We start from the raw sequence: 57671 nt of genomic DNA on the forward strand, positions 1-57671 counted from the left end.
GTCTTCTAGAGGATATGATAACGTCCCAGAGAGTATTTTGGTAGTAACGCCATTTTCTTTTATTGTTTGAAACGCTTCATGAAATTCGATATTTGGGTCTTTAATTTCTAAGAAGTTTGCGATAAAATTATCAATAGCCATGTGAATTCTCCTAACTATATTTTTGTGTCGTAACTAAATTATAGTAGAATTCACTGGCTATTTCATTTTAGATGTAAAAAAAGATGTCAGTGAGATTTTCTCACCAACATCAAAAATTGTAGAACCCAAAGTATCAAGATAATAAGATACTTTGTCGCTTATATTTTTTATGAGAAGATGAGCTGCATTAAAGTGACATTTAAAAGGGTGATGTGTGTCGGATATATTCATAAATGCGGACTTGCGAATTGCTTTCTTGCATTTTCACTCTGAAGATAAAGTAATGATTTTTATTATCTTTTGCTTTCATGGCGGGGAGTTTAAAGTAATTGGTTTGCGACTCATTCATAGTAAAAAGAATGTCATCGACCATAAATGTTAAAGGGACGACCAAATTTGAATAAGCATTAAAATCTTGTTCAAATCGAATAAAATTCTCACTAAAATAATCGAATTGAACACTACTATTCTGAATATTTCTAGAATCCATCGTCCAATTCCTCCTCTAATTTGATTGATATGATGTGTTTAATAGATATAAAGTAGTGGGCATTCTCACTTTGCACGCCAACTTGATTTGCTTGTACGGAATCGATTTTCCCGCGTATTTCTTTAGACTTTTCGTCCTGTATGATTTGAAAAATACCAGATAGCTTTTGCAAGTATAATTGGTTGAGTAAGAGAAGTTTCTCTCCTAAAGGGAGCGATTGGCTAAAATCAATCGTCTCGGCTTCAGTTGTGAGCGCGGTGGTGTGTTCTGATAGGAAAAAGCCCATCCATTTAGCCATCTTCCGATCTTGGTAATTACGAGCAGAACGGTAAGGAAGATAGCTTCGATCAACTGTCATGCTAACCCATCCAAGCCACCAGCGCCACCTGCCGCATGGCCACCAATAAGTTGACTACGCGCTTTACTTCTGGAGTTTTCTTTCAGTACAGTTGCACGTTGCACCGACAAGAAGCCAAATCGTTCGCGAACATCATCAATTGTTTTTTCAAGAGTTTCTTCTTTCTCAACTTGTTCAAAATTATCAAATAAAGATATAAAAGCATATTTCTCATCAACAAAATTATTATAGCGAACAGCGATATTTCGAACGGCACCGCCATTATATTTTGAACGAAAAAGACTGATGACATGACCGATGAGCACTTTTGTATTTTGAGTGGGGTCGATTTTTCTTTGAACATGAATGGATGACCGTTCAGCAGTGTGAGAGAAGCCAATAGATATTGCCACACTGGTTGTCTTTTTATGAGCTTTACGCAAACGGATAGCTACTTGCTCAGCCATTTCGCTTAAGACGAGTTCGATGTCGGATTGCTTATAGTAATCCTTGTGCAGAACTTGCGAATTACCTAAACCTGTGGATTTGGCTTTATAAGGGTAACGCACATCACTTTCATCCACTCCGTTAGCATGAAACCAGAGTTGCAGACCAATAACGCCAAACTCTTGTTTGAGTAGTTCAGGGTTACTGTTAGCTAAATCTCTAATAGAGTAAATTTTCATCCGTTTAAGACGAATTGCTGTTCGCCGACCGATTCCCCAAAAGTCAGTGAGTTTTTTAATGTTCCAGACTTTCGTTTCAACATCTTCATAAGACCAATTAGCGCGCATATTAGGGTTATATTTTGCTTCATTGTCCAGAGCTAATTTAGCAAGAAGCGGATTCGCATTACTCATACCGACTGTTGAAAAAACACCGGTTGCTTTCCAGATTTCTCGTTGAATCTGTTCAGAAATTCCATCGAGTTTAGCACGGCGAGAGATATTTTTTTGCTTAGTAAAATAATCTAGCGAACGAGTTAGATCAATGAAACTTTCATCAATAGAGTAGGGCAGAATTTCCTCCTTAGGAGCATAATTTTGAAGAATGTCATGAATAATCATATTTTTCTCAATATACAAGCTCATTCTTGGAGGAACGATGAGTGTTTTTCGCGCCCAACTCTCAATAAAGCGAACATACTCTCGATTTGTAGGTAAATTTTGACGTTTGGCAACATAGTAATTGAATCGTCTTGTGTGAATATTAAAAGGTAAATCATAGCTTCTACCTACATTATCCTTTCCGAAAACTTTCTTAAATGTTGGTGAAGAGGCGAGGATCAAGCCGTTTGCATTATCTGCTCGACTCATCACACATAAAGAAGTATAGAGGGGGTGGAGGCCACGTTCCACGCACTCAACGCTGGCATAAAAGGATTTCATATCAATGAAAGCTATGTCAGATTTAGGCTCTTTATCATACTGAATGTTTCCCATTATAATCCTCCTTTTGATAAGACCTTGAGTCCATTATACGAACAAATGTTCGCATAAGCAAGTGGAATATTTTAAAACTTGCGACTTGACGAGAGGTAAGAAGTGTATATACTGATATGGAGATTAAGATTATAAGGAAGGGGTTATTCAATGGAATATGTTGCATTTGACTTTGAAACAGCCAACGGTCAGCGCTGGTCAGCTTGTTCACTTGGGGCAGTAAAAGTTGTTGACGGAATTATGGTTAGACAATTTTATGAATTAATTGATCCACTGACATCTTTTGCACCGAACAATATTCGCATTCACGGAATAACACCCGAACAAGTTCAAGGAAAACCGACGTATGATGAAGTGATTGGGCGATTTCAAGAATTCGTAGGAGAAGCACCAGTTGTGAGTCACACTCAATTTGACCGAGGTGTGATTCGATCAGCCAATGAAAAATTCAGTCTCCCAGAGTTAGGTATGAATTATTTTGACTCTTGTCAGCTGGCCCGTAATTTATGGCGCGGAAAGCTCTCAAGTTTTAGTTTAAAATCATTATGCCAGCAAATAAAATTTGAATTTAATCATCATAATGCTCTAGAAGATGCGCGAGCCGCTGCTTATGTCATCCACGCTTTAACGATGTACTCGAAGACGCAGACTGTTGAGGATTTGTTGAAAGCAGGAAATGTGAAGCAGTTTTATAGATTGTAGAAACGAAAACCCAACCTCCCGCCATCCATACCCGGATGGCCAATTTTTTGCCGAATTCACCCTAAAAATATCTAATGATTTATGATATGTTTATTATAGCGAAAAGAGAGCGTGACTCTCTTTTTTTATTGGGCGGATGATAAAACTTGGTCCTTTAGCCCTATGAAGTTTAGCTATAAATATAATACTGTAAAGTTAATAAAAGACGATTTGTTTCAATCAGAGAGGGTAGGTTTTATGGATATGGCACCACTGTCAAAAGATATTATGTTTTTCAAAAGAAATAAGCAAGTGTTAAAGTGGGTGGCCATTGTCGGAGCGGTGATTACGCTCATCATATTCGCCTATTTTTTCAAAATTGATTTATTTAATCATCCAGAAATTCTTCAAGAAAGACTCGAGAGAACTGGGTCATTCGCACCGATTGTCTTTTTCCTTTTATCTATCATCAATACCGTGTACCCAATCGTTCCCGGTGGGCTCGGGAGTGTGATTGCTTATGTCGCATTTGGGCCACTACTGGGCTTTATTTTGGCGTTTTCAGGGAGTTTGCTTGGGACATTGATATTATTTTGGTTGGCGAAACGCTTCGGACAGCCAATTTTATATGCTTTTTTAGATGAAAAATTAGTTGAAAAAGGCTTGAGTTATTTAGATAGAGGTTATTACATTGAGTGGATACTTGCGGTGGTGCTTGTAGTACCAGGATTGCCGGATGAGTTATTCATCATGATCAGTGGCTTAAGTGATTTGACTTACAAGCGAATGGTCATCATCCAATTGATATTTAAACCGGTCACGATGTTTTTATTTATGGCCGGGGTGCACAATTTCTTAGGTTTACTCTCAAATTTATTCTCATAAAAGAAGCCAGGCGAGTGCCTGGCTTCTTTTATGTACATGAAATTATTTGATGGACAGGGTCAAAATGTTCAATTGAAAAACGTAAACTGATAATCTCCTTTTCAAAAGAAAAATCAACAGTAAAATAATCATCCTCTTTTTCAATCTGACTCCCGATAACGTCGGTTAAAGTTTTACTTTTAGGAATGAAACCAGCGATGCCTCTTTTATTAGACTTATAATAGATAAAATCATTTGAAAGGCCTGACGTAAAAGGAATCGCAACAAAATTAATAGCGATTAAAATAAATAAGGCGTATTGAATAAACGTCTCGCCAAATTCGAATCCAACCTCTAGAAATACAATCGCAATAATCACAGGCGTTGCATAAAATAATCGCTGATGATTCTCGCGGATTTGTATCTGGCGAAAAGCATTGAATTGATGAAAAAGGGTGTAGCCCAAGAGGGCGATTAAAATTAAAATAATGATCGTTAACATGGAAAAGCAAACAACTCCTGTGTTTAGATATTCTAACAGAAAATATATAGGAGCTGAGCAAGGTTAAGCAAAATGATCAGGCAAACTAATTTCAATCCCAAGAACACCATAATGCGCTTGTTGCTCTAATGAATAATGAGCTTCCATATCTTCTGGAGAAGCAGCCTCCACATTATTAGAAGTATAGCCACATTCTAGTAAAGGAAAAGCCTGATATAGTTCCACGAAAGAAGGGAACGGATGTAAAGCAATCACATCCACCTGAATTGTTTGTGTTAAATCATTTGAGTACTCAAATAATTTGATCATCAATTTAAACGTGGCGACGCTTTTCATCATTTAGACGGAGTTCAATCGTTTTTTTGTCCCTGTGTAATCATATCAAAAGGCTCTGAGTTTAATTTCATCCTATGTAAGGTCTTGATTATTCATCTCACTGTATTTTGAATGGATATCAAAGCCGTGGTCTAAAGGCCCAGACCCTTTACCTAAATCAAGTCCCGCTCTTAATGCATCCGTTAAATAGGCTTTTGCGCGTTCAATAGAAGTAATTAAATCAAAATCTTTCGCTAAGTTAGAGGCGATAGCACTTGCTAGAGTACAACCTGTTCCATGGGCATTTGGATTATCCACGCGTTCGCTCTCGAACCAATGAACCTTTCCTTCATGATATAGAACATCATTGGCATCCGTTTGACGGTGTCCACCTTTACAAAGGACAGCACAATGGTAAGTATCGCCAATATGCTTTGCAGCTGCGACCATGTCGTCATGGGTTTTAATTTTAAGCCCAGATAATGCTTCAGCTTCCGCGATATTTGGTGTGAGAACAGTCGCGATAGGGAGTAATTCTTGTTTCAGCGTCTCCGTAGCGTCGGATTCCATCAAAGCAGAACCACTGGTTGCCACCATGACAGGATCTACTACGACTAAAGGCACGTCGTACTCATTTAATTTATCCGCAATGACTTTAATTAACGGCGCACTTGAGACCATTCCAATTTTAACCGCATCGGGGTAAATATCTGTGAACACAGCATCAAGCTGGGCAGCTAAAAATTCGGGCGTTGATTCTAAGACATCAGTGACACCTAAAGTATTTTGAGCAGTTAAAGCAGTAATCGCACTCATGCCATAAACCCCATGACTAATCATCGTCTTTAAGTCTGCTTGAATGCCAGCGCCTCCACTCGAATCGCTTCCGGCAATGGTTAATACAGTTTTCATACATGTTACCTCCTTAAAGTAAGTTTGAAACAGCTTCTTTTAAATTGTGTGCTGCTTCTTGAATATCATCTTGAGAAAAAATCGCGCTGATGGCGACAATACCTGCAATACCAGTATCTTGTAACTGAGAAACATTCGATAATGTAACGCCACCAATAGCAACAACGGGAATGTTTACGGATTGACAAATGGCTTTAAGTGTTTCAATTGAAACGGGCTCAGTATCAGTCTTTGTTTGAGTGGGAAACATAGCTCCAACGCCGATGTAATCAGCACCATGCTCTTGAGCGGCTAAAGCATGTTCAACCGTTCGGCAAGATACACCGAGTAACTTATTTGGGCCTAATTTTTCGCGGACTTGACTGGCTTGCATATCGTTTTGACCTACGTGAACGCCATCAGCATCAGCTTCAAGGGCAATATCAACGCGATCATTGATAATTAATGGGACATTGTAAGACTGACATAAAGGTTTTAATCGTTTAGCTTGTTCAAGAAACTCTGCTTCAGAAAGAGTCTTTTCTCGAAGCTGTAAAATCGTTGCGCCCCCCTCGAGAGCTTCTTTGACATGGTCTTCTAAGGTAGCACCATTTAACCAAGTTCGGTCTGTAATGGCATATAAGGTGAGTTGTTCAGGTTTAATTGTCATGTTTACGGCCTCCTGATTCATGAATCGTCACGGTATGTTGAATTTTGGTAATTTGTTCAATTTGACTAGCATAATCGAAGAGTTGTCTGTGTGCTTGACCCAAACCTGCGGAACTTTCTTTAACCAGTTTACCTATGACTTTCCAACTATAGGAAGCGCTAAGCGCAGCTGTTAGCGGGTCAGTCACATTGGATAGAGCGCCACATAGGACAGAAAGCATATCACCTGTTCCGGTAATTTTGGTGAGAATTGAGCTACCACCTTCGATTAAGTAAGAGTGAGTACCGTTGGTAACAAAGTCATCTTTTCCAGTCATCAAGACAACACAATCCAACTGTTGGGCTAAGACGACGGCATCTGATTGTCCATCATCAGAATGGGATTGAGCGAAACTATCAACGCCTCGTGCTTGGCTTTTAGACCCTAACAAACTTTGGACTTCTCCAACATTGGCTCTAATAATGGTTGGTTGAACTTCTTTTAAAAGTTGTGTGACTTTTTCTTTTCGATAAAGGCTCGCCCCAATGCCGACGGGATCGACAATCACAGGATGGGCATATTTATTTGCATATACGCCGGCTTTGGTACAAGTAGCGTATTTTGAATCATTGGGTGTGCCTAAGTTTAAAACTGTTGCTTGACTAATTCGGGTAATATCTTCCATCTCTTGGATGGCGCTCGCCATGATTGGGCTTGCCCCCACAGCAAGGAGTAAGTTAGCACAGTCATTGGCACTAACTAGATTACTAATCGTATGCACAAGTGGATTGGCTTCTCGAACTTTTCCCCATAAATGATTAATCTCTATCATTTGATCGGTCACTTCTTTCTAGCCAGGTGATGATATTATTTTGTTTAAGTATGTTAATGATTCCAACGGCAATGATTGTTCCAGTAACCGTGGAAATAAGAAAAGGAATTACGTAAGCGTAAAAGGCTAGCGTTCCAACACTTTCTCCTAAAAATAGAATCGCGAGTGGCCATGCGACAAGCCCACCTAGAATTCCGGTTCCAACTATTTCACCCAGGCTAGTGAGAAAAAGATTCTTTGTTTTGCTAAAGATGATGCCACATAAAAAGGCACCAATCATGCTTCCGGGAAAGGCCATAATCGTACCTAAACCGAATAAATTTCGTAATAGACTAGCAATAAAAGCGACAGCAACGCCATAACTAGGTCCTAAAAGCACTGCGCAAATCATATTAATAATATGTTGAATCGGTGACGCTCGCGAGCCTAGAATTGGGAAAGAAATTAAGCTCCCAATGACGGCTAGTCCAGATAGGATACCAGCTAAGACAAGTTTTTGTGTTTTTAATGTTTTCAAGTTCTCACTCCTCTAAATTAATTTAAATAGACAAAAAGGCAGAGATATCCAGTATAGGTCATCTCCGCTAATCGCTTTTAAGGCAAATTATGATCCCTACACTGCAAGCAGCCAGGTTCAGCGGGTCGAATATTACATTCCTCTCAGCTCTACTTTCAAAAGCTCCCCGTATTTTTAATGTTGTAATCTATGGAGTATTGTACAACAGTGTAAAGTTGGTTGCAAACGTATGCAAGCAAAAAGCTATTAGAATAGGGTCAATTGTTACAATCAAATGTACACGCAAATGTTATGTTACAGACAAAATACAGTTCATTTAAATGGCTGAAATGTCATTGGCTTCCAGAATTGACTATGCTAAAGTAATTCATGTCAGAAAAATAAATTAAAAAAAGGGTGAACTTATATATGAACTTTAAAAAGAAATTATGGCTTGGATCATCAATCTTAGCATTGATGTCACATGGCCCAATCGCAATGGCGATTGATTCAGATATTACATGGCAAGCTCGCCAGTTAGAAGAAGTGCTTGAAGAAATCGTTGTGACTGAAGAAAATGAATTATCTTATACAGTAAAATACGGAGATACATTGAGTGTCATTTCTGAAGCGATGAATATTGAATCACGTTATTTAGCAGAAATTAATAATATTGAAGATGTTGACTTAATCTTCCCTGAGACAGTTTTAACAGCTCAATATGATGCGAATGACCGCGCAAGCAACTTAACAGTTGATGCACCAAATGGAGATACTTTAGAAGTAAGTATTCCAGTCAACTTATCAGATATTCCAGAAGTAGAAGAAGTTGCTTCAGAAGCAATGCCTGAAGCTGAAACAGAAACAGAAGTTGTTGAAGAAGTTATTGTTCCTGAAGAAACAGTTTCAGAAACAGAAACGGAATCATCAGCAGGTGGTGCTGCACCATCAAATACAATTATTGAAGAAGTTCCAGCATGGGTAGAAGAAGAGCCAGCGGTAGAAGCGCTGGTTGAAGAAGCACCTGTTGAAACAGAAGTTGTTGAAGAAGCTCCAGTTGTCGAAGCGGCCGCTTATACAGAAGCACCAGCGACAGAAGTTCCAGCTGAAACGGCACCTGTTTACGAAGAACCTGTTTACGAAGAACCTGTTTACGAAGAACCTGTTTACGGAGAAGTACCAGTAGAAGAAGTACCAGTAGAAGAAGTACCAGTAGAAGAAGCTCCAATTGAGGAAGCGCCTATCGAAGCGGCTCCTGTAGAGGAAGTCCCAGTTGAGGCACCTGTTTATGAAGAGACAACTTACGAAACTGATTTAACTGTTGACGAAAACAGTCAAGCTTGGGAACCGGTAGAAGAAGAAACACCAGTAGTTGACGAACCAGTATACGAAGAACCTGTTTATGAAGAACCAGTCTATGAAGAGCCTGTTTACGAGGAGCCAGTATACGAAGAACCTGTTTATGAAGAACCAGCAACAGACCCGGCAGCTAACCCTGAAAACGTTGGCTTACAACCACATGCAGCAGCTTTTAAAGAAGAAGTTGCAGCAATCTATGGTATTGATTCATTCAGTCTTTACCGTCCAGGCGACGCACAAGATCACGGTGTAGGATTAGCCGTTGACTTTATGGTACCAGTTGGATCTCAAGTTGGAGACGACATTGCTAATTACTCAATCAATAATATGGCAGAAAATGATATCTCATACGTTATTTGGGAACAACAAATTTATGGAGATTGGAACCAACAATGGACAGCCATGGAAGACCGTGGAAGTATCACTGCAAACCATTATGACCATGTTCACGTTTCATTCAACCCAGCATACTAAGAATAAACTAAAGCTAGAGTGATTTATTCACTTTAGCTTTTTTTGTTGCCTAAAATCATTTAATTCACATTTTACTGTGTTTAAGCTAATATGAGAACTACAAAGATGATTGAAGGAGAATTATATGAAGATAAATGAAAATCAATCTAAGTGGCAAATTTTAAAGCAATTATTCTTATCAACATTAATGTTAAGTGGCTTTACCTTTGGGGGTGGCTATGTCATTATCACTCTAATGAAAAAAACGTTTGTAGATGATTATGGCTGGATCGATGAAGATGAGATGTTAGATTTAGTCGCGATTGCACAATCAGCTCCAGGTGCGATTGCCGTGAATGGAGCCATCGTTGTTGGTTATAAATTAGCTGGGATGCTTGGAGTATTAACCGCTGTAATCGCAACGATCATTCCTCCCTTTACTATTATTTCACTGATTGCTTTATTTTATGATGCTTTCCGGGAAAATACTTTCATCGCCTTAATGCTTGAAGGGATGCAAGCGGGTGTTGGTGCCGTAATCACAGCTGTGGTGATTGGAATGGGGCAACAAGTGACCAACACAAAAAGTCCACTCCTTATTGCAACGATGTTTATCGCCTTTATTGCTAATTATATTTTCAATGTCAATGTGATGTTAATTATTCTAGTGGCAGCTAGTATTGGATTAATTCAATTTTTCTTTAACCGCAATAAAGGAGGTATGACTCAATGATTTATTGGCAATTATTTGTCAGCTTTTTAAAAGTGGGTGCTTTCAGTTTTGGAGGAGGATACGCGGCTTTACCTTTAATTCAAGCAGAAATTGTTGACTCACATCAATGGCTGACTTTACAAGAATTCACAGATTTAATTACCATTTCTCAGATGACGCCGGGACCGATTGCGATTAACTCAGCTACCTTTGTGGGAACTCAAATTGCGGGTGTCTTTGGGGCAGTTGCTGCGACACTTGGTTCAGTTTTTCCCTCAGTTATATTGGTGACGATTTTGGCTTTTTTATATATGAAATACCGTCAGATGGATGTTTTACAATATGTGCTTAGAGCACTTCGTCCCGCAGTCGTCGCTATGATTGCAACGGCAGGTGTTTCAATTTTAGTGACATCTTTTTGGGGAACTGAAGTGATGGGCATTGAGACGATTAAAATCACAGCGGTTATCATCTTCGGAATCTGTCTTTTCTTACTTATGAAATGGAAAGTAGATCCAGTAAAAGTCATGTTACTTGCAGGTGTATTAAATGTGATTGCGTCAGTTATCATTGGAGCATTCTAGGTGGCAAAGCCAAATTTTTCAAAAAAAAAGTAATTATTCTTTTCTATAGAGTGGTTATTCAAGGAAATTTTGATACAATAATAAAGTAAGCATTATCATTCTAGAGAATTATTTAGTGAGTGAAATATATCAGTTAAAGATGGAGGAGTAATGATGACGACGAAAGATAAAATTATCGCAATTGACTTAGGGGGTACATCAGCAAAATTAGCTATTGTATCGACAAATGGAGAAATACTCCAAAAATGGTCGGTAAATACAGTAGTTTTAAATGGTGGAAAGGCAATTGTTCCGAATCTGATTGAATCAATACAAGAAAGAATGGATTTATATCAATTAACAACAGAAGACTTTTTAGGTATTGGTATGGGAAGTCCTGGAACGGTTAACCATATCGATTTAACAGTAATAGGCGCGTATAATTTAAACTGGGTAGAGACTCAAAATGTCGGAGAACAATTTAGCCAAGCCTTTAAATTACCATTCTACTTGGATAATGATGCTAATATTGCTGCTTTAGGTGAACAACGTCATGGATCAGGAGATAATGCATCCGATGTTGTGATGGTGACATTAGGAACGGGTGTAGGTGGCGGTATTATTGTTGATGGTCAAATCGTTCATGGAAATTCAGGAGCAGCAGGTGAAATCGGCCACATGACGATTGATAAAGATAGTGGTATTGCTTGTACTTGTGGAAAAATTGGCTGTTTAGAAGCTTTAGCTTCAGCAACAGGTTTGATGAATCTAACACGTGAGTATTCTGAAGAATATAGTGGAGACTCTGAAATCAAACAACGTATCGATAATGGCGATGAACTGACTGCCAAAGATATCTTTGAAGCCTCAGAACAACATGATATGTTTGCTAAACATGTAGTTGAACAGTTCGGAGAATATCTTGGCCTAGGATGTTCACATATTGTAAATATGTTGAACCCTTCAAAAATTATTTTAGGTGGAGGGGTAGCGCAAGCAGGAGAGTATCTACGTGAATTAGTCGCAAGACATTGCGATAACTATATCTTCCCAGCTCTTAAAGGAAAGACTGAAATTGTCATTGCTTCATTAGGTAATGACGCTGCACTTCTAGGAGCAGCTGAGTTAGTGAATGATGGTAAATTAGTCGGATAAAAATTGAATAACAAAAATAAGCCCTGATTTCCGTAGAAGTCAGGGCTTATTTTTACAGAAAAATGAATATAAGTGCATTAATAAAGTGTTTAAACACTTTAAACAATGATTATTTCTTGCCGAAAAGTTTTTGCCACCAAGTCAGGCTCTTTTCAAACTCAATGTCTTCAACAAGTTTTAATTGCTGTTGTTGCTGTTGTAATTGTAACTGTTGAGATTGATTTAATAATTGCGTTAATTTATCAATTTGTTCGTCTTTAGCTCTTAATTGATCGTGATACATTTCTAATTGCTCCTGGTTTACTTCAATTTGATCATCTAGACTATCAATCCACTCATATAGTAAATCCATCATTTCTTGACTTGTTTCTTTAGATAAAGAGTCTTGTTCTTCTTCTTCTGTTTCTGGGTTAGTTTCGTCAGTTTGCTCGGTTTGATCAGACTGCTTAGAATTAGTTTGATTAGCCTGTTCAGTTTGTTCAGATTCGTCCGATTCAACAGTTTCTGTATCAGTAACTACTTCCTCAACAGCTTTTTTTTCGACATCTTCAGCCGTAGGCGGGTTCATCAAGTCATGTATAGCTTGAGTAATTAATAACTGTGCACGTTCAGTTAAGTAATTAGTGCCATTTTGTTGAAGAATGAGACTATCATCAAGCTTCCGACTTTGGTAGGATACTTTACTTTTAGGAACACCCAACTTATCTGCTAATTGTTTGACAGTGATTAATTCACTCATGATTTTCTCTCCTTAGTGATATTCTTATATACTTAAGATTAAGACATAAATCGTTTAAAGGCAATGGTAAAAAGTAAATTATTTGATTAAGATGTTGGATTATTTAAGAATAAAGGTGTTTAAAGTGATAAAACTGTGTGGTTAATAATTATTCACTGTCACCACATGGTCTTTACTGTCATTTTGATTAGAGTCTGCTATGATATGGATAATAATTATTTTGAAAGGTGGAAAATATGAGAATTTCAAAAGACAATGTTATTTATAGTATGGATAAAGAGAATCAAGCCGTTGGAACTATTAGAAGCGGAGATCAAGTGATATTCGAAACGAAAGATTGCTTCTCTGATACAATTAAAACAGAATCAGATGTTATTAGTGAAATTGACTTTAATAAAGTAAACCCTGCTACGGGACCTTTATACATTGAAGGAGCACAGCCAGGGGATGTACTAAAAGTAACGATAAATGCGATTAAATTAAATAATCACGGTGTCGTTGTTTCAGCACCAGGTTTAAATAAACTGTTCACCAAAGGAATTGAGAAAGAACAAACAGTGATTTGCCCAATACACGAAGATAAAGGCACTTTTGAATTTCAAGGTGTTGAATTCCCACTAAATAAAATGATTGGTGTGATTGGAACAGCTAATGCTGATGAAGGCATTACAACTGGGACACCAGGACCACATGGTGGGAATATGGATAATACGATGATTGCGGAAGGGTCAGTCGTGTATTTACCAGTTTATACAGAAGGAGCCTTACTTGCGATTGGTGATATGCATGCCTCTATGGGTGATGGTGAAGTTTGGGGTTGTGGCGTTGAAGCAGGTGGTGAAGCGCATGTCACTGTTGAAGTCATGAAGGATTACCCCCATTCAGTTCCACTCGTTGAAACTGATGAAGCCTTTTACACATATGGCTATGGTAAAACTACTGATGAAGCCATTGTAATAGCAAATGACCATATGGTTGAATTCTTAATGAAAGAAGCGGGACTCACTTTTAACCAAGCTGGGATGTTAATGACGATTAAAGCAGACTTAACTGCTTGTCAAACGGTTAATCCGGACGCATCTATGCGTGTTGGAATACTAAAGGAATTCGTAGAATTAGCTAAAAACTTTAAATAAAAGCAAACAAAAACGGTCTCCTGTTTGAAAAGGAGACCGTTTATTTTATTGAAACCAGAAGTCAGTAAAGTTGTCTTTAAATGCTCTATACGCAAAGTTTCCACTCACGTAATGATATGAACGAATTAAGTTACCTTTTGAATCGTATTCGCTAAATACGTTAGCTTTACCACTGTTAATAGCATAGTTCCCGTTTGATAAGGGATCAACGTTACTTACAATTGACGAGTAAGGAACAGGAAATGATTGCACAAGTTCAAAGGTACCTTCACTTTCATCGATTAAATATTTATACATATAAGAAAGCTCATCAGGGTTAGGCTCAAAGTTGCGACTGTTATGTTCTTCAATGTGTCCCATATAATCTGGGCGTGTTAAGTAACGCCAGTAATTATTATTAAAGAATGTAACATAATATTCGCCATCACTTTGAATTGACGTTCTAGAAAGATTCAATGAATGCTGGCCACCGTGAAGCGGGAATGTTCCTTTTTGTGTTAATAGTAAGTTGCTGTAGTCCGTTCCCATCCAAACAGGTTCTGGCCCAATTAAGTAATCAACTTTTGGTTCATCATAAAGATTGCTAACTTTAATGATTGTTGAAGTCTCACGAGAACTTAACAGAACAGCGTCTTCGTCGACTTTTTCTATCGAATTAATGTGGATCCAATCTAAATCTGTGGCATCACCATCTTGATTATATGAAGGGGTCGTCACTTGCATATAGTCACCAAACACATCTTTTAAATCTAGTAACTCTTTGATCTGACCTGAATTCAAATCAAGCGATAAGATAATATCTTCTCGGCGAATCGACTTTCTATCGTTTAAAGAGGCAAGTATCAACACTTCATCCTCTTGTCCTATAATGAAATCATGATGCATGTTATAGCCAGGCATATCATAGTACTGTGTAATTTGACCCAAAGAATTCATGGCAATAAGTTGTGTACTCGTATTTGCCATAATAATATAATCCTCGTGGAATAATAAATTATCAAAGCGGTATGAATTTGTGTCAATTTCAGCTCTAAGAACGCCTTCATTATCAAAGAAATACGTAAAGCCATTAAATTGTGAAGTGCCTACTAAATAGAATAGTCCATCAGATAATTGTCTTGTGCTGTCCCCATCTTGAGTTGATAAGTAACTTGGATAGAAAGAAGATGTTTTAGGCATCTGAATGTTAAAAGATAATGTATCAATCACCTCGTTCGAATTATCCACCAATTCTAATTCGATATGATTATCAACACCGGGTACGAGGCCAATAATTTGCGATTCAAACGAGTCAGAATCCTCACTCGCATTTTTTAAAGATCTTTGGAAGATATGGTCTTTCTTATTCCCTTCAGTTGTTATTGTATAATTAACGCCGATATCTTCATTATCATAACCAAAATTAATATACAGACCATTTGTGACTGTGCCGTATGGGTTTAAGATAAGGAGAGGGTCTTCAAATGAATAATTATGGATAGTTGCTAATTTTTGAACTGCAGAAGCATACTGATCTTGTATTTCCGGGTGTGTATGATTAAAATTTCGGGCGATAAATTCCGATTCAGGTAAGACAAAATCATAGACCGTAGATGTACTACCCTGATAAAGTCGAATATCAATATCCTCGAAACCATCATCACTTTCAGAGAAGATTGTGACAGGTGTCAAAACAAAAAGAAAAAAAGAAAAGAGTATTAGAATTCTTGTGAGGGAATCACAAGAAAGAGTTTTAAAGCGCATGAAAACCTCCTGTTTAATTATGAATAGCAACGAATATCTTATTATCTCTATGTTATCATGTAAGAAAAATATTGAAAATAGGAAATGAAAACTTTTACTTAGAACAAAGAGATAGCATTAACGATTATGGATACGAAAGGTTATATACTTTTAAATTTGAGCTGGAGTATGAGATAATAAAGAAAAAGCGAAGGAGCCGTATAATATGACTAAAGAGGCATTAATAATTGTAGATATGAGTTATGATTTTGTTGCTGATGACGGAGGATTGACTGTAGGGAAGCCAGGTCAAGAAATTGTACCTTATATCAGAAACTTAGCGGATGATTTTTTAAGCGCTAACAAACAAGTTGTAGTTGCGATGGATGCTCACGAACCAAATGATCCTCACTTTGACCTGTGGCCAGTGCATAATGTGGTAAATACACCGGGACAGGAATTGTATGGAGAGTTAAAAGATTGGTTCCAGGCGAATCAAGAACATAAGAATGTTCATTACTTTCCTAAACAAAATTATAATTCATTTTTTGAAACGGAATTAGCAGAAACCTTGCGTAATTTAGATGTTGATACGGTACATGTAGTCGGAGTTACGACTGATATTTGTGTATTCCAAACAATTGGAGGAGCAGATGCTGAAGGCTTTAAAACACTGACACATCGCCGCGGTGTAGCAACATTCACTGATTTAGGCGAAGTGATGCTAGAGCATATGACACGTTGCTTTCATACAGAAGTTATTGACTAAGGTAAGTAAGGGAGACATATACAATGCTTGAACGAGAAAGAATGGGAAATTTTTTACTGGAATTACGTCGGGACAAAGGATTGTCGACCACTGAAGTGGCAGAAGCAATTAATGTGAGTGAAGAAGATTTAGTCAAATGGGAAGATGGTAGTAAATTACCAGAGATGGACCAAGTTCAGCCAGTAGCAGATTTCTATGGCGTCACAGTCAATGAATTATTACGTGGCGAACGTTATTCACTCGATGAATCAGCACCTTCAGAACATGATGTCACTCAAAACGTCTTAGAGTATGCGAATAATAATATGAGTGAACAGTTTAAACACACTCGAAGGGAGTGGTTAATCGCGATTACCGGAGTCTTAGCATTTGTTATCGTGGCATGTTTAATCATTGATTTTCTTAGTGTTAACACGATTACTTGGTCAGGTATTGCATCGGTTTCAATAGTTTTTGCTTGGGGAATTATACTTCCTTTATTCTTCCGTTTAACCACCCCAATCATGTCTAGTTTAATCGCTTTTAGTGTGTTGATTATTCCATATTTATTCTTATTAAACTTAGTGATCAGTGCGAATAATATACTGGTGAATGTAGCTATTCCAATTACTCTCGTCACTCTAATCTATCTTTGGGCGTTATACTTTATTTATACAAGAATGCATTTATCTTCATGGCGTTACTTGGCAGTTGCAGCCTTTGGTTTAGTACCGGTTGTGATTATAATTAATTTAGTCATCAGTATGCAGTTTAATATCCCATTATTTACCGTTTGGAATGTCTTAGGCGTGTTAATATTAATCGGTATAGGCGTTGGTTTAGTTTATTTTGAAAGAGAAAAAATGAAAAAAGAGTCTGACGAATCAATTGGAGACACCTCATCTGAGATTAAATAATTTTGAACTAAAAAAGGGCTGATGACAAAAAATGAAATGTCATCAACCCTATTTTTGTGTCTTCTAAAAGACGCAGATATTCGTTATATTTAAAGTACCATCCAAAAACATAAGGAGAATATCTACGCAGGAACCATATTACACGAAAAACTTTGAAATTTTAAGCCTCAACTATATGAAGGTTGCAGGGGACAAAGAAGAGCCTGCGAACATGATGTCCGCAGGCTCTTTTTCTAATGGTTATTTATATACAAGATTAACTACGTTTTCTACGGTAAAGTAGAAGTCCACCAACGGCTAGTAAACCGATAGCAACAACAGTAATAATCATTGTATTACTTTCACCAGTTGTTGGTAAGATGTCGTCATCTTGGTCTACAATGACGTTTCCATCGTCATCCGATTCATCATCTGACTCATCTGAACCATTTGATTCGTCGTCAGATTCATCATCGCTAGATTCGTCAGAACTTTCTGATTCATCGGACTCGTCGCTAGATTCATCACTTGATTCGTCACTTGACTCATCAGAACTCTCAGAACCGCCACCACCATTTTCATCCGATTCGATTAATCTAAATGCACCATATATTGCAGAACTACTACCTAGATTCTCTTCGTTTAATTCTATTGTATAAACGTCATCTTCATCAGTAGCGACTGCATATTGATTTGTCGTGTCATTAATTTCAGAGACAGTACCTTCTGGCGTGTCTAAAGTAATTGTATAAGTACCTTCAGTTAATTCTTCATTCGTTAACCACTGTAAGTACTCGTTATATTCACCTTCAAATACAACACCATCATCATTCGTCACAGTAATTCCTGCTTCATCTGTTCTAGTACCATTTAATCCACGCACTTCCACACCTAAAGTAAATGTTGCAGGGATTGGAGCCGGAGCTTCAACTAAGTTAAATGCACCGTATACTGCAGAACTACTACCTAGATTCTCTTCGTTTAATTCTATTGTATAAACATCATCTTCATCAGTAGCGACTGCATATTGGTTTGTCGTGTCATTAATTTCAGAGACAGTACCCTCTGGCGTGTCTAAAGTGATTGTATAAGTACCTTCAGTTAATTCTTCATTCGTTAACCACTGTAAGTACTCGTTATACTCCCCTTCAAATACAACACCATCATCATCCGTCACAGTAATTCCTGCTTCATCGGTTCTAGTACCATCTAATCCGCGCACTTCCACACCTAATTGGTATGTTACAGCTGGAGCTTCAACTAAGTTAAACGCGCCGTAAATGGTTGAGCTACTACCTAAGTTCTCTTCGTTTAAAATGATATTATAAACATTGGTTTCATCAGAAGGGATTGCAAATTGATTCGTAGTGTCATTGATAGTTGAAACAGTACCTTCTGGAGTATCTAAAGTGATTGAATACTGACCAGCAAGTAATTCTTCAGTTGTTAGCCACTGTAGATATTCGTTATAAGCACCTTCAAATGTAACGCCATCAACATCTGCGACAGTAATTCCCACATCATCGGTTCTAGTGCCGTCTAATCCACGCACTTCCACACCTAATTGATATGTTTCAGCCGGAGCTTCAACTAAATTAAATGCAGCATAAATGGCTGAGCTACTACCTAAATTATCTTCACTTAAGAAAATTGAATAAACATTCGGGGTATCGTCTCCATCGCATATTGATCAGTACTTAAGTTAAGTTCAGTTGAGAAACCTTCCGGTGGTGTCAATGTAATAAAGTACTCACCTTCAGGTAATTCATCATTAGTTAACCATTGTAGATAATCGTTGTAAGATCCATCATAGTACATTTCATTGGCATCCCAAACCATAATTCCAACATCGCTGGTACGTCTTCCATCTGAGCCACGCACTTCAGCGCCTAATCGGAATGTTTGTTCAACAGGAGCCGTTTCAATTAATTCAAATGCGCCATATACAGAAGATAAGTTTCCTAAAGTTTCTCCATTTAATCCAATTGTATAAAGATTAGGTGTTTCTGTTGGAATAGCTGATTGATTTGTAGTTGTACTAATTTGACTCATTGTTCCTTCTGGAGTTGTCAGTTCGATGTAATACAACCCTTCAGGTAATTCATTTGTCGTTAACCATTGTGCATATTCATTATATCCACCTTCGTATACCGTACTATTTTCATCATATACAGTAATTCCAACATCGCTTGTACGAGTACCATCTAAACCACGGACTTCTGCTCCAATGCGGTAAGTTTCACTGACCGGTTCGTTAACGAGCTCGAATGCACCGTATACAGCGGATAGACCACCTAAGTTTTTTTCATTGACATAGATTGAGTAAACATTTGGTGTCTCTGTAGCTGCTGCAAATTGTGGAGCCGTGTTATTAATTTGACTCGTTGTTCCTTCCGGTGGTGTCAATGTAATAAAGTACTCACCTTCAGGTAATTCATCATAAGTTAACCATTGTGCATATTCATTATATCCACCTTCGTATACCGTACTATTTTCATCAGATACAGTAATTCCAGCATCGCTTGTACGAGTACCATCTAAACCACGGACTTCAACACCAACGGGATAAGTTGCTTCTTGCTGTTGTTGAACAATCTCAGATTCAGGCGGAACACTTTCCGTTTGAGCTAGAGCTAAGGGTGTGACATGGGTTACGAATAAAAGACTTGTGAGGGCTATAGAAACTGAGTAACGTAAGCGTTTACTTTTCATAAAGAACTCCTCCTTTTTATAACTATATTATACCACTCATACAATTAAATTAAAGTTTTCGTAAAAAATCAGTCAATAAAGCGACAATAAATCAACAAAAAATCATAAATTATTCAAAAGTTAGAAAGTATGCATGTTTTGACGAAAACATTGGAAGCACTTTAGTAGGACGGTAGCCGATATTCTGATACACTTGTCAAAGAGATTATTAAAAGGGGTGTAAGTAAAGTGAACTTAATCACATTAAACAATAATAAGCAGATTCCAATTATCGGAAGCGGTACAAACACATTTGGTAAAGTAAATAATGACTATTCAGAGGACATTAATTTTGATACAACTGAATTACAATCAGCAATTACTAACGGATACAGACATTTCGATACGGCTATTTCTTATCGCAATGAAGCAGTAATTGGAAAAGCTATCACAGAATCAGATGTTCCTCGTGAAGAATTTTTTATAACTTCAAAATTACCTGGTAAACCAGAGTATACGAAAGATGAAGCAACGATTGATGAAGCTGTGAAAAACTCTTTAGAAGCATTCCAAACAGATTATATTGATTTATATTTAATTCACCATCCTTGGGATAATGATGAAGAAATGGTTGCAACTTGGAAAGTGTTAGAAAAACATGTGAAAGCTGGCACTTTAAAATCTATCGGAGTATCGAACTTCTCTAAAGATCAATTACAATTAATATTAGATAATGCAACGATTAAACCGACAGTTAACCAAATTAAGTCTCATCCTGGAGAATGGAATCATGATGTGATTGAATTTGGACGCGAACATGAAGTATTCGCAGAAGCGTGGTCACCTTTATCTGGTGTAAGTGATGCTAATCGCGTACGACTAAATGCTATCGGTGAAAAATACGGAAAATCTTGGGCACAAGTTGTCTTGAATTTCCAAATTGACCGCGAAGTCATTGTCATTCCAAAATCACACAACTTTGATCGTCAAAAATCAAACTTAGAAGTGTTCGATTTTGAATTAACTGAAGAAGAAAAGCAAGAAATTTACAACCTATAATAGCAAGCCACTTCTATTGAGAGAGGGAAGTGGTGTTTTTATATATACTTAAGGAGAGATGAGATGTTATTTAAAGAAGATGCAACTTACTATGCACAATTAATAAAAAGTGGTGAAACAACAGCGACAGAATTGGTGGAAAAAGCCATTCAAAATATTGAAGAGTGGAACGATACATTGAATGCCGTTGTACACAAGCAATATGAATTTGCAAGGAGTATAGCTAATCGCTTTGATCACTACTTTGAACAGTTAGACACCGGAAGCTATGGAGATTTACCCCCATTCTTCGGTGTCCCCATCCTATTAAAAGATTTAGGACAAAATCAAACAGGGCAAAAATCAACAAGCGGAGCCCGTTTAATGGATCAATTTGAAGCGACACAAACGGACAATTTCACCAAGAGTATTGAATCTGCTGGCTTTATTGTTGTAGGTAGGACGAATGTTCCAGAATTTGGTTTTAAGAATGTCAGTGATTCTGAGTGGACAGGTCGTGTAAATTCACCTTTAGATTTAAAACGAAACCCTGGAGGATCTAGTGGTGGAGGGGCGGCAGCATTGAAAGCAGGAATTGTTCCCATCGTCACGGCGAGTGATGGAGGAGGCTCTATTCGAATTCCTGCATCTTTTAGTGGTTTAATCGGTTTAAAAACAAGTCGTGGACGCATACCGGTTGGACCAAGCGATTACCGAAGCTGGCAAGGGGCGTCCGTGAATTTTGCATTGACTAAATCAGTTCGAGATACATGGACATTACTAAAATGGATGCAGACCGAACAGTTTGAAGCCCCTTTTATATTACCGCGAATACCACATGAGTTACTAGAAGATTTAGAGCAACCACTTCGTATTGCATATTCAATGAATACACCAATCGGACAACCAATGACAAAGGAAGCACAAAATTTAATGCAAGAAACAATTCGTGTATTAGAATCATTAGGACATACATTGGTTGAAGCAGAGCCTGAAATCGATGGTGTTAAAGCAATGCAAACGTACTATAAAGTAAATGGTGTTGAAACTGCTTCGATGCTTAAAGGGTTTGAACAGGTATTAAACAGACCAATGACACAAGATGACATGGAATTAATGAGTTGGGCAATTTACCAGTTAGGTTTAAATATTAGCGGAGTAGAGTATTCTGAAGTTTTATCTTATTGGGATGACATAACCGCTGTATCTGAAGCCTTCTTCAAGGATTATGATTTACTGTTAATGCCAGCAACAAACGGACCAGCACCACTACATACTGCTTTTGCTAAGGGGGATAAACTGTTGAATGACTTAAGGAATATTGAACAGTTTGATGTTCAGCAGCAACAACATCTAGTTTGGGAAATGTTTGCAGAAAGTTTAGCATGGACACCGTTTACTCAGCAAATGAATCTAACCGGTCAACCTGCAATTAGTTTACCAGTGCATAAACTAGATAATGGGTTACCGTTAGGTGCTCAATTTTCAACACGAAAAGGTGGAGAGTACTTACTACTTCAACTGTCTAAGCAATTAGAAGATGCTGGATACTTAGATACTTCAATTGTAGATACTTTATAATAAAAAAACTAGGACGGGTCATTCCAGACCGTCCTAGTTTTTGTATTTAATTAACTTCGATGATAAGAGGTTCTTTTGTCACGTGGTTTAAAACTTCACAACCATCTTCAGTAACAACAACTAAATCTTCAATTCGAACACCGAATTTTCCTGGTAAATAAACACCAGGTTCAATTGAGAATACCTGTCCTACCTTAGTTAATTCATCATTGTATTGTGATACATCACCAGCCTCATGCGCTTCTTGACCGATGAAATGTCCTAAACGGTGTGTAAAGTATTCACCGTAACCAGCATCGTTAATCACTTTACGTGCTGCTAAATCTATACTACTTAACGGAACACCAGGTTTAACCGCAGCTATTCCCGCTAGATTTGCTTGGCGAACAATATCATATACTTCCATAGCTTCTTCACTTGGTTCACCATAGAATACTGTTCGAGTCATATCGGAAGCGTAACCTTTATACATCCCGCCAATATCAAGAACGACTGGGTCTCCAACGTTTGGTAATGAATCGTCGGTTGTGTGATGAGGATCGGCACCGTTTGGTCCGTAACCAACAATAGGCTCAAATGCAAATCCCGAATGACCGGATTCTTTATAGTACCGAGCTAATTCTTCAGCGTATTCAGCTTCTGTTTTACCAGTAGTTAAAGAGTCGATTAATTTTTCCATGACTTGATCATTTAACAGAGAAGCTTCACGCATGATATCAATTTCTCCATCTGATTTAATTGCTCGGATATCGTCTAAGATATAAGAAGCATTGACTGGTTGTAAGTCTTTCTTGATACCCATTAATTCAAGTAAGAAGTGACTTGGCCATACTTTATCGATACTCGTTACACCATCCGTTAAGATTTCAGCAATTTGTTCCATAATCGCTTCGCCATCATGATAATAAATGACTGAATAAGCATCATTTTCATCAGCACGTGGGAATAAGTTATTTAGCACTAAATAATGTTTATCAGCTGCGGTAGCGATGAAAGCTAATAACCGTTCACCAGGTTGTGTATAATAACCGATTAAATAGCGAATACTGTATGTATCTGTAATAATCATATTATTAATGTCATGTTTATTCATTTCATTTACAAGTTGTTTTAATTTTTCCAAAAAATTCCCTCCACTTAAAGATTTAATTGCGTTACAATATATTATAGAGTATACAATGCGTTTTAAGTAGATGAAAGAATCAACTCACCCCAAAAATTTTTAGGAGTACGTGTATGAAACTAACTATCGAAACGAAGCGGCGCATCATTCGCTTCACGACAGTCATTGGTGTTATTATTACAATTGTCGGTTCAATCTACATTAGCCAATCCGAATACTTCCAACCAGACGGTGGCTTTTCTGATTTTCTGAGGAGATTAGGCTTTATGGCGCCGATTATCTTTATTTTAGTTCAAATTAGTCAAATAATTTACCCGATCATTCCTTTAGGACTGACCAATGTTATTGGGGATTTACTTTTTGGGCATCTGTGGGGGTTTCTGTTCAATACTATGGGGATGATTATTGGATCGGCGATTAACTTTGTGATTGGCGCGCGTTTCGGTCACGCAGTGATACGAGCTTTTATTTCAGACGATGATTATATAAAGTATATGGGAATTATGAATCATGGCCATCGTTTTAAACGCCTCCTTCGGATTGGCTTTCTCGCGCCAATCTTCCCAGATGATATCTTTTGTATGATTGCTGGGGTGTCCAATATGCGGTTTAAACAGTTTATTGGGATGGTCATTGCCTATCGACCTGTATCGGTTTTCATTTATACGTATTTCACATCGAATTTTATCCAAGTTATTTTTGATTATTTTAGTTAATAGAAGGTGAAGAACATTAAAAATATTATTATCAAACCTGTGAGATTTTACCAAAAATTTATCTCACCCGGACTTCCATCAAGTTGCCGTTATTATCCAACTTGTTCGAGTTATATGATTGAAGCCGTTGAAAAGCATGGCGCGGTGAAGGGAACGACGATGGGCGTGGCTCGAATTTGTCGCTGTCACCCATTTGCAGAAGGTGGCATTGATCACGTTCCGGAACACTTTACATTGAAGCGTCAGTATTTTAGAAAATACGGCGACCCACCACATCCAGAAAATTAACCTACTAGCAGCAAATGCTCGTAGGTTTTTTTAATTATTTTAAAATAAAAAAATGAAAATAGCTCTTTTTCTTGTATCTATATTTGTAACTATTTGTGGAAAGGGAGAAAATGATGTTACTGAAAATTTAGAACTTCATCTACAAGAAGAGAGTTATTACCGAGAAGGTTTAACTCAAAAAGAAATGGATAGTTTCAAGTCAATATGGATGGATTCAAGGGTGAAGCGGAAGTTTATCAATCACTAGTCAAATATGGGAATGTGAATTGGGTGTATCTTCATGATATATGGATATATGCTGGGAGAACAACACAACTTGATCTTGTAGTCTTATCTGGGAGTGGGGTTTATATTATCGATGCAAAGAATTATGCAACGGAGTTTGCCCATCAGTATCAACAAGCATTGGCGAATGGAGAGTTATTAAACAAAAGTATTAAGGAAGAAGAAGCAATTCTTGTTGCAAATTCTTCTATGGTTTTGTGCGAGTATTTGTTTACTAAGTATAAAGGATTAAATAGATAATAAAATGCATATTTTATAGTATACAATTCGAATTTTTATGTTATATACTATAATATAAAATCAATATATGATATAATTGGGTATGGAAAAAATATCTTTTGAAACATTTAAAAGACCTAATGGTCATGATGAATTTTTAGAATGGTTGGAAACATTATCAAAAAAAGATAGTGCGAAGCTTTTACGTACAATAGAAGAAACAGAAAAGAATGGGATGCTAGTAGCTCAACGGTTGAAATGGGTGAAAAAATTAGACACTAATTTGTACGAATTAAGAAGTAAGGTAGGATCAAACATCCAAAGAGCCATCTATTTCCATGTGGACAATGGAAGGTATGTCATTACTCACGGATTTACTAAAAAAACGGAGAAAACACCAATAACTGAACTCAAGCATGCAAAAGAACTTAGAGAGGAGTGGTTCACAAATGATGATTAAAAAATTGATTGAAGAAAAGAAAAAAGATAAAGATTTTGCAGAAGCATATGACCGTGAAGGAAGAAAACTCGAAACTGCGGTTGCTCTTTATCATGCTCGGGAGGAAGCAGGGCTAACTCAAGCGGAGCTTGCACAAAAAGCACATACAACTCAATCTACTATTGCTCGAATTGAGAGAGGGGATAACGTATCTTTCGATAAACTTGATGATATCGCCAGAGCATTAGGTAAAAAGCTGGTAGTAGAATTTGCTTAAAAGCGAGTTGAAAATATATCTATAATAGGCTCCTAACTAATCAATTAGTTTAGTGGGCCTTTTTTTACTAGATAGATAAAGGTTGTACTATAGTGTAAAAGACAATAAATTTTATACCAAAATTACTTTAAAGAGAACTAGAGAGAAAGGTACAATAAATGAAAACCATAAATCTGGATAGGCTACAATAAACTAGACAGAAAATATAAGGTGTGTAAACTATAAGAAAACACACTGGAGGAATCATTTTATGTCGCAAAGAAGAGAACGCAGAACCTATACGCAAGAATTTAAACAACAAATGGTCGATTTACTAAACTCTGGAAAACCAAGGGCCGATATCATCAGAGAATATGAACTAACACCATCGTCTTTTGACAAATGGGTCCGTCAGGCAAAAAAGACAGGTTCATTCAAAGAAGCCGATAATCTGACCCCAACGGAAAAAGAGCTTATAGCCTTACGCAAACAAAACCAACAACTTGAGATGGAGAATGATAGTTTAAAGCAAGCAGCGCTGATATTCGGACGAAAAGACAAGTGATTGATGCAAACAAGCATACATATTCCATATCAGCGATGTGTAAATTATTAAATATTTCCCGTCAAACCTATTACTACAAAACAAAGGAAAAGCCGAGTGAAGCTGCGCTTGAAGCCGCCGTAACAGAAGAATTCAATCGCAGCCGCAAGAACTATGGTACGCGGAAAATCAAAGCTGCTCTGGCAAAACGTGATATCCTAGTTAGTCGTCGCAAAATCAGTCAAATCATGAACAGACGAGGCTTGAAATCAAATTATACAAAGGCAAATTATCGAAAGCATACATCGAATGTCAATCACTCCGATATTGAAAATACCTTGGATCGTGCCTTCACTGAACGTGAACCTTTGGAAGCAATCATCACGGATCTGACCTATGTAAGAGTTGGCACAACGTGGTGTTATGTTTGTTTCATTATTGATTTATTCAATCGTGAGATCATTGGTCATTCCTGTGGTCCGAACAAAGATGCACCGTTGGTCAAAAGTGCTTTCCAAACTATCTCCCATCCTTTGACTGAAGTAAAAATCTTCCATACAGATCGTGGGAAAGAATTTGATAATAAACTGATTGATACGATCTTAGAGACATTTGACATCGAACGATCACTGAGCAAGAAAGGCTGTCCTTATGACAATGCAGTGGCAGAGTCAACCTATAAATCATTTAAAGTAGAATTTGTTTATCCGAATACATTTGACACATTGAATCAACTCAAACTGCAATTATTTGATTACGTCAATTGGTGGAATTATCTTCGGTTACATGGTTCTTTGGGATATGAGACACTAATCGGCATTCGAAATCTGAGATTGGCGGAGCGAATCCTTGATAATGAGCATGGATGTGGTAGCGTTGCGTAGTGGCCGATACATTTAATCGTTGCTTCGCCACGGTTGTTCCGCGTCCATGGTGGCTCGTTGTCAAGGACAATCGGATTAGATAACAAGTACTTGTTTTTTACACTTTATAATTTTTGTCAAAAAAAGGGTTGCCATTCCATTCACTTTCGTAGCAGGTTAATTTTTATAGCCCCTCTTTCTCAAATATTGGTTCTACACACAAGAGAAAGCGGAAATAATAACGATTCTATAGTTCTTATTGTTTTTATAATAATACAGCTCTTCCAGCGAGGTCAATTTTTGGTAATTCAGTTATTTATTCCTTTCCAGACCGTAAGTACTTTTGTCAGGATGTTATTGAATAAAATAAGAGATATACTATCTTGATTATCGCTAACATCTAAATTTAGCAGAACTAGGTAAACTTTCCCCGGAATTTGGGATACTACATGAGTCCGTACTTAAACACTGTACAGCAGATGGTTTCTTATGTTTAATTACACGACTAAATAACTCTTATTCATAATTCTTGTTCAAATACTCTTGAATGCTATTACGTATTTCATCATGCTTTATAGGGTTATAGGAGGTTTCTTTATTGTGCCAGTTGGAACTATCATATAGCCACACAGGCATTTTTTGTCGTTCTTTACTTTCCCAATCATAACGTGGAAAAACATGGGCATGCAAAAAATTATCAGTATTTCCTAAAATGTCATAATTAACTCTAGTAGGTGTGCAACTATGAATAATAGCATCTCCTAGAATACTCATGTCGGAAAGAAACTGTTCGCGTTCCTCTAAAGACAAAACATTCAAAGAGTTAACTTCTTTTTTGGGTAATAGCACACAGTAGCCAGGTAAAAATTGAACATCTCCAAAAACAGCATAGCCACCTTTTAATTCTTTTATCAGCATTGGATTAGTCCCATTTATTGCAGATAAAATTCGATTCTCGTACCATTCCATGTAAATCACTCCTTTTTGACTTGGATAATTTTTAGTATAGCAAATTATCTAATCACTCAGCTTATTACCTGATGTTTTTATAATTTTTCTTTTATTACGCGTCAAAGTGCTCTTACTGATTCCGGTCATTTTCTCTACTTCTTTATAGGAATGGTCCTCCAATAGGTTCATAGCCAAATTGATTTGTTGCTGGCTGAATTTTTTCGGTCGCCCTTCCCGGAAGTCGGGTTTCTGTTTGGCCAATTCTTTTCCCTCTTGTGTACGCTCCACAATCAGATCCCGTTCAAAATCCGCAAAAGCACTGAAAATCGTGAAGATCAATCTTCCCGTGGACGTATTTTCAATAAACCTCAGATTCAACACATTGATCCGCACGCCCTTCTCAAATAAAAGTTTGATCGTGTTCAATGCGTGTTGCGTGCTGCGAGCGAAGCGGTCCAACTTCGTCACAACCAAAGTATCCCCTGTCTCAATTTCCTGAAGGAGTTTTTGGAATTCGGGGCGATCACTTTTTGTTCCCGTAATTTTCTCGAAGTAAACCCAATCGCAGCGTTCCTCCTCGAGTTGACGCAGCTGCCCTTCCAGATCTTGCTGGCGGGTACTCACCCGTGCGTAACCATATTTCATCTTTTTTTACCCCCCTTTTTGAACATAAGTTATGACACCTTTATTTCCCTTGATTTTACTGGACCTCGGAAGCATAGTCAATACTCTTGAGTTATGACTATGGTTACTAGGATTTATATTTACAATAATTGAAAAACGTAATTAAAATGCCGCTTCCTTTCGGAAACAGCATTAGAGGTTTAACCCTTATTTTTATAAACGATACGTAGAGAAAAATTTGAGACAAATATTATCCGAATACAATTAAACTCGATTTAACTAATTACGTCGTTAAAAACGCTCTGTCTGTGTTTAAAGGAGCCTGGTCCACCTTCTAGGATGTTCAGAATTTCCTTTTTTATAGGTGGACTTAGAGCATACCCATATTTCGATATCCAACCATGCTCTCCATCTGATTCCATTATAATCACGTTTTCCGATAAGGAATTGGTAACAAGGGTAGAATTATGAGTTGCAATGATTATTTGCCTTTTTTCTTTTAATTGGCGTAATTGCTCTACTAAGTTTTTGTATATATACCTGCTATCCAAATTATCTTCTGGTTGATCGATGATTACAGGTTTATGATTGTTAGAGAAGTATCCATGACTTAAAATTAAATTTAATATAGTTACCACTTTTTGACCGAGTGACAATTCTTTAATATCTTTAAAAATACTTTTTAACTGCCTAGAAGATTCGTAAGCATTGACATCAAACTCAATAGTGAACTCTTCCACAGCATTTAGCTTATTTTTATAATACGCTAGAAGTTTGCTAATATTGTTAGCTCTTAAAAAGTCGTCTAGTAAAACGACCATTGCGTCATAGCTATTTGATGGAGTCAAATTCTCTTTATCAAGATTAGGTGCTCTTTGAATTCTTGCGAAAGAGCTGATAGGGTTAAACTCTAGAGACATAGTTTTATTAATACATAGTTTTATAAATTCATTAAAAGAGAGTGTCCTAATTAAGTAATGAATGTATTCTGTTGCTTCTTTTTGTGTTATGTCATATTCTCTACTAATTCGAGATTTTGGAATTTCCAAACTATGGGGTAATTCATATACATTTACATTCTTTTGGATATAGACAATTCTCATTTTATCTTTTTGAGATAGATTATAGGGATTTATTCTGGATTCAACTTTACTTTTTCTTTCTTCCAAAATTTTTCCTATGTTACCCAGGAATTTTAGCAGGCCATTGTTACTGTTGAATTTGATTTTTTTTCCTAATGCATCTAGATATCCATCACTAAAGAACAAATCTTGTATAAAACCTCCAAACTCATTGTTGTTTGCTTTTTCAACAAGTGAATTAATAGAGTACCTATCATCGTAGAATTTTTCTATAGTAGCTTTTCTATGCGCTTGTTTTTCAGCTATGAATTCATTTGATTTTATTTTGGTTATTTTATACACCGATACGAATTTTCTCAAAATTTTTTGTTTAATCTTATTTTTATTGTAGTAGATTTTTTCTCTATAGATTGACGGATCTAGATCGCTAAGATCTGCTATTAATTCTACCGAAGATCCAAAGTGTGGTAATTCCATAGTTACAATATATTCTTCATTATAGTAGTGAACCAAAACCGATACTTCCCCATGTTGACTAAAAAAGTATAGATGGCTATCATCTTTAAATTCTTGGGTCAATACGAAGTTTATTAAATCTAAAGCAGTACTTTTCCCGGTTCCTCTCCCTCCTATATAGCTATTTAACGACGGGGAATATTGGACACAATAATTGGTTTTATTCTTCCCAGTCAGATAACCATCTTTAGTGTAATCGATATGTAGCCCCTCGATGAATATATTCGGAATTTGGGGATTTTCTAAACTAACTGTAATTTGATACTCTTCTAGAGCTTCAAAAAAGGAGTTAGTTGAGTTGTTAGCAACTTTTACCCACATACTCTCTGATGGGATTTCTTCATGAGAATGAGCATCACAATCTAAAATAAAGCACTTATTACTTTTATATATACTAGTAAAATAACTATTATATCTTGGAATTTCTTTGTCGGAATTAACCCCGATAAATTTAGAATAGCGACCGCTTAATAATTCTTTTTTATACCCACCGCTATATATATTCTTTTGACTAAATAATTCTGAAGTATTTATATGAGCTATGTATGCATAGCACTGTTTATCATAAAAATCTTTAAGGACATCGTAGCTACTTTTCATGACGCCATACTCTTCTGAAATAATATGATCAGATAGCCACTGTTCAACTTCTCCTAGTTGCTCTGCTCGAAACATCCCCACAACGTGGAGCCTATCCGCACACGTAATTTCGATACCATAAATTACATTACAGTGCTTGTGCACATTGTTTCTATAATTATCTAAAGCTTTTTGTAATTTCACAATCCCTTTCGTAGTATTATGATCAGTTACAACTACAATTTCATAATTATTTTTTAATAACTGATTTGCTATTAATAAGTATGAATAAAATTCCTTTTTCGTTTCAAAAATAGCCAATTCTTCGTTTAGTTGTACTTCGCCAATTAACGCAGCAATCTCTTTATCAAAACTACTAACAATATGCTCATGAAATAAATTTTGTTCAGTTAGCCTTTTATAATCATTCCTATTCCATTCCGACTTGAATCGGTAATCATAGGAAGCTGGAGTATGCACATGAAATAATGTTTTCTTATAGTCTCCCGTCATATTTTTGCTAGTTTTTATTTCTTTATATTTTTCAACTATCTGTTTATTTAACATTCCTCAGGTATTCCTTTCTCATTTTATAGTGGTAACATTTACAGTATTTCAATCTCTTTTTTTATACTCTGATTATCAAAAAAAATCGGTGTTAGAGATACTGATAAAGATATAGGTCAAAATATCAAGTAAAAGAATTATATCACTCAACATTGAATGTCCTCACTAAATATCCTAAATTATTCGACACATCCTGCATACAAAGTTAATTTAGTATGTTAAAAGCTCTTACTATGTAGTCTTGGGGTTTCTCTCTAAATTGACAAATCAAACTTGTACATTATTCTTTTCGGTTCTGTTGCAAAGTTTCAAAAAAAGTATAGAAGTCCTAACATGCCATTTTGATTATGATGGGATACCCATTGAAACTTTAATTTTAGTTTAGACAGACAAGCCGAAGAGATTTACTTCTTTTCGGCTTTCCTGTAGATTTCTCTTATCCCATCAACTGAATCTCTAAATCTTAAACTGTTTCGTATCCGACCATTTCAAGTCATTCGAAAATGCCACGTGTCGAATCTCATCATAACCAATTTTTGTATTTCCTACAAAAATACCCAATTCGTCAAACCCTTTGATGACCCCAACAGTATCAGGTTTATAGTAACCATTACTATCTCGCTCTTCAATCTGAATGGTGATTTCTTTATTCCTCCGTTGTGTTTCGGATAAAATTGTCCCGATTTCATCGATGTCCATCTGCATTTTTTGTTGTGGACAATTTTTTTCTCGTGTCATCTGGTCGTTTAATGTATCCGTATGTTCAGATAGATAAAATCCTGCCCATTTCACCATTCCTCGATCTTGATAACTTTCTCCATAAGACATATCAATCACTTCCTTTCATGGATCTAATGACCACCAATTATAGTTCTGCGGCTGATTGCAGTCGCCCCTGGCAATAACGAACTAGCATGCACCAAGGCTTTGAATCCGTATCGGTTTCGAATTTTGTCACACAGATAATCTAGTTTCTCTTCTTGAACCATTTTTTCTGGGTCGGAAAATAAATCCATTATTTGAGTACAGAGAAGCATTCAGTGGCTACCCGATTGGATTTATTAGTGAAGGAAAATCAATCTCTGATAAAAAGTTCCATGAATCTACTTACCGTGCCTTAATTATGATTCCAAAAAGTAGACTAACGTATTACCCAAGAAATCTTATTATCACTCGACCTGAAGGCCTCTATCTTTCAGGGTTTACTACCGATAAAAAACAGCAAATTCTTGATTTTACTCAACGTGTTTCATTATTTTTAGAACAACATCAGTTAAAAATAGATGGAGATATTTGGGAGTTACTGTGGCAAGATGAAGTATTTACAACGGAAAAGGAGTTACAAGTTTTTGAAGTAATGATACCGATAAAACCTGTATCTCATTAACTTGCTGAAAACCCAAAACGTGAGTATCAGCTAGAGTTGCTTTATATTTTAAGGATAAGCATAAAAAATGATTAGCTCAAAGTGAATCAATGAATCATCTAAATGGGTGAGTCACTTTGCATGAACTGGAGTATGCTAACGCTAGAAGTCAAAAAATGAAACCTGTATACAAAAATACCTGTTAAAAGCTTGAATTGTTGATTTACCAACAATTCAAGCTTTTTTAATTTAATCTGCAGCTGAAAGCATACCTGTTGCTATTGTTTTCTCGTTGTATGTCGGTTAGTCTACACCATACTCTTTTAATAGGGCATCTGCTAGTTTGTTTACGTTTGAATAGATTTCTAACTCTACAATACTGTCGTTAAATTCCATTTGAATAGATGAATTGAAAATCGAATAAAATTCTGTTGTTCGTTTAAATGTATCCGTTTCAACAATTACTTTTGATCCGTCGACAAAGACATGTCCACAGTTATTTTTAAAATACATAACCTTCCCCTCCTTCCCTTTTAAGAGTAAATACGAAAAAATTGGTCAAAAGAAGACAAGGGAAAGCATTTCGTTGTCAAAACCATGTCCGATTGTCATTGTTGTGTGTTCTTTTCATTTAACCGTCCATTTTGTACGTATCTACCGCTTGCTGAAAGTGGTTATAGCATAGCCAGTCGAAAAAACAAGGATATATGAACTCTCTACGTTCGTCCTTGTTTTTTCTTTGTGTCTAAGCTAAGGGATAACCACAGCAAACGACCAAAACGCACTGAAAAAATGGCAAATAAAAAGAAAGGAGAAAAACACTGCCACTCGATCCTTGACAACAAAACAAATAACAAAAGAATCCAGCTTCACTTCTCTCAACCTCTAAAAAAATGTGTTGGGAAAAAAAGCCTAAAAGAAAGAAGGAGAAAACAATGTCAGTTAGTTATGAAAAAGTAGTAGAAATTGTCCGTCTCAAACAAGTTGTCTGTGATTCCACCTTAGAAATACAAAAAATTACGTCCAGCTTTGGCATTGCCCAATGGCTAATGGATGAGATTGGAAATGAAACGCAAGAAGTTTTGATGTTGCTATGTTTGAATACAAAAAACGAAGTAAACAGTTTATCTGTCGTGCACCGAGGTACGATAAACATTTTTATTCAATTGGAACGCTCGGTGGAGAAAGTTAATTTGTTGTTCAATAATTTGAGATATAATGGCAAGGTTCAGGGGAAGCTTGTATTTGTAAACCCAGAAGGATTGATTCGCTTAGATGAGCATGCCTCAGAAGTGGGGATGAACCGTGCAGAATTTATACATTGGATTAAAGGAATTGCCCGTGATGAACAACATTTACCGTTAGCTAATATCTCGCCAATCGCTTTAAAAGAACGAATTCTGAATGAATTTCAAATTGAAAAGCCTAACCCACCTATACCTAAATCGATGAAAGATTTCAACCAAATGAAACGAGGTGTAAAATGTGCTAGATGTCACAGTTTTGATATAACGCAAACAATGTATAAAGTCATCTGTAATCAATATGGCCATCATGAAGCCAAAAAGAAATCAGTCGTTCGTACTTTATGTGAATATGGACTGATTCGTTACAAAGAACCGCTCACTGTGAGTGAATATGAAGTGTTTCTTGATGGCCAGGTGAGTAAAAAGTATATCGCACGCACACTTAGTAAGTATTTTGAAAATGTATAGCGGAAGGTACGCAACCTATGAAAATAAAAATAGTTCTTTTGAATATGTGCTTGGAAATGTTGAATTTCCGTTTAAAAATTCTAAAACCAAGTGATTTTAATATAGGTAAATTGGCTAACGGGACGTGTCATTGTAAGACGTGTCCCGTTAGCCGTCTAATTTCCCTTGTCACCCCATGACCCGTCCCGATAACCCAACTACCCCCACCGATCCAATCCAAACACCACATCTTCCCCATCTCAGAAAATCATTTTAGATTTTCTGATTCAAAATATTAAGTATGAAAGTTTGATATGCTATAATATCAGAGAGTGATTAGAAAGAAGGTGACATGGTGTTAGATTTTATGAATCAGTTTATGACGAATCAGCCGATAATTCGAATACTTGATATTTTATTAGTCTGGTATTTAATTTATCGCTTATTAATGTATGCTCGTGGAACTCAGATGATGAACCTTTTAAAAGGTGTAGGGATCTTCCTTATTGCCAAAAGTGTAAGTTCACTTGCAGGACTTCAGACAGTGGATTGGCTATTAGGGCAGATACTATCTTGGGGTGTTGTTGCGATGATTATTCTATTCCAACCGGAACTGAGACGCGCACTTGAAATATTAGGTCGTGACTTGTTTAAGAACCGTAAGAGTAAGAATAATCCAAGTGAGAAGTTAATAAATGATATCGAGAAATCAGTCCAATATATGTCTAAAAGGAAAATTGGTGCCTTGATTTCAATTGAAGGTCAAGATGGCTTGGGGGATTATATTTCAACCGGGATACCACTTGACGCAGAAATAACAAATCAATTGTTAATTAACATATTCATCCCCAATACACCTTTACATGACGGAGCAGTGATCATTAGAGATTATCAAATCGCAGCCGCTTCATGTTATCTACCACTATCAGACAGTACGTTAATACCGAAAGAGTTAGGAACAAGGCATCGTGCTGCCATTGGTTTAAGCGAAGTAACTGATGCGGTAACAGTCATCGTATCAGAAGAAACTGGAGATATTAGTGTAGTAAAAGGTGATAAGATGAACCGCGCACTTGACCGAAATGAATTTAGAAACATACTTGAAGAATACTTGTTTGTAGATGAAGAGGATTCGAAAGATATATTGCAAGTCATTCGCGACTTTCTTAATGACAGTTTACAAAGAGGTGATAAATAATGAATAGAGGACTATTTGAGAATAAATGGGCCGTGAGACTCATTTCTCTGATTATTGCCATTTTCTTGTACATTTTTGTCGCATCAGAGAACAATGCTTTCGTCTTTCAAAGTGCAGCAAACCAACAGTTTGCTAGTATTAACGTAACCGAAACAATTGATAATGTCCCGGTGACCGTTGGAGAAATTCCAGAAAATACTTTTATTAGTGGCTTACCAGAATCAGTTCAAGTACGATTGACAGGACCGCGTAATGTAATAAACCAAGTGTTAGAAAAAGAAATTACTGTTCAAACAGAGGACTTAACAGATATCCCATCTGGAACGCAACAAATCCAGTTTATCATTTCTGATTTACCGGATACAGTCGATTATCAAGTTACACCGTCGAGAAGATATGTTAAAATATCACAGTTAGAAGAAATTACGGCTGAAATTGAATATGAAATAGATCCGAACGCCATTCAGGACGGCTTTAATGTGGAAAGTGTGTCATTAAATCCTCAAGAAATACAATTAACTGGTGACGTCGAAACGATTCAACAAATTGACCGAGTTTATATTACGATTACCAATCCACAACCAGCCAATAGAAGCTTCAGTGGATCATATGTTTTACAAATCGTGAATGCTAATGGTGAAGTACTAGATGTGAATTCAAATGTCTCGGAAATCGAAGCACAAGTTGAAGTAGTACAACCTCAAAGTGAAGTAGGTATGCATATCATCCCTTTTGGGGAAGACCAAGCAATGTATACGTATGAATATACGATTACTACGCCTCAGAGCTTGGTAATTCAAGGGAGTCAACCGAATGTTGACACAGTTGGCGTAGTTGCTGATGTCAGTGGTTTAACAGAATCGACAACCATCACAGGTGAATTACAAGTACCAGAAGGTATGAATGTTATAAATGGTGATGATGTCCAAATCGAAGTACGCATCACACCAATCGCTTCAAGTGAGAACGAGGAGCAAAGCTCTGAAGAAACCAATGAGGCAAGCGAAGAAAATGAAGAAAATAACGGGCCCGAATCTGAAAATGAAGATGAAGGAAACGCGACTGAAAGTAATGAGTTAGCCGTTGTAGAATCGCAAGATGTCGAGGACGAATCAGGAAATAACTAATAGGAAAAGTTAGGAGATTAATCAATAATGGGTAAATATTTTGGAACAGATGGTGTCAGAGGTGTAGCAAATAGTGAATTAACACCTGAATTAGCTTTTAAATTAGGTCGTTATGGAGGGTATGTGTTACTTCAACACTCTGACGTTGAACATCCACGCGTGTTAGTTGCGCGCGACACACGTATCTCTGGAGAATTATTAGAGTACGCTTTGACAGCAGGATTATTATCTGTTGGAATCGAAGTTATGCGCTTAGGTGTCATCTCAACACCAGCAGTAGCTTATTTAACAAAAACTCAAGGAGCAGCTGCCGGAGTCATGATCAGTGCTTCTCACAATCCAGCACAAGACAACGGAATTAAATTCTTCGGAAGTAACGGATTTAAACTATCTGATGATCAAGAAGCAGAAATCGAAGCATTACTAGATAGTGATGCAGATGAACTACCTCGCCCAAGTGCAGACGGCTTAGGAGTAACAGATGATTTCCCAGAAGGATCTATCAAATATATTCAGTACTTACAATCAACCATCTCAGCGAATTTAGATGATTTAAAAGTGTGTGTGGATGCTGCCAATGGAGCAACAGCCCCATTAGTAAACCAATTATTCGCAGATTTAGAGACTGATTTCTATACAATGGGAGACCGTCCCGACGGAATTAATATCAATAATGGAGTCGGATCAACTCACCCTGAAGCTTTACAAGAAATGGTTAAAGAAAAAGGCGCAGACCTTGGAGTTGCTTTAGATGGCGACGGAGACCGTTTAATCGCTGTTGATGAGACAGGTGCTATTGTTGATGGTGATAAAATTATGTTTATCTTAGGTAAACATTTACAATCTCAAGGACGCTTAGCTAATGATACAATTGTATCAACAGTTATGAGTAACATTGGATTCCATAAAGCTGTTGAAGAAAATAACATGACAGCGTTAAAAACTAAAGTTGGAGACCGATATGTCGTCGAAGCAATGCTAGAAGGTAACCACACTTTAGGTGGAGAGCAATCAGGCCACATTGTGATGTTGGACTACAATACAACGGGTGACGGGTTATTAACAGCCGTTCAATTAATGGCTGTTATGCGTGAAACTGGTAAAAAATTATCAGAATTAGCGGGTGAAGTAACTATCTTCCCACAAAAATTAGTGAATATTCGTGTACGTGACAAACATACTGTCATGGATGAGCCAGAAGTGAAAGAAATCATCGCTAAAGTTGAAGCAGAAATGGATGGCGACGGTCGTATCTTAGTACGTCCAAGTGGTACGGAGCCAATCTTACGTGTGATGGCGGAAGCTTCAACACCTGAACGTGTTGACCGTTACGTAGATCAAATCGCAGACGTGATTCGCGACATTCGTGGTATGGAGTAGCAATTAAACTTAGTACTGAAGAAGTCATTTCTTCAGTACTTTTTTGTTTTAAGACAAATCATCTAAAAAGTAGAAAAAATGGGAGGTAAAGTCGTGATGACGCAGTTAAATGAATTAAATAAGAAAGACCGAACCGTACATTGGCTTAACACTCATCAAACTGTCAATTTAAGCTGTATCCATTGCCTAGAAGCCTTAAAGTTAGACTCGCATAGTTTGGTGTGCAAGAATGGTCACCGTTTTGATATGGCGAAACAAGGCTATTTTTTCATGGCTAAGAAAGCATCGAATACAAAGTATGATGCGTCCTTGTTTCACTCAAGACGTGAAATTATTCTAAATACCAAGCTGTATCGACCTCTGCATGAATACATTGGAGAGTATCTGAGTGAACATCATGGAAAAGATATTTCAATGATTGATGCAGGAAGTGGAGAAGGCAGTCACTTGTGGCAGATGAGTCGCCAAGTTAAAGAGAATGAGTACAGTTTAATAGGGATTGATTTAGCAAAAAGTGCGATTCAAGCAGCCACAGATTATAATGGGCATATGTTATCGATGATTGCGGATTTGGCAGAGTTACCTGTAGCTAATCATCAAATAGATATCGTCTTTTCAATATTTTCACCGTCCAATTACTCGGAATTTGAGCGTATTTTAAAGCCGGAAGGGGAACTCATCAAAATTATTCCTAACTCAGGTTATTTACAAGAGATAAGACAAGCTCTCATAGATATGGGAATTGGAAATATCCACCCATACTCGAATGAAGATGTTATCGAGGTCTTCAAAACGCATTATCCAGAAGCCAAGATGAAAGAAATTAAGGTGACGCAAAAGTTAACGAGCAGTCAGTTGGAAGATTTAGTCGTTATGACGCCATTGACTTGGCAATTAAATGATGAAGAACACCAAACATTACTGACAAAGCTTGATGGCTTCATTACCTTGGATGTAATCGTATTACATGGTAAGAATTAACTATCCCCAACACTACTTAGACAACATTTTGTTCATTATAAGGGGAAATTTTACTAAGAATATGATACGCTATTCAGTAGTGATTAGGATGTGACATTTATTGAGTGAGATATGCTCCAACCCTAGCTAATAAAATACTAATAGAGGATAGATTTTGCTTCATTATGGGATTCAGACATAGGAAGAGACATGTCAATCAGTAAGTGCTAAAAACTAAAATCACTTTTTTATATTTAAAGAAAAGGGTGGGGATAGTTATGTACATTTCAAATATCAATTCATCATCAATCAAATTACATGCAATAAATAAAGAAGAAATGACTACAAAAAAACCGATAACTATTTATTCAGAAGATCAGGTGACATTGCTTTATATCATTAAAGGTGGAGGAAATTACGAAACCAAGTTAAGCAATGGGCAATTTAAAAAAGAAAATTTTATCATATTAAATCCTGGGATGAAACTGACAATCCAATCACTTCGTAAGGTGGAGTGGATAAAATTTACTTTATCAGGAATTTTATTTATTTCGAGTATCGATATTGACTCAACTAAACAGCTATATATCACTCACGATGACTCGCGCCAAATGAAAGCTTATCTAGATTTAGCACTTGTTGAAGATGCTAATAAGTTTGAAGGGACTGCTTTAATAACTAAAAAACTCATTGAATGTGTGGTAGCACATATATTAAGAAGTAAAGATTTGACGATTAAAGATGATAATGTGCAAGTTGAGAACGATGAAATTCAATTAGTCCAACGTTTTATTCGAGAGAATTATTCAAAGCGTTTGACGCTAGACCAACTAGCGAGTCATATTTGCATGAAGAAGTATTACTTTATTCGTGTGTTTAAGCAACGGACAGGTTTGTCGCCGATTGATTATCTCATTCAAGTTCGTTTAGCTGAAGCGGAAAAACTATTAGCAGAATCAAATTATACGGTTTCTAAGATTGCTGATTATGTCGGTTTTCATTCGCCATCATATTTCTCAAAATCATTTAAAGAAGTGAATGATTGTACACCGTCTGAATATCGTAAAAAGAATACAAAAGAAATGAATAAACGTATTTCATAATATAACTGACACTCCCTAAAGTAAGGTAAAGCCGATACTTTAGGTTTTTTTTGTAAATAAAAACGAGTCCCGAAGAACTCGTTAAAAATTATTATAATAGCTCACCGTATCGTTTGACATAGTAGTACTTTACGATAGTGACTAGAATTAAGTAAGCAACAACAATACCTAAGAGCAGAAGCCAAAAAGTACTTGGAAGTGCTGTTAAATCTAAGGCAGCTCCTAACTGTGTATATGACACAATCGTCCCAATGACAATTCCTAACAACGTGAAAAAGGTCATAACCGTTGATGGACGACTTTCAATGAACGGTAACTTTTTAGTGCGTAATGTATATAATACTAGAGTTTGTGTCCATAAAGAGACAACAAACCAACCCGAATGGAATAAAGCAATGAATAATTCTTGTGTTTCTGAATTTAGGCTAGAATAGTTACCACCTAAAAACTGCGGTAAGATAATTAAGAACAATACAGCAAAACTCAGAATATCAAAAATTGAACTTGTAGGTCCAAACCAAATCATGAATCGTTGAATACTAGAAGATTCCCATTTTTTTGGAGCTTTTAAATATTCTTTATCTACATTATCCCAAGGCATTGACATACAAGAGATGTCATATAGTAAGTTTAAGAATAAGAGTTGCATGGGTAACATAGGTAAGAATGGTAGAAAAATACTTGCAATCAGTACTGAGAACATATTTCCGAAGTTAGAACTCGTTGTCGCGTTAATATACTTCATTATATTTCCAAACACTTTTCGGCCTAGAATAATCCCTTTTTCAAGGATCATTAAATCTTTTTCTAACAGAATAACATCTGCAGAATCTTTGGCGATATCAACGGCATTATCTACAGAAATACTGACGTCAGCTGCTCTCATAGCAGGTGAGTCATTGATTCCATCACCTAAAAAACCAACAACATGATCATTTTTTCGTAATAAGCGAACGATTTCTGCTTTTTGTGTTGGATTGAGTTTTACGAAGACATTGTAAGTTTCGACAGCTTCGGCTAATTGATTTTCGCTCATTTGACTCACGATGTCACCAGTTAAGTAGTGTTCCGCATTAATTCCAACTTGTGAACAAATCGCTTGAGTAACTAAGGCATTGTCACCGGTCAATATTTTCACGTTAACATTATGATCTCTTAAAGCATTCAGAGCTTCCTTCGTCGATTCTTTAGGAGGATCTAAAAAGGCTAGGAACCCAATGAGAACCATGTCAGACTCATCTTTAACTGACAGTTCGCCAATTCCTGCGGGATTTGTTTTATGTGAAAGTCCAAGCACACGTAAACCATTAGAGTTTAAATCATCCACTGTGTTCAGTACATTTACTTTTGCTTGTTCAGTGAGTGGTTGGACTTCACCATTGATTTCAACGTATTGACTAATTGAAAGCATTTCTTCTATAGCGCCTTTGGTAATCATTTGCGTTTTCCCAGTTAAATCTTCAACAACTACGCTCATGCGTCGACGATTAAAGTCAAAGGGAATTTCATCGATTTTTTTATAGTTAAAAGTTTCAATATCGAGTTCTTTTTCAGATGCTTCGATAACGGCAACATCCATGAGGTTTTTTAAACCTGTTTGGTAATAACTGTTTAAAAATGCATGATGGAGAACGCGTTTATTCTCATTTCCGTCAATATCGAGATGATATTGTAGGACGATTTTATCTTGAGTAAGTGTTCCCGTTTTATCTGTACAAAGAACATCTATGGCTCCAAAATTCTGAATTGAGTTCAGGTTTCGAATGACTGTCCCTTTTTTTGCCATAGTACTTGCGCCTTTGACTAAGTTAGAAGTGACAATCATGGGTAACATTTCTGGGGTGAGGCCAACAGCAACTGAAATTCCAAAAAGTAAAGCTTGTAACCAATCACCTTTTGTTAAGCCATTAATCAGAATGACGGTTGGAGCAAGGACCATCATGAAGCGAATAAGTAATTGAGATGTGCTTTCGATTCCTTTATCAAAGCTAGTTTTTACCGGTTCTTGATTGAGTTCTTGAGCAATTTGTCCGAATAGAGTATTGTTTGCAGTTCGTACAACAATACCTTCAGCAGTTCCGCTCACAACTTCGCTTCCCATATATGCTAACGTGTCGTAGTTCGTTTCAGAGTCGGATTCTGTAATAATTGTGTTCGCAAATTTTTCAACCGGGTAACTTTCTCCAGTCAGGGATGTTTGAGAGATGAATAAGTCTTTCGTCTGGATTAAACGAATATCTGACGGAATCATATCGCCGGCTGAAAGGTGTACAATGTCACCTAAGACGATATCTTCTGTTGGGATTTCTCTAAACGTTCCTTCGCGTTTCACCGTTGAAGTAACTTCAACTAATTGATTTAAAGCTTGAGCCGCACGGTTTGACCGAACAGATTGAATAAATGACATCATGCCACTAAGTAAAACAAGCAAAATGATAATGACCGCACTGGTCGCATCTTTCTCGCCTGGATTGACTAGAATATACTCAGTTAAAAATGAAATGCATGCCAGCACAATAAGTACGAGTGTAAAAGGAGAAGAGAACGCATCAATAAACACTTTCCATAATGGTTTATCTGCACCATAATTAATTTCGTTCTTTCCATCAATACTCTGAATATCTGCGGCTTCTTGATATGTAAAGCCCTCTTGTTTTATATCTAATTGTTGCATTAAATCTTGAATGCTTAGACTTGCTAAGTCAAAGTAATTTAATAATTTATTGTCTTTCATTGTTACTGCCTCCTTAGTTAATATTAAAGAGACTTCAAATGTGTGAGACATCAGGAGAATGAGTCAGTTGACAAACAGGCTCGACCTGATGCATCGGCGATATTTTTTTGAAATCTCTGTATCCTGGACGAGTCCATTTATTTTCCCTCCTTTTTTAATTGATCCATTGGAAATTCATAAGAAATAGAAAAAGCCCTCACTTATGCAAGCGAGGACTCAAAAAACGTACAAAAATAATTTATACTGATTCTTTGTGGAGTTTCAGCACTATACATCGTAAACAATTCCTGTTAGCTACATTATGAAAAGCCTTAGTTCGACAATTCCTGTTATACCCATTGGCGTCTCTGGACGTTTTTGGGCAGTAGCCTATGTATGTATAGGAGCCTCACCTAACAAATCTTATTAAATTTACCAAACACAATTGTATCACGTAAGAAAGAAAAGTCAAATTTAATTAAAAAATAAGCACTCTATCTACTTTGTAGACAGAATGCTTTATATTGGGTTTTTAACTTAATCTGTACTATGCTTCTTACGGAAAGCAGAAGGTGTACAATGATTTGACTCCTTAAAGGTCTTAGAAAAATGTGACGGTGAGTGGAAACCAACCATATCTGAAATCTTAGAAATGGTAATATTCGAAGTAGCGAGTAACTTCTCAGCTTCGGCTAAACGCACATGAATCAAGTAATCAATGGGTGATAGACCCGTTTTTTGCTTGAATAGACGAATTAAATAGTACTTGTTGATACCAACATGATCTGATAAATCATCTAATGAGATTTTTTGTGAATAATTTTTACGGATATATTGTTGAATACGTTCGATTTCATCATTTTTCACTTGAACGCTCGCATCTTTAATTGATAACTCACTATTCTTAAGCACGTGCACCATAATACACTCAAGTAATTTCTTAAGAATTAATTCTGTTCCACGGAAACGATGCGTATGTTCTAAGATAGCAAGATCTAAGTAACGTTTAATTGATTGTGATGTATCTTCAGTTACGAACATCTGGCTTTTAGAATCAATATCAAGACTTGAAGTAAATAAAATACCATTCAATGTGATTTTAATCCACTCAACTTTACGTATTGTAGTTAATTCCAATGTTGTTTGTGGATTAAGTAGAATCATGTCGCGTTTCTTAACTTGACCTTCTCGATCATTTACTTTGAAATCTGCCGCCCCTTTAACAATGTATAAAAACGTTAAATTGTTTTCTGAAAAAACAGTAATAGTTTCACCGGTTGTTGGAATACTTTCGGTTTCGATTGATTGTAGTTTAACTGAAGATGAATTAATATTTGATATATACATAAACCTAACCTCCTTTTGTTCAGAAATTGAGTAATCATTTTTATAAATACATTATATTACACAAAATGAATAATATAAATGTTTTTTTACTAAATTCATACGATTTTTTATCATTATATTGCTAATGACTACGAAAACGCAATCAAGAACTGACTCCCAAACAATATTAACATGCTAACTTCAACAAATAAAATAAAATAAATATATTTTGTAAAAGCATTATTTTGTTTTTAAATTTCGTGGGGAATACCCAAAAAATTCCTTGAATTTTGTAGAAAAATAGTTTGATGATTTATAACCACATTCTTTTGCGATGTCTTGTATTGATTTGTGCGTATTTTCTAACAAAAAGTGTGAATGATTCATCCGACAGCGAATGATATATTGATGGGGTGTCAAGCCCAATTCATCATGAAAAACAGTAATAAAATAATCAGAACTTAGTTTTGTTTGTGCTGCGACATCTTTGACAGAGATTTTTTTGTGGAAATTATGTTCGATAAAATACTGGGCTTGGCGAACATTTTCGCTGATATGAAAGTGTTCAGGGCCCTCATACATTTGAGTCGTGTTAATATCATCAAAAATCATAACTAAATTGAAAATATGCTCCATTATAGCATTAAAATGTCTCGAAGGGGAATTAATTTCATTTAACAATAGTGTTACAGCATGATTTAGACTATTATTATCTGTATTGATGACCTTAAATTGGTCAAGATTTCTCTCACTCTTCTCCCGCTGGTTCACAGTGTATTCAATTATGTGTAGATCTAATGGGAAATGTTCGTTAGATGATAGGTTAAAGGGGATGAGTCTAGGGATAAGTATGCAAAAAGGACCTTCAAAACTGAAGGTCTCGTATTTTGTTATTAATTCTCCTACTCCTTGCGTTACATATAAAAGAGCGTAAGTTGCAAAGCCTGGGTAATTCACTGAATTACCTGCTGCAACGGTATCTGATTGAATGCGAAAAGGGTAATAGAGAGAATCCGAACGATTTATTCGGTTATGTGCGTTTTTATTATTCATCTTAAAAGAACAAATTAGCCAATAACTTCGTAGTCACTTGGATCTAACTGGCTTGCTGCAGCTTTATCTAACAAGATGACAGTATTTGAGTGGTTTTTTTAAGACACTTGCTGGAACATCAGGAGTAACTTCACCATGGACAGTCTCTTTAACTGCTTTTGCTTTATTTTCTCCGAAAGCCATCAATATAATTTGTTTAGATTCTAAGATAGAACCAATACCCATTGAGAAAGCTTTTTTAGGAACATCTGCTTCTGATTCGAAGTTACGTTTGTTCGCTTGGATTGTTTCATCAGTTAATTCAACTAAACGCGTTTTTGAATCGAAAGGACTACCTGGTTCGTTGAAACCAATGTGTCCGTTTGAACCGATACCTAAAATTTGTAAATCAACTGGGTTCTCGCTTAAAATTGTGTCGTAATCTTCAATTTCTTTCTCAACATCTGTTGCTGTTCCATTAGGAATATACGTTTGTGCAAATGGTTTTGCATCAAATAAATGTTTTTTCATGAAGTAAGCATAGCTTTGATCGTTATCAGCCGGTAAACCGTAATATTCATCTAAGTTTACTGCTTTAGCGTCAGTAAAGTCTAAATCAGAGTCACGGATAATTGAGTATAATTCCTCTGGTGTCGACCCTGTAGCTAGACCAAATGTGTTTGCACCAGATTCTAAAGCTTTTGCGACTAAATCGTAAGCGTATTGTGATGCTTCTAGGGATGTTTCAAATACAAAAATATTCATGTATATCCTCCTTGTTAATTGTATAATTTATTTTACTTTATAACTTCTATATTATGCAAGTTTTTAGTTGTATTTTACAGTAATGTGACAGAATAGTTTCTATTTGTATTAAATTTATTATGATATGGCTACAAATGTATGTTAATCGCCTTCTTTGGTAAATATTATGATATATTTATTTTAAGGAAAAATTAAACTAAAGGAGGCTCTTATGAATTGTAATAAGCATAAGCAAAATTTCTTCTTGGGCTTAGTTGTTTTGTGGCTTTTAGTATTTATAAGCAGCCAGACAACACAGGTTCAAGTAGCTGCCATTGATAACTCTTCAAACCAAGGCAGTTATTTAGAAGATGGTCGTGATGATTATGAACAACCCATTGCAGGTGGTGAAGAAGGGGAGTTACCACCTCCACCAGATCCACCTGAGAATATTGAATCTGAACCAGAAGAATCGAGCAGTGATGAATCAGAAACACCGCCAGAGTCATCTTATCCAGGTTCAAGCCAAGAAAGCGGAGAAGAAGTGGAATCCTCTTCACAATCAAGTGAAGGAGATAATAGCTCAAGCAGTCGACCAGAATCCTCAACGATAGAAACATCTGGAGATATGGATTCTTCTGAAAGTGTGGATGAGACACATGGAGGCGACGAACCAACTCAAGGAAACGAAACAAACACGTCACCATTTAGGATAGTTATGACTTCAAACAGTAATAGCTCAAATACATCATTTCGTCAATTTGCTAATATAATGATGGAATTTGGAAGAAGACAAAGATATTCCCTACCCATGATTTCTAAAGCTTTAATTAGTGCGGACTTTGTTCCGGTGTATTGGTCAAGTTCATTCATGCCGTTGTCTTATATCTATGAGGTAATTTTTTTCGGATTACAAATTTAAATAATATCTAGAAGGAATGTAAACATACGCTGTTTGCATTCTTTTTTTGCATACAAATATGATACAATTAATGGGAATTTAACAATTTTTAGGGGGACTTTCAATTGATTAAAGCAATTATTTTAGATAAAGATGGAACATTAATAGAATTAGGAAAGACTTGGGACCAACCAAGTGTCGATGTGACTAACTTATTATTAGATAAAACCGATTTGAATGATGAAGACAAAGAAGCATTCAGAAAGCATATGGGTGTAGAAGGTGATACGGTTGTGGCTAATTCAATCTATGCTGCGGGTAGTATCATTGACCAAGCTAGAGAATTTAGTAAGATTTTGGATATGCCGCTCTCTAAAATTGAAGAAATCTTAGAAGATACTTATTTAAACTATGTCAAAGGTCACGGTGAGCATGTATTGGTAATGGACGGAGCAATGAATGCACTGGAAGCCCTCAAAGATGATTATATATTAGCTGTTGTTACCAATGATAATCGCCGGATTGCTGAGGAAACGTTAAAGTTAGCAAACATTGATCAATACTTTGAATTTGTTGGCGGTGCCGATGATTTTGGACCAAAGCCAAACCCAAATGCTCTCCACGAAATTGCCAGACGATATAACATTCGTTTAGATGAGATGATTTATGTTGGAGACTCAACGGTTGATATGGAGTATGGAAAGCATACACACGCATCAATTGGATTAGCTACTGAAGAAAGTCACCGTGAGCATCTTAAAGAAGCGGATTATATTATTAGCCACTTTGATGAATTGCTAGATACGTTAGATATTATTAATGCAGCTCAGTAAAAGGTATTTAGAAAGGAATAAAGTAAATGAACAATAAAAAAAGACTTAGCTTTATCGTGTTGGCGCTTTCGTTCAATTTGTCTTCATCTGTCATAACAACTTTTGCAGAAAATATTTCTCCCATCGAATCGGTTGAGTGGGGACAAGAGTCTACATGGGAAGACCCAGTTGAAGAAGAAAATCAAGAACGTTTTGATGAATCGGTAGAGGAGACTTCAGAAGAAACATCAGAAGAGGCAACAGAAGAAGCACCAACGGAATCAGCTTTAGATACTTCGTCACCGCTTGCCTTTTTAGAAGGCGTGAGTCAGTTAGATCAACGTTCAGTTGAATATGCAAGTTTTGTTATTGTCGGTGAGGAAATGGATTTAATCTCTCAAAACTCATTAAAAGACGGGGATAAATATTATACCGCTCAATTAAGACCACCTTATTTGCCGAGTGCAATCTTCTCAAGAAGTGATCGGGAATCCATTCAGGAAGCACATATTTCAGTGGATGATTTAATACAATATGCAGCCGATGCTTTGAATACGCAGCCTCAAATTTATGTTGGGACGGTTGTGGAAGATTTTTATGTCTTCACTCAAGAAAACTATAACGAACTACAAGGGAAAGTTGTGCAATTGGATTCAACTGAAGGTGGTTTAAACAGTGCCAATTTAGAAATGTTTCGAATGGAAGATTACTTAACAGAAGTTGCGATTGAGTGGTTAGGTCATGAAGAAGTCCTCAATGCGTTTGAAGCAAACGAGATGGGCGAGCAAGTCATGATTGCGGGTGACATTGGAGCGCTTTACAATGAAATTGCTCAAGCTAAACAAGAAGAATATCCCGAATTATCAGAGTTTTTCGAACGAGCAACAACTGCGATTGAAGGGACGATGAACGTCGACTACGAGAACGGTGTGTTCGGTATGGGACTTGTTGCGATGAATGATGAGGAGCAAAAGACGGGTATCGAATTATACTTACTTGAAAGTGCGGGGACGATCATTGATTTTACAGATGAGATCGTTTATTCGTATGAAGAGTTCGCTGAATTTGTAGGCTTTGATGTTATTCAAGAAATCAATCAACTAGAAGCAACACTCACACCAGATATGTTCGAAACAACAGAAGAATAGAGGTAAGTTATGCAAGGTGTATGGAAAGAATTAAAGAGACCATGGTCCGATCAAGTAAAAGGGAGTTGGTGGAAAGCCCCGCTTTTGATTGCCGCCTACTTTTATGTACGGGTTCTAGCTGAGACATGGGTCATTCGACGAGGTGCGCTCAATGCTGAAGTTGAATTAACTGTTGAAAACTTGACAGAAGGGAATTTACTTAATTTAATGACGCATGCACCGATGGAGTATTTTCTACAGACGCTTGGTCTAACGGTTTTAATCATTGTGACAGGCAAGTTGTTAGGTTTTAAATTTTTTGATTTTAAATCCTTCAGTTGGCAAAATGTTACCATAGCATTGAAAATATATGTATTCATTTATTTACTTCAAGTGCTACTTAATATGATTATAATGTTTGCGGCACCGGATTATGTCCAACCAGGGAACCAAACGGCGGTCGAGTCCTTAGTTCAAAATATGAGCCCAATTTTAATGTTTATTAATATCGTTATTTTAACGCCGATTACTGAGGAGTATATCTTAAGAGGACTAATCATGAAGTATACATTCTCTTTAATGCCAATCATTGGGGCATTTGTGGCTGCAGTCATCTTTACGATGTTACATGGTCCAGCTAACTGGATTGATTTCATGGTGTACTTTGTATTATCTGCAGGGTTTACCTTTGTTTATTTATATACGAGACGCCTTGAATATCCAATTCTTTTACATATCATTCAAAACTTCATTGGATTTATGGCAATACAAATGCTATAATTCTATGGTGATAACCAAATGATAATATTTGTAAAAATGAGAGGTGACAATATGTCTCAATATGAATGCCTAAATGACGAAGCCATTGATTTGGAAATGGCTAACGTTAAAAATATAATTGACACTAATATAGTAGAAGGTAAAGCTGATATATTTAAAGTATTAGGTGATTTAAATCGAATTAAAATCGTAGAACTCCTAGCGCACTATAAGCAATTATGTGTGTATGAAATCTCACGATTTATCGATGCGTCAGTCGCAACGACGTCTCATCACTTAATTACATTACGTAACAGTGGTGTGATAACGTCAGAAAAACACGGTAAACGTGTTGTTTATGCCTTAGAAAATGAAGAAGTGATTTCTTTACTAGATGTAGCGAAAGATATTTCGATGATGACTGAAAAAGTTTAATAGGAAAATTCTAAAAGACCGCAAAGAAAGTGCTCTTGGTAACCGCAGGTGAGAAAACTTTAATTTGTGGTCTTTTTTGTATAGAATGGTAGAAGTATTATTAAGGAGTGTGAATTATGACAAACGAAGAAAAATTTAACAGTGATCGATTTGAACAGCCAGGACCTAGTTATCAAGCTGTTACAACGGAAATAACAGAAGACAATGAACAACGTATTATTTTAACAGATGTTGTTTCTGAACAACCTGAAAAGAAAGAAAAGTATATTCCTGAATTTCAAGCAGAGTTAAAAACAAGAATTGTTGAAATGCCCGATGCGATCTATAAAGCATCTGGAGTGAAAATATTAGGAAAACGGATTAAATCACTTTTATTTACAACGGATGTAGCGATTATCAAAAACAGTAATGCTCAATCCGTGATTGCGGTCTATCCATTTACACCACAATTAACTATTATGCAATCGATTGTTGACGTAGCTTCAGTGCCTGTTTTCCTAGGCGTAGGTGGCGGAACAACAACTGGTCAAAGAAGTGTAGACCTTGCCTTTCAAGCTGAGCAAATGGGAGCCTATGGTGTTATTGTCAATGCGCCGATGAAGAAAGAAGTGATTACAGAAATCAATAAACGCATTGATATTCCTGTGATTGCGACGATTGCGAGTGACAAAGATGATTATATTACGAAGCTAAACGCTGGAGCAGACATGCTAAACGTATCGGCTGGAGCCAATACAGCAGCCTTAGTTAAACAAATCCGTGGTGAAGTGGGACCGATGGTGCCAATCATTGCGACCGGAGGGCCAACTGAGGAATCAATTGAAGAAACAATCGAAGCGGGTGCGAATGCTATTACCTTTACACCACCGACAAGTGCTGAAATATTTGCAGAAGTCATGGTTAATTATCGTTCGCAGTCTAACTAAATTACAAATCAGAATTATTACACTGAGCAAGGGGTTGAGAATCGCTCAACCTTTTGGCTCTTTTTTAATAGGCATTCTTATGAGTTTTCTAAGATGTGTAACAGAAATTGTGAAAACTTTTTGCGATCAGCATCTGTAAAAGCTTTAGGTCCTTTAGTACGGATACCACTTTGTCTTTCCATCGCACTAAAGTGTCGGCGATGTAAAAGCAGATCGATATTTTCTTGGGTATATTCATAACCTTTGTGGTGAATGACGCGACATTTCTTAGGCAGTAATAATGAGGCAAGTCCGTAATCTTGAGTCACGATGATATCTCTCGGCTGAGCAAGTTGAACGATTTTAAAGTCAGCGCGGTCTGTACCGGTCTCAACATAGATGATTTTGACAAAGTCTGGATATGTATCAAATGTATAATGAGATATACTAGAGACAATGACAACTTCGAGATGAAATTTTTCGGCTAGTTGGATAACTTCGTTTTTAACAGGACTAGCATCTGCATCGATGAGTATTTTCATAATGGAACTCCTTTCTTAAGTTTATAGTTGAATTTCATATGAGTATTATGATAAATCAGGGACAAAAAGTCAAAAAAACAAAATAAGACTCTAGATTAATAGTCTTATGAGAAAATATTTACTATAATAAATAGTAGTTTAAAATAAGTATTATGGAGGGGATGCAAAGAATGAAACCAGAGAAAAAGTCAACGCTAGAACGCGTGGGTGTTCTTGCAGTGGCATTTATTGTTCAGATTGTGTGGTTTGTCATCATTATGAACAATATTGTTTCTTATTCAGCTTATATTCAGTTTGCTTTCACTTTTGCATCAATTATCATGGTCTTGTATCTAGTGAATAAAGATGAGAGTCCAGCATATCGAATGAGTTGGATTATTGTTATTACATTATTCCCGTTACTTGGTGGTATTTTGTATTTAATGATAGGTAACAAACGACCAACAATTTGGATGCGTCGAAGCGTGGATTTATTGCAAAAGCTGCATTCAAAAGAAATGACATCGGTTCCATCAGCGCAAGAATATTTAGAAAAGAAAGATAAGAGACTTTCTGCTTTAAGTCAATATATAAGCAATTATGCGCATATGCCGGTGTATACAAATACTGATGCAAAGTATTTTCCGAATGGAGAATCGGTGATGTCATCATTAATATATGACTTGAAACAAGCAAAGAGTACAATTTTTATTGAGTTTTTCATCGTAGAAACAGGCGTAATGTTTGATTCGATTTTTGAAGTATTAAAGGAAAAGGCCAAAGAAGGTGTCGATGTTCGGTTCTTATATGATGATTTTGGATCTATTACACGTCTACCTAAAGATTTTGATGAGCAACTTGAAGAGTTAGGTATTAAAGCCTTAAAGTTTAATCCGGTAAAGCCATTAATTTCAATGGTCTATAATACTCGTGACCACCGAAAATTTGTCATTATTGATAGTGAGATTGGTTATACAGGTGGTTTAAATATTGCGGATGAATATATTAATGTGAAGGAACGTTTTGGTTATTGGAAAGATAATATGGTTCGAATTCAAGGGCCAGCAACATGGAATTTAACGAATTTATTCTTAAATATGTGGAATTCTTTCTATTATACGGACGAATCCTATGAACCATTTCGAATTGATCATATTATGAATGAAACACGCGAAATACAAGAAGATGAAACAGCGATGAATGAGATGGGCTTTGTTCAGCCTTTTGGAGATACACCTTTGGATGTTGAACCTGTAGGGGAGAATGTTTATCGCGAGATTTTAAATAATGCTCAAGACTATGTATATATTTATACACCGTATCTCGTCATTTCATATGAATTGCAAACAGCAATGCAATTAGCGGCTAAGCGCGGAGTAGATGTTCGCTTAATGACACCCGGCATTCCGGACAAAAAGATGGTATTTAGGCTGACACGTTCATTTTACAGGCCGTTAATGAAAGCAGGGATTAAAATTTATGAATTTACCCCTGGTTTTTTACATGCAAAAACGTTTGTTTCAGATGATAAGGTAGCAACCGTCGGTACGATTAATTTGGATTACCGGTCACTTTATTTGCATTTTGAAACAAGCACGATGTTTTATTATCATCCAGTGATTGAAGATATTAGTAAAGATTTTCTAGAATCTCAAGAGAGGTCTAGACGTATCAAGTTGAAAGATATTGAAGCGGGTCTCGTTGATAGTGTTTGGGACGCAGTTCTTCGACTTATAGCACCATTTGTTTAAAAAAAACCAAAAAAATGGAGGAACAATTATGAAATGGGAAGATTTACGTCGTAGTAAAAATGTTCAAGATCGTCGCGGTCAATCAGGTGGTTTAGGTCGTAACCGAGGTGGCTCACGCTCATCGATGGGCGGGGGATTATTAAATCTGTTGTTTCTTATACCCGGTAAAGGTAAGTGGATTGTCCTCGCCGTCATTCTTTTCTCCGTCTTAGGTGGAGGCTCATTAGGTGGCTTTGGTGATTTACTTGGCGGTAACAATATGAACCAACCGACAAATGAAATTCAAGTGAATAATGAAGCGCAACAAAGTGAGACAGGCGTTACTGATGATGAGTTTAACTTTGTCTCTTCTGTATTAGCTAGTACAGAAGATTTTTGGAATGAGTCATTTTCCACTGAGAATATGACTTATGACGAGCCAGGCATGGTAATATATGAAGGTGGGACTGCAACGTCTGGTTGTGGTTTTGGAAGTTCTCAAGCAGGTCCGTTCTATTGCCCTGCCGATGCGAATGTCTATATTGATTTATCTTTCTGGCGTGATTTATCGCAACAATATGGGGCGCCAGGAGATTTTGCGATGGCCTATGTTGTTGCTCATGAGGTCGGTCATCATATCCAAAATGAAATAGGTGTGATGGATGAATATAACGAACTGAGACGAAGATTGTCAAAGACAGAAGCGAATGAACTAAATGTGCGATTAGAATTACAAGCGGATTACTTTGCCGGAGTTTGGACTAAATATGCTCAAGAAGAAGGCTTGTTAGAAGCCGGAGATATTAATGAAGCCTTACAAGCAGCCTTTGCGGTTGGAGACGATACGATTCAAGAACGGGCAACCGGTCGGGTTGTACCAGATAGTTTCACTCATGGATCAGCAGAGCAACGTCAAGCTTGGTTTATGCGTGGATTTGAATATGGAGATTTTGAACACGGAGATACATTTAATACGTATTTGGAGAATGAATAAAAAGTAAAAAATGAAGGTAGGTCTACTTGTTGTAATGAAATTTATATCAGAGTTTATCAAATCAGATGTTGGAAAAATATTGTTATCAGTACTGGGGATGTTTTTAGTATTGGGTGTTCTCTATAGTGCTTTCTATCCGTCAGAAGAAGAAAGATTACAAGCAGCCCAAGAAGATATTAGTATCTTGTTTGAGGATCAAAATAATCAAGTGTTAAGATACGATGTCACCCAAGAAGAGATTCAGCAAGCAGAAACATCTGTCAAAAAGCTACCTTCAGACTCGAGAAAAGAATTAAATACTACAGTTGATGAAGCTCAAACGCAGTTTGAAGTCCTAGAAGTTTTATCACCGGTATTCGCAGGGAATCCTTTGATGGATGAAGTGCCTTTGGTTAGAGAAGGAGTTACACCAGATTTAATAGCTCAAACCCAAAGTGCTTTACCAGATGAAGATAGTGAATATGTTGCTAAGGCCAATGAGTTATTAAATCAAGCACCTGGGAAACTTAAGGAAATGGATGCATTAAGAAGTGACATAGAGAATTTTACAAGTATTGAAACAGTGACACGTAGCAACTTATATGAAGTTATTCAGTTAGCTAATGAGTTAACCGATCAAGCAGGCCACTTTACAGATCAGCCGTATATGGTGCAAGCATATGATGCCTACCATTTAGCAATGGATAATTTAGTCGCAACGATTATTAACGGATATAGTTACGGAAACTATGAACAACCAACTTTAGATGCGATATTCGCAAACCCAGTATTGAGTGAACGATTAAAGGGAACACCACTCAATCCGTCACCTCAAATTGCTTTAACCTTTGATGATGGACCGAATATGGAATATACCCCGCAAATCTTAGAGATACTTGCAGAAAACGGTGTGAAAGCAACATTCTTCGTCTACGGGGCTTATGTTGATGATCATCCTGAGATGGCAGGACGCATTGTTGAAGAAGGACACATCATTGCGAACCATAGTTATTCACATCCAGATTTCAGTCAGATTTCGGATGAAGAAGTGATTCAAGAAATTGAATGGACGCAAGAATCGATTGTGGATGCAACGGGAGTTGCACCAAGCTTATACCGAATGCCATTTGGTGCGGGCGGTCCCCGGGTTGTTAGTCTACTTTCTGATATGACGTCAATTATTTGGAATGTGGATTCCTTAGATTGGCACCTTCAAGACGCAGAGTTAATTTATCAGAATGTGATGGCGAATTTATCTAATGATATGCTCGTTCTGATGCATGATACAGCGCAATATACAGTTGATGCAGTGGCGCGCTTTGTCCCTGAATTGATTGAACAAGGGTATGAATTCGTGACACCGACGGAATTAGATTTCCAACATCGTTTCTTTGCGGAATAATTTACATATAATCTAAATGCAGCCGTTGTGAAAATGCAACGGCTGCGTTGATATAATAGACGAAAGCCCTTTAATAATCTATAATATTAAAGAGAAGATAAGTGAGAGGAGTGACAAGATGAAAGAACGAGACGTTCAAAAAGAACCATTAGATCAAGTAACCATTCAAGAGGATGAGTCAGTAAAAGTCTTTGAAGGGTTAAAAAATTCAGCTATTATGAGTAATCCGCAATTATTAAATATACTTGATTTAAATGCTGAGCAATTAACTTATTATTTAGAAGATGCGATCTTAGATAATCCTTTTATCGATTTAGAGTATAGTATTGAACAACAAATTCCTGCTTTTAAGCGTTTTGAAGGTACGAAACAAGCCGAAGAATTAAAAGAAAGTACCCAAAGTTTAGATACGTATTTGTTTGAGCAAATATTATTATATCGCCATACTGATATCCGTGATGCGATGGTTAAATCGATAGAATACTTAGATGAAAGAGGCTATTTACCATATACAGTAGAAGAATTAGCTAAGAAAATTGATATGCCAGTGATCATTACATTAGATGCGATGACATTAATTAAGCAATTGGAACCTGCTGGTATCGGGGCTTATGATTTAAAAGAGTCGATGATGATACAAACGGAACAGGACTTACATGCACCAAATGTAGCATACTATTTATTAGAAGTGTTTTTCGATGAGTTACGTGATAAAGATTACGCAGAAATTCAAGATCAGACGCAAATTTCTTATGAAGAGATTATGGAAAGTGTAAATTACTTCCATACATTGCGCACCAACCCAGCTGCTTTATTTAATCAAGTTGACAAGATTAACTTGATTCCGGATGTAACTGTTACGCCAGTCGGCGACGGCTTACAAATACGCTATAATCGTCAATACTATCCAAAAATTTCTTTTAACCAGACTTATTTTGATGAGATGGCAGCGAAAAAAGATGAAGAGTTAAATAATTATATTGAGCCGCATGAAGAAGGCTACCAACGCCTAGCAGATAACTTGCGTATCCGCGAACAACTAATTTTAGAAGTGGTCATGTGTATGGTTAAAGCCCACCAACGTTATTTCTTAGGGAAAGATGAATATAAGGCAACGTTATCGATGAAGGATATTGCGAAAGAAACCCGCTTACCTGAGCCGATTGTGTACCATATTGCGTCAAATAAGAATATCGAATTTAACAAGCAAGTTTCAGCTTTTACAGACTTTATTAATACATCTCGTTCACTAACACGTGATGGACTGTCTGCAAATTATATTAAAGATACGATTAGCCAAATTATTGATGATTCTGATCGAGAGCTCACGGATGAAGAAATCGTAAGCATCTTACTCGAAGATAAAATTATTGTAGGCCAACAAATTGTTAAAAATTATCGTAAAAGTTTAGGTAAATAAACAAAAGCCCGTCACATTTTACAGTGTGACGGGCTTTTTCTATGTCATAAATTCTTATTCAGAATCTGAAGCAGTCTCTCCTTCAGATTCTGCGAGCGAGAAGATACTCGTTGTACTATTATTTAAATGATACGGAGTTAATGTATCAGCCTCTTCATCATAATGAGCTAAAAGTACTAAACGGTTTTCTAATTGACTGAGAGCTTCATTTAAGACTAAAATATCGTGTTCCTCAATTAAATCCTCAGCTTCTTCATAAGGCATACCAATGACGATACGCGCGATATAATTTGTTTTGCTACCTAATTCAAGTGAAATTTGGTCCACAGTAATATCAAGGGGCTTGTAAACTTCATTTTCACTGAATGTTTTTTGAAGTGTTTCAATCGCTTCAGGGTCAATCTTGTCATAATTCATTTCTTTTTCGTCTTCTGGCATTGCTTCTGTGTAGAATTCATTGATGGCTACACGTAAGTCGCTAATGGGAATTGAATCAGGTAACGTTGTCGCGGGGTAGCGGTCCTCTCCGATAATTGTCTCATCAAAGACATTATCAAA

At 36.7% G+C, this 57671-nt stretch carries 58 protein-coding genes, 1 pseudogene and 1 riboswitch (1 of these 60 running past the window's edge); of the genes and pseudogenes, 34 read left to right on the forward strand and 25 right to left on the reverse strand.

Annotated features, from left to right (window positions below):
* Positions 1-340 precede the first annotated feature (340 nt).
* Genes HW423_RS05710 through HW423_RS05720 form a run of 3 tightly spaced genes read right to left on the reverse strand, consistent with a single transcriptional unit; the run spans position 341 to position 2410 of the window.
* On the reverse strand, positions 341-631 hold the full coding sequence (locus HW423_RS05710) for a DUF5960 family protein (RefSeq protein ID WP_218930980.1): 291 nt from the start codon (positions 629-631) through the stop codon (positions 341-343).
* Positions 621-989 carry a DUF2642 domain-containing protein gene (locus tag HW423_RS05715; RefSeq protein WP_218930981.1) on the reverse strand — a complete coding sequence of 123 codons (369 nt, stop codon included), beginning with the start codon at positions 987-989 and terminating at the stop codon, positions 621-623. Before HW423_RS05715 ends, HW423_RS05710 begins: the two co-directional genes overlap by 11 nt.
* The gene (locus HW423_RS05720) at positions 986-2410 is read right to left on the reverse strand and encodes a Y-family DNA polymerase (protein WP_218930982.1); all 1425 of its coding nucleotides are present in this window, start codon (positions 2408-2410) and stop codon (positions 986-988) included. The genes HW423_RS05715 and HW423_RS05720 overlap by 4 nt, the downstream gene beginning before the upstream one ends.
* Positions 2411-2560: 150 nt before the next feature.
* Here HW423_RS05720 and HW423_RS05725 point away from each other — a divergent pair, with 150 nt between their 5' ends.
* Together HW423_RS05725 and HW423_RS05730 are read left to right on the forward strand one after the other, a co-directional pair.
* Positions 2561-3112 (forward strand): 3'-5' exonuclease, encoded by a 552-nt coding sequence (locus HW423_RS05725; RefSeq protein WP_218930983.1) that lies wholly within the window; start codon positions 2561-2563, stop codon positions 3110-3112.
* A gap of 237 nt (positions 3113-3349) precedes the next feature.
* Positions 3350-3976, forward strand: a complete 627-nt coding sequence (locus HW423_RS05730; RefSeq protein WP_218930984.1) for a TVP38/TMEM64 family protein — start codon at positions 3350-3352, stop codon at positions 3974-3976.
* Positions 3977-4004: 28 nt separating this feature from the next.
* Here the strand turns inward: HW423_RS05730 and HW423_RS05735 are convergent, their stop codons facing one another.
* From HW423_RS05735 to thiW, 6 genes are all read right to left on the reverse strand, one after another.
* Positions 4005-4457, reverse strand: coding sequence for a hypothetical protein (locus HW423_RS05735; protein WP_218930985.1), 453 nt, complete (start codon positions 4455-4457; stop codon positions 4005-4007).
* A gap of 63 nt (positions 4458-4520) precedes the next feature.
* Positions 4521-4766, reverse strand: coding sequence for an ASCH domain-containing protein (locus tag HW423_RS05740; protein WP_328803130.1), 246 nt, complete (start codon positions 4764-4766; stop codon positions 4521-4523).
* 99 nt (positions 4767-4865) lie between these two features.
* Positions 4866-5684, reverse strand: a complete 819-nt coding sequence (thiD, locus tag HW423_RS05745; RefSeq protein WP_218930986.1) for a bifunctional hydroxymethylpyrimidine kinase/phosphomethylpyrimidine kinase — start codon at positions 5682-5684, stop codon at positions 4866-4868.
* A gap of 13 nt (positions 5685-5697) precedes the next feature.
* Complete coding sequence (thiE, locus tag HW423_RS05750; RefSeq protein WP_218930987.1) at positions 5698-6333, reverse strand: thiamine phosphate synthase; 636 nt, start codon at positions 6331-6333, stop codon at positions 5698-5700.
* Positions 6323-7144 carry a hydroxyethylthiazole kinase gene (gene thiM, locus HW423_RS05755; protein ID WP_218930988.1) on the reverse strand — a complete coding sequence of 274 codons (822 nt, stop codon included), beginning with the start codon at positions 7142-7144 and terminating at the stop codon, positions 6323-6325. Before thiM ends, thiE begins: the two co-directional genes overlap by 11 nt.
* On the reverse strand, positions 7131-7661 hold the full coding sequence (gene thiW / locus HW423_RS05760; protein ID WP_218930989.1) for an energy coupling factor transporter S component ThiW: 531 nt from the start codon (positions 7659-7661) through the stop codon (positions 7131-7133). The genes thiM and thiW overlap by 14 nt, the downstream gene beginning before the upstream one ends.
* 408 nt (positions 7662-8069) lie before the next feature.
* Here thiW and HW423_RS05765 point away from each other — a divergent pair, with 408 nt between their 5' ends.
* The 4 genes from HW423_RS05765 to HW423_RS05780 all read left to right on the forward strand — a co-directional run bounded on the left by HW423_RS05765 (position 8070) and on the right by HW423_RS05780 (position 11882).
* Positions 8070-9473 carry a LysM peptidoglycan-binding domain-containing protein gene (locus HW423_RS05765; RefSeq protein WP_218930990.1) on the forward strand — a complete coding sequence of 468 codons (1404 nt, stop codon included), beginning with the start codon at positions 8070-8072 and terminating at the stop codon, positions 9471-9473.
* A gap of 124 nt (positions 9474-9597) precedes the next feature.
* A complete protein-coding gene (locus tag HW423_RS05770; RefSeq protein WP_218930991.1) occupies positions 9598-10185 on the forward strand; it encodes a chromate transporter in 588 nt (195 codons plus the stop codon).
* Positions 10182-10748, forward strand: a complete 567-nt coding sequence (locus HW423_RS05775) for a chromate transporter (protein WP_138404743.1) — start codon at positions 10182-10184, stop codon at positions 10746-10748. Before HW423_RS05770 ends, HW423_RS05775 begins: the two co-directional genes overlap by 4 nt.
* A gap of 153 nt (positions 10749-10901) precedes the next feature.
* A complete protein-coding gene (locus HW423_RS05780; RefSeq protein ID WP_408014884.1) occupies positions 10902-11882 on the forward strand; it encodes an ROK family glucokinase in 981 nt (326 codons plus the stop codon).
* A gap of 109 nt (positions 11883-11991) precedes the next feature.
* Here HW423_RS05780 and HW423_RS05785 read toward each other — a convergent pair whose 3' ends face one another.
* Positions 11992-12621 carry a hypothetical protein gene (locus HW423_RS05785; RefSeq protein WP_218930993.1) on the reverse strand — a complete coding sequence of 210 codons (630 nt, stop codon included), beginning with the start codon at positions 12619-12621 and terminating at the stop codon, positions 11992-11994.
* Positions 12622-12857: 236 nt separating this feature from the next.
* Here HW423_RS05785 and HW423_RS05790 point away from each other — a divergent pair, with 236 nt between their 5' ends.
* A complete protein-coding gene (locus tag HW423_RS05790) occupies positions 12858-13757 on the forward strand; it encodes an acetamidase/formamidase family protein (protein ID WP_218930994.1) in 900 nt (299 codons plus the stop codon).
* A 45-nt stretch (positions 13758-13802) separates the two neighbouring features.
* Here HW423_RS05790 and HW423_RS05795 read toward each other — a convergent pair whose 3' ends face one another.
* Positions 13803-15500: an aryl-sulfate sulfotransferase gene (locus tag HW423_RS05795; protein WP_218930995.1), complete on the reverse strand. Its 1698-nt coding sequence runs from the start codon at positions 15498-15500 to the stop codon at positions 13803-13805.
* A gap of 205 nt (positions 15501-15705) precedes the next feature.
* Between HW423_RS05795 and HW423_RS05800 the strand changes: the two genes are divergently transcribed.
* Complete coding sequence (locus HW423_RS05800) at positions 15706-16248, forward strand: cysteine hydrolase family protein (protein ID WP_218930996.1); 543 nt, start codon at positions 15706-15708, stop codon at positions 16246-16248.
* A 23-nt stretch (positions 16249-16271) separates the two neighbouring features.
* Positions 16272-17144 (forward strand): helix-turn-helix domain-containing protein, encoded by an 873-nt coding sequence (locus tag HW423_RS05805; RefSeq protein ID WP_218930997.1) that lies wholly within the window; start codon positions 16272-16274, stop codon positions 17142-17144.
* 256 nt (positions 17145-17400) lie between these two features.
* On the opposite strand, the gene HW423_RS11395 is transcribed toward HW423_RS05805, so the two are convergent.
* Together HW423_RS11395 and HW423_RS05815 are read right to left on the reverse strand one after the other, a co-directional pair.
* A complete protein-coding gene (locus tag HW423_RS11395; RefSeq protein WP_218930998.1) occupies positions 17401-18675 on the reverse strand; it encodes an LPXTG cell wall anchor domain-containing protein in 1275 nt (424 codons plus the stop codon).
* 89 nt (positions 18676-18764) lie between these two features.
* Positions 18765-19835: a hypothetical protein gene (locus tag HW423_RS05815; RefSeq protein ID WP_218930999.1), complete on the reverse strand. Its 1071-nt coding sequence runs from the start codon at positions 19833-19835 to the stop codon at positions 18765-18767.
* A gap of 228 nt (positions 19836-20063) precedes the next feature.
* On the opposite strand from HW423_RS05815, the gene HW423_RS05820 reads away from it, so the two are divergent.
* Together HW423_RS05820 and HW423_RS05825 are read left to right on the forward strand one after the other, a co-directional pair.
* Positions 20064-20873 (forward strand): aldo/keto reductase family protein, encoded by an 810-nt coding sequence (locus HW423_RS05820; RefSeq protein WP_218931000.1) that lies wholly within the window; start codon positions 20064-20066, stop codon positions 20871-20873.
* A 63-nt stretch (positions 20874-20936) separates the two neighbouring features.
* On the forward strand, positions 20937-22433 hold the full coding sequence (locus tag HW423_RS05825; protein WP_218931001.1) for an amidase: 1497 nt from the start codon (positions 20937-20939) through the stop codon (positions 22431-22433).
* 46 nt (positions 22434-22479) lie between these two features.
* Here the strand turns inward: HW423_RS05825 and HW423_RS05830 are convergent, their stop codons facing one another.
* On the reverse strand, positions 22480-23556 hold the full coding sequence (locus tag HW423_RS05830; protein ID WP_235956328.1) for a M24 family metallopeptidase: 1077 nt from the start codon (positions 23554-23556) through the stop codon (positions 22480-22482).
* 113 nt (positions 23557-23669) lie between these two features.
* Here HW423_RS05830 and HW423_RS05835 point away from each other — a divergent pair, with 113 nt between their 5' ends.
* From HW423_RS05835 to HW423_RS05860, 6 genes are all read left to right on the forward strand, one after another.
* Positions 23670-24272 carry a TVP38/TMEM64 family protein gene (locus HW423_RS05835; RefSeq protein WP_218931002.1) on the forward strand — a complete coding sequence of 201 codons (603 nt, stop codon included), beginning with the start codon at positions 23670-23672 and terminating at the stop codon, positions 24270-24272.
* A 15-nt stretch (positions 24273-24287) separates the two neighbouring features.
* Positions 24288-24560: a membrane protein insertion efficiency factor YidD gene (gene yidD / locus HW423_RS05840; RefSeq protein WP_218931033.1), complete on the forward strand. Its 273-nt coding sequence runs from the start codon at positions 24288-24290 to the stop codon at positions 24558-24560.
* A 204-nt stretch (positions 24561-24764) separates the two neighbouring features.
* A complete protein-coding gene (locus HW423_RS05845) occupies positions 24765-25085 on the forward strand; it encodes a nuclease-related domain-containing protein (protein ID WP_218931003.1) in 321 nt (106 codons plus the stop codon).
* Positions 25086-25167: 82 nt separating this feature from the next.
* On the forward strand, positions 25168-25524 hold the full coding sequence (locus HW423_RS05850) for a type II toxin-antitoxin system RelE/ParE family toxin (RefSeq protein WP_218931004.1): 357 nt from the start codon (positions 25168-25170) through the stop codon (positions 25522-25524).
* Complete coding sequence (locus HW423_RS05855) at positions 25514-25780, forward strand: helix-turn-helix domain-containing protein (RefSeq protein WP_002339787.1); 267 nt, start codon at positions 25514-25516, stop codon at positions 25778-25780. The genes HW423_RS05850 and HW423_RS05855 overlap by 11 nt, the downstream gene beginning before the upstream one ends.
* Before the next feature lie 250 nt (positions 25781-26030).
* Positions 26031-27187 (forward strand): IS3 family transposase gene (locus HW423_RS05860; RefSeq protein ID WP_218931005.1). Its coding sequence is split into 2 segments (ribosomal slippage): positions 26031-26310 and positions 26310-27187, totalling 1158 coding nucleotides; the frame shifts between segments, so codons are not numbered across the junction.
* Between the two features lie 495 nt (positions 27188-27682).
* Here the strand turns inward: HW423_RS05860 and HW423_RS05865 are convergent.
* The 4 genes from HW423_RS05865 to HW423_RS05880 all read right to left on the reverse strand — a co-directional run bounded on the left by HW423_RS05865 (position 27683) and on the right by HW423_RS05880 (position 32313).
* The gene (locus tag HW423_RS05865; RefSeq protein WP_176244428.1) at positions 27683-28135 is read right to left on the reverse strand and encodes an HIT family protein; all 453 of its coding nucleotides are present in this window, start codon (positions 28133-28135) and stop codon (positions 27683-27685) included.
* A 48-nt stretch (positions 28136-28183) separates the two neighbouring features.
* Positions 28184-28762, reverse strand: coding sequence for a recombinase family protein (locus HW423_RS05870; RefSeq protein ID WP_218931006.1), 579 nt, complete (start codon positions 28760-28762; stop codon positions 28184-28186).
* Between the two features lie 254 nt (positions 28763-29016).
* Positions 29017-31485 (reverse strand): Spaf_1101 family AAA-like ATPase, encoded by a 2469-nt coding sequence (locus HW423_RS11130; RefSeq protein WP_235956330.1) that lies wholly within the window; start codon positions 31483-31485, stop codon positions 29017-29019.
* Between the two features lie 456 nt (positions 31486-31941).
* Entirely contained in the window at positions 31942-32313 is a 372-nt protein-coding gene (locus HW423_RS05880; protein ID WP_218931007.1) for a hypothetical protein, read from the reverse strand.
* 295 nt (positions 32314-32608) lie between these two features.
* Between HW423_RS05880 and HW423_RS05885 the strand changes: the two genes are divergently transcribed.
* Positions 32609-32872 carry a hypothetical protein gene (locus tag HW423_RS05885; RefSeq protein WP_218931008.1) on the forward strand — a complete coding sequence of 88 codons (264 nt, stop codon included), beginning with the start codon at positions 32609-32611 and terminating at the stop codon, positions 32870-32872.
* A 282-nt stretch (positions 32873-33154) separates the two neighbouring features.
* Here the strand turns inward: HW423_RS05885 and HW423_RS05890 are convergent, their stop codons facing one another.
* Positions 33155-33364 carry a hypothetical protein gene (locus HW423_RS05890; protein ID WP_031644640.1) on the reverse strand — a complete coding sequence of 70 codons (210 nt, stop codon included), beginning with the start codon at positions 33362-33364 and terminating at the stop codon, positions 33155-33157.
* A gap of 422 nt (positions 33365-33786) precedes the next feature.
* Between HW423_RS05890 and HW423_RS05895 the strand changes: the two genes are divergently transcribed.
* The 6 genes from HW423_RS05895 (at position 33787) to HW423_RS05920 (ending at position 40313) form a co-directional block, all read left to right on the forward strand.
* Positions 33787-34566 (forward strand): JAB domain-containing protein, encoded by a 780-nt coding sequence (locus HW423_RS05895; RefSeq protein WP_218931009.1) that lies wholly within the window; start codon positions 33787-33789, stop codon positions 34564-34566.
* A gap of 331 nt (positions 34567-34897) precedes the next feature.
* Complete coding sequence (cdaA, locus tag HW423_RS05900) at positions 34898-35743, forward strand: diadenylate cyclase CdaA (RefSeq protein WP_218931010.1); 846 nt, start codon at positions 34898-34900, stop codon at positions 35741-35743.
* Positions 35743-36870, forward strand: a complete 1128-nt coding sequence (locus HW423_RS05905) for a CdaR family protein (protein ID WP_218931011.1) — start codon at positions 35743-35745, stop codon at positions 36868-36870. Before cdaA ends, HW423_RS05905 begins: the two co-directional genes overlap by 1 nt.
* A gap of 27 nt (positions 36871-36897) precedes the next feature.
* The gene (glmM, locus tag HW423_RS05910; protein WP_218931012.1) at positions 36898-38250 is read left to right on the forward strand and encodes a phosphoglucosamine mutase; all 1353 of its coding nucleotides are present in this window, start codon (positions 36898-36900) and stop codon (positions 38248-38250) included.
* A gap of 96 nt (positions 38251-38346) precedes the next feature.
* The gene (locus HW423_RS05915) at positions 38347-39231 is read left to right on the forward strand and encodes a methyltransferase domain-containing protein (protein ID WP_218931013.1); all 885 of its coding nucleotides are present in this window, start codon (positions 38347-38349) and stop codon (positions 39229-39231) included.
* Between the two features lie 257 nt (positions 39232-39488).
* A complete protein-coding gene (locus HW423_RS05920; RefSeq protein WP_218931014.1) occupies positions 39489-40313 on the forward strand; it encodes a helix-turn-helix domain-containing protein in 825 nt (274 codons plus the stop codon).
* Positions 40314-40404: 91 nt separating this feature from the next.
* Here HW423_RS05920 and mgtA read toward each other — a convergent pair whose 3' ends face one another.
* From mgtA to HW423_RS05940, 4 genes and pseudogenes are all read right to left on the reverse strand, one after another.
* Positions 40405-43047 (reverse strand): magnesium-translocating P-type ATPase, encoded by a 2643-nt coding sequence (mgtA, locus tag HW423_RS05925; RefSeq protein WP_218931015.1) that lies wholly within the window; start codon positions 43045-43047, stop codon positions 40405-40407.
* 240 nt (positions 43048-43287) lie between these two features.
* Positions 43288-43454: riboswitch (M-box (ykoK) riboswitch) on the reverse strand.
* A gap of 109 nt (positions 43455-43563) precedes the next feature.
* Positions 43564-44373 carry an AraC family transcriptional regulator gene (locus HW423_RS05930; RefSeq protein WP_218931016.1) on the reverse strand — a complete coding sequence of 270 codons (810 nt, stop codon included), beginning with the start codon at positions 44371-44373 and terminating at the stop codon, positions 43564-43566.
* 219 nt (positions 44374-44592) lie between these two features.
* On the reverse strand, positions 44593-45309 hold the full coding sequence (locus HW423_RS11400) for a helix-turn-helix transcriptional regulator (protein WP_218931017.1): 717 nt from the start codon (positions 45307-45309) through the stop codon (positions 44593-44595).
* A gap of 110 nt (positions 45310-45419) precedes the next feature.
* A pseudogene (locus HW423_RS05940) lies at positions 45420-46149 on the reverse strand (glucosamine-6-phosphate deaminase).
* A gap of 211 nt (positions 46150-46360) precedes the next feature.
* On the opposite strand from HW423_RS05940, the gene HW423_RS05945 reads away from it, so the two are divergent.
* From HW423_RS05945 to HW423_RS05970, 6 genes are all read left to right on the forward strand, one after another.
* On the forward strand, positions 46361-47050 hold the full coding sequence (locus HW423_RS05945; RefSeq protein WP_218931018.1) for a hypothetical protein: 690 nt from the start codon (positions 46361-46363) through the stop codon (positions 47048-47050).
* A gap of 104 nt (positions 47051-47154) precedes the next feature.
* Positions 47155-47862: an HAD family hydrolase gene (locus HW423_RS05950; protein WP_218931019.1), complete on the forward strand. Its 708-nt coding sequence runs from the start codon at positions 47155-47157 to the stop codon at positions 47860-47862.
* Between the two features lie 26 nt (positions 47863-47888).
* On the forward strand, positions 47889-48989 hold the full coding sequence (locus HW423_RS05955; protein WP_218931020.1) for a PX domain-containing protein: 1101 nt from the start codon (positions 47889-47891) through the stop codon (positions 48987-48989).
* A 9-nt stretch (positions 48990-48998) separates the two neighbouring features.
* Positions 48999-49748: a CPBP family intramembrane glutamic endopeptidase gene (locus tag HW423_RS05960; protein ID WP_218931021.1), complete on the forward strand. Its 750-nt coding sequence runs from the start codon at positions 48999-49001 to the stop codon at positions 49746-49748.
* Between the two features lie 51 nt (positions 49749-49799).
* Positions 49800-50162 carry an ArsR/SmtB family transcription factor gene (locus HW423_RS05965; protein ID WP_218931022.1) on the forward strand — a complete coding sequence of 121 codons (363 nt, stop codon included), beginning with the start codon at positions 49800-49802 and terminating at the stop codon, positions 50160-50162.
* 308 nt (positions 50163-50470) lie between these two features.
* Complete coding sequence (locus tag HW423_RS05970) at positions 50471-51088, forward strand: hydrolase (RefSeq protein WP_235956337.1); 618 nt, start codon at positions 50471-50473, stop codon at positions 51086-51088.
* A gap of 77 nt (positions 51089-51165) precedes the next feature.
* Here the strand turns inward: HW423_RS05970 and HW423_RS05975 are convergent, their stop codons facing one another.
* Positions 51166-51609, reverse strand: a complete 444-nt coding sequence (locus HW423_RS05975; protein WP_218931023.1) for a YaiI/YqxD family protein — start codon at positions 51607-51609, stop codon at positions 51166-51168.
* Positions 51610-51770: 161 nt separating this feature from the next.
* Here HW423_RS05975 and cls point away from each other — a divergent pair, with 161 nt between their 5' ends.
* The 4 genes from cls to HW423_RS05995 all read left to right on the forward strand — a co-directional run bounded on the left by cls (position 51771) and on the right by HW423_RS05995 (position 57113).
* The gene (gene cls / locus HW423_RS05980) at positions 51771-53339 is read left to right on the forward strand and encodes a cardiolipin synthase (RefSeq protein WP_235956331.1); all 1569 of its coding nucleotides are present in this window, start codon (positions 51771-51773) and stop codon (positions 53337-53339) included.
* Positions 53340-53367: 28 nt separating this feature from the next.
* Complete coding sequence (gene ypfJ / locus HW423_RS05985; RefSeq protein ID WP_218931024.1) at positions 53368-54312, forward strand: KPN_02809 family neutral zinc metallopeptidase; 945 nt, start codon at positions 53368-53370, stop codon at positions 54310-54312.
* 34 nt (positions 54313-54346) lie between these two features.
* The gene (locus HW423_RS05990; protein WP_218931025.1) at positions 54347-55693 is read left to right on the forward strand and encodes a polysaccharide deacetylase family protein; all 1347 of its coding nucleotides are present in this window, start codon (positions 54347-54349) and stop codon (positions 55691-55693) included.
* A gap of 118 nt (positions 55694-55811) precedes the next feature.
* The gene (locus HW423_RS05995) at positions 55812-57113 is read left to right on the forward strand and encodes an RNA polymerase factor sigma-54 (protein WP_218931026.1); all 1302 of its coding nucleotides are present in this window, start codon (positions 55812-55814) and stop codon (positions 57111-57113) included.
* 54 nt (positions 57114-57167) lie between these two features.
* Here the strand turns inward: HW423_RS05995 and HW423_RS06000 are convergent, their stop codons facing one another.
* Positions 57168-57671, reverse strand: partial view of a hypothetical protein gene (locus HW423_RS06000; protein ID WP_218931027.1) — the 3' portion only. The gene runs 165 nt beyond the window's last position; the window shows 504 of its 669 coding nt (coding positions 166-669); its start codon lies beyond the right edge, outside the window — the gene reads right to left on this strand; the stop codon is at positions 57168-57170.

The organism is Ruoffia halotolerans, assembly GCF_014049385.1.
Lineage (GTDB): Bacteria > Bacillota > Bacilli > Lactobacillales > Aerococcaceae > Ruoffia > Ruoffia halotolerans.

What these genes read in the sequence shown, in the direction of transcription:
- HW423_RS05845 (WP_218931003.1), top strand. Translation starts at nt 24,765, where the DNA reads ATGGATGGATTCAAGGGTGAAGCGGAAGTTTATCAATCACTAGTCAAA.
- HW423_RS05780 (WP_408014884.1), top strand. Translation starts at nt 10,902, where the DNA reads ATGACGACGAAAGATAAAATTATCGCAATTGACTTAGGGGGTACATCA.
- HW423_RS05890 (WP_031644640.1), bottom strand. Translation starts at nt 33,364, where the DNA reads ATGTATTTTAAAAATAACTGTGGACATGTCTTTGTCGACGGATCAAAA.
- HW423_RS05765 (WP_218930990.1), top strand. Translation starts at nt 8,070, where the DNA reads ATGAACTTTAAAAAGAAATTATGGCTTGGATCATCAATCTTAGCATTG.
- thiE (WP_218930987.1), bottom strand. Translation starts at nt 6,333, where the DNA reads ATGACAATTAAACCTGAACAACTCACCTTATATGCCATTACAGACCGA.
- HW423_RS05715 (WP_218930981.1), bottom strand. Translation starts at nt 989, where the DNA reads ATGACAGTTGATCGAAGCTATCTTCCTTACCGTTCTGCTCGTAATTAC.
- HW423_RS11130 (WP_235956330.1), bottom strand. Translation starts at nt 31,485, where the DNA reads ATGTTAAATAAACAGATAGTTGAAAAATATAAAGAAATAAAAACTAGC.
- HW423_RS05795 (WP_218930995.1), bottom strand. Translation starts at nt 15,500, where the DNA reads ATGCGCTTTAAAACTCTTTCTTGTGATTCCCTCACAAGAATTCTAATA.
- HW423_RS05905 (WP_218931011.1), top strand. Translation starts at nt 35,743, where the DNA reads ATGAATAGAGGACTATTTGAGAATAAATGGGCCGTGAGACTCATTTCT.
- HW423_RS05785 (WP_218930993.1), bottom strand. Translation starts at nt 12,621, where the DNA reads ATGAGTGAATTAATCACTGTCAAACAATTAGCAGATAAGTTGGGTGTT.
- HW423_RS05970 (WP_235956337.1), top strand. Translation starts at nt 50,471, where the DNA reads ATGCCCGATGCGATCTATAAAGCATCTGGAGTGAAAATATTAGGAAAA.
- ypfJ (WP_218931024.1), top strand. Translation starts at nt 53,368, where the DNA reads ATGAAATGGGAAGATTTACGTCGTAGTAAAAATGTTCAAGATCGTCGC.
- HW423_RS05825 (WP_218931001.1), top strand. Translation starts at nt 20,937, where the DNA reads ATGTTATTTAAAGAAGATGCAACTTACTATGCACAATTAATAAAAAGT.
- mgtA (WP_218931015.1), bottom strand. Translation starts at nt 43,047, where the DNA reads ATGAAAGACAATAAATTATTAAATTACTTTGACTTAGCAAGTCTAAGC.
- HW423_RS05975 (WP_218931023.1), bottom strand. Translation starts at nt 51,609, where the DNA reads ATGAAAATACTCATCGATGCAGATGCTAGTCCTGTTAAAAACGAAGTT.
- HW423_RS05730 (WP_218930984.1), top strand. Translation starts at nt 3,350, where the DNA reads ATGGATATGGCACCACTGTCAAAAGATATTATGTTTTTCAAAAGAAAT.
- HW423_RS05915 (WP_218931013.1), top strand. Translation starts at nt 38,347, where the DNA reads ATGACGCAGTTAAATGAATTAAATAAGAAAGACCGAACCGTACATTGG.
- HW423_RS05710 (WP_218930980.1), bottom strand. Translation starts at nt 631, where the DNA reads ATGGATTCTAGAAATATTCAGAATAGTAGTGTTCAATTCGATTATTTT.
- HW423_RS05790 (WP_218930994.1), top strand. Translation starts at nt 12,858, where the DNA reads ATGAGAATTTCAAAAGACAATGTTATTTATAGTATGGATAAAGAGAAT.
- glmM (WP_218931012.1), top strand. Translation starts at nt 36,898, where the DNA reads ATGGGTAAATATTTTGGAACAGATGGTGTCAGAGGTGTAGCAAATAGT.
- HW423_RS05735 (WP_218930985.1), bottom strand. Translation starts at nt 4,457, where the DNA reads ATGTTAACGATCATTATTTTAATTTTAATCGCCCTCTTGGGCTACACC.
- HW423_RS05955 (WP_218931020.1), top strand. Translation starts at nt 47,889, where the DNA reads ATGAACAATAAAAAAAGACTTAGCTTTATCGTGTTGGCGCTTTCGTTC.
- HW423_RS05870 (WP_218931006.1), bottom strand. Translation starts at nt 28,762, where the DNA reads ATGAAATATGGTTACGCACGGGTGAGTACCCGCCAGCAAGATCTGGAA.
- thiM (WP_218930988.1), bottom strand. Translation starts at nt 7,144, where the DNA reads ATGATAGAGATTAATCATTTATGGGGAAAAGTTCGAGAAGCCAATCCA.
- HW423_RS05805 (WP_218930997.1), top strand. Translation starts at nt 16,272, where the DNA reads ATGCTTGAACGAGAAAGAATGGGAAATTTTTTACTGGAATTACGTCGG.
- cdaA (WP_218931010.1), top strand. Translation starts at nt 34,898, where the DNA reads ATGGTGTTAGATTTTATGAATCAGTTTATGACGAATCAGCCGATAATT.
- HW423_RS05835 (WP_218931002.1), top strand. Translation starts at nt 23,670, where the DNA reads ATGAAACTAACTATCGAAACGAAGCGGCGCATCATTCGCTTCACGACA.
- HW423_RS05855 (WP_002339787.1), top strand. Translation starts at nt 25,514, where the DNA reads ATGATGATTAAAAAATTGATTGAAGAAAAGAAAAAAGATAAAGATTTT.
- HW423_RS05880 (WP_218931007.1), bottom strand. Translation starts at nt 32,313, where the DNA reads ATGTCTTATGGAGAAAGTTATCAAGATCGAGGAATGGTGAAATGGGCA.
- HW423_RS05800 (WP_218930996.1), top strand. Translation starts at nt 15,706, where the DNA reads ATGACTAAAGAGGCATTAATAATTGTAGATATGAGTTATGATTTTGTT.
- cls (WP_235956331.1), top strand. Translation starts at nt 51,771, where the DNA reads ATGCAAAGAATGAAACCAGAGAAAAAGTCAACGCTAGAACGCGTGGGT.
- HW423_RS05770 (WP_218930991.1), top strand. Translation starts at nt 9,598, where the DNA reads ATGAAGATAAATGAAAATCAATCTAAGTGGCAAATTTTAAAGCAATTA.
- HW423_RS05965 (WP_218931022.1), top strand. Translation starts at nt 49,800, where the DNA reads ATGTCTCAATATGAATGCCTAAATGACGAAGCCATTGATTTGGAAATG.
- HW423_RS05885 (WP_218931008.1), top strand. Translation starts at nt 32,609, where the DNA reads ATGATTCCAAAAAGTAGACTAACGTATTACCCAAGAAATCTTATTATC.
- HW423_RS05920 (WP_218931014.1), top strand. Translation starts at nt 39,489, where the DNA reads ATGTACATTTCAAATATCAATTCATCATCAATCAAATTACATGCAATA.
- HW423_RS05990 (WP_218931025.1), top strand. Translation starts at nt 54,347, where the DNA reads ATGAAATTTATATCAGAGTTTATCAAATCAGATGTTGGAAAAATATTG.
- HW423_RS05740 (WP_328803130.1), bottom strand. Translation starts at nt 4,766, where the DNA reads ATGATCAAATTATTTGAGTACTCAAATGATTTAACACAAACAATTCAG.
- HW423_RS05725 (WP_218930983.1), top strand. Translation starts at nt 2,561, where the DNA reads ATGGAATATGTTGCATTTGACTTTGAAACAGCCAACGGTCAGCGCTGG.
- HW423_RS05995 (WP_218931026.1), top strand. Translation starts at nt 55,812, where the DNA reads ATGAAAGAACGAGACGTTCAAAAAGAACCATTAGATCAAGTAACCATT.
- HW423_RS05775 (WP_138404743.1), top strand. Translation starts at nt 10,182, where the DNA reads ATGATTTATTGGCAATTATTTGTCAGCTTTTTAAAAGTGGGTGCTTTC.
- HW423_RS05865 (WP_176244428.1), bottom strand. Translation starts at nt 28,135, where the DNA reads ATGGAATGGTACGAGAATCGAATTTTATCTGCAATAAATGGGACTAAT.
- thiD (WP_218930986.1), bottom strand. Translation starts at nt 5,684, where the DNA reads ATGAAAACTGTATTAACCATTGCCGGAAGCGATTCGAGTGGAGGCGCT.
- HW423_RS05960 (WP_218931021.1), top strand. Translation starts at nt 48,999, where the DNA reads ATGCAAGGTGTATGGAAAGAATTAAAGAGACCATGGTCCGATCAAGTA.
- HW423_RS05930 (WP_218931016.1), bottom strand. Translation starts at nt 44,373, where the DNA reads ATGTATATATCAAATATTAATTCATCTTCAGTTAAACTACAATCAATC.
- HW423_RS05815 (WP_218930999.1), bottom strand. Translation starts at nt 19,835, where the DNA reads ATGAAAAGTAAACGCTTACGTTACTCAGTTTCTATAGCCCTCACAAGT.
- HW423_RS05945 (WP_218931018.1), top strand. Translation starts at nt 46,361, where the DNA reads ATGAATTGTAATAAGCATAAGCAAAATTTCTTCTTGGGCTTAGTTGTT.
- HW423_RS05895 (WP_218931009.1), top strand. Translation starts at nt 33,787, where the DNA reads ATGTCAGTTAGTTATGAAAAAGTAGTAGAAATTGTCCGTCTCAAACAA.
- HW423_RS05720 (WP_218930982.1), bottom strand. Translation starts at nt 2,410, where the DNA reads ATGGGAAACATTCAGTATGATAAAGAGCCTAAATCTGACATAGCTTTC.
- HW423_RS05850 (WP_218931004.1), top strand. Translation starts at nt 25,168, where the DNA reads ATGGAAAAAATATCTTTTGAAACATTTAAAAGACCTAATGGTCATGAT.